Annotated in this window: 44 protein-coding genes (2 of these 44 running past the window's edge); 14 read left to right on the top strand and 30 right to left on the bottom strand. The window is 58.5% G+C overall.

The window, feature by feature from the left end; all coding sequences use genetic code 11:
- The 12 genes from VJZ71_17730 to VJZ71_17675 all read right to left on the bottom strand — a co-directional run.
- A protein-coding gene (locus VJZ71_17730) for a hypothetical protein (GenBank protein ID HKQ49919.1) crosses the window boundary here: on the bottom strand, nucleotides 1-195 show its 5' end (the start). Its footprint begins 387 nt before the window's first position; only the first 195 of its 582 coding nucleotides appear in the window; its start codon is at nucleotides 193-195; the stop codon falls past the left edge of the window.
- 637 nt (nucleotides 196-832) lie between these two features.
- A complete protein-coding gene (locus VJZ71_17725) occupies nucleotides 833-3196 on the bottom strand; it encodes a phage/plasmid primase, P4 family (protein ID HKQ49918.1) in 2364 nt (787 codons plus the stop codon).
- Nucleotides 3189-3488 (bottom strand): hypothetical protein, encoded by a 300-nt coding sequence (locus VJZ71_17720; protein ID HKQ49917.1) that lies wholly within the window; start codon nucleotides 3486-3488, stop codon nucleotides 3189-3191. The genes VJZ71_17725 and VJZ71_17720 overlap by 8 nt, the downstream gene beginning before the upstream one ends.
- A 77-nt stretch (nucleotides 3489-3565) precedes the next feature.
- Nucleotides 3566-4153 (bottom strand): sigma factor, encoded by a 588-nt coding sequence (locus VJZ71_17715; protein HKQ49916.1) that lies wholly within the window; start codon nucleotides 4151-4153, stop codon nucleotides 3566-3568.
- A 205-nt stretch (nucleotides 4154-4358) separates the two neighbouring features.
- Nucleotides 4359-4874, bottom strand: coding sequence for a hypothetical protein (locus VJZ71_17710; protein ID HKQ49915.1), 516 nt, complete (start codon nucleotides 4872-4874; stop codon nucleotides 4359-4361).
- Between the two features lie 360 nt (nucleotides 4875-5234).
- Entirely contained in the window at nucleotides 5235-5396 is a 162-nt protein-coding gene (locus VJZ71_17705; protein HKQ49914.1) for a hypothetical protein, read from the bottom strand.
- 72 nt (nucleotides 5397-5468) lie between these two features.
- Nucleotides 5469-6521: an XRE family transcriptional regulator gene (locus tag VJZ71_17700; protein ID HKQ49913.1), complete on the bottom strand. Its 1053-nt coding sequence runs from the start codon at nucleotides 6519-6521 to the stop codon at nucleotides 5469-5471.
- Between the two features lie 1018 nt (nucleotides 6522-7539).
- Nucleotides 7540-10614 (bottom strand): type I restriction endonuclease subunit R, encoded by a 3075-nt coding sequence (locus VJZ71_17695; protein ID HKQ49912.1) that lies wholly within the window; start codon nucleotides 10612-10614, stop codon nucleotides 7540-7542.
- Between the two features lie 777 nt (nucleotides 10615-11391).
- Nucleotides 11392-12306, bottom strand: coding sequence for a phosphatidylinositol kinase (locus VJZ71_17690; GenBank protein HKQ49911.1), 915 nt, complete (start codon nucleotides 12304-12306; stop codon nucleotides 11392-11394).
- Nucleotides 12307-12309: 3 nt separating this feature from the next.
- The gene (locus tag VJZ71_17685; GenBank protein ID HKQ49910.1) at nucleotides 12310-13704 is read right to left on the bottom strand and encodes a restriction endonuclease subunit S; all 1395 of its coding nucleotides are present in this window, start codon (nucleotides 13702-13704) and stop codon (nucleotides 12310-12312) included.
- Between the two features lie 135 nt (nucleotides 13705-13839).
- Nucleotides 13840-14856 carry a restriction endonuclease gene (locus VJZ71_17680; protein ID HKQ49909.1) on the bottom strand — a complete coding sequence of 339 codons (1017 nt, stop codon included), beginning with the start codon at nucleotides 14854-14856 and terminating at the stop codon, nucleotides 13840-13842.
- Between the two features lie 14 nt (nucleotides 14857-14870).
- Nucleotides 14871-16523 carry a class I SAM-dependent DNA methyltransferase gene (locus VJZ71_17675; protein HKQ49908.1) on the bottom strand — a complete coding sequence of 551 codons (1653 nt, stop codon included), beginning with the start codon at nucleotides 16521-16523 and terminating at the stop codon, nucleotides 14871-14873.
- Between the two features lie 915 nt (nucleotides 16524-17438).
- Between VJZ71_17675 and VJZ71_17670 the strand changes: the two genes are divergently transcribed.
- Nucleotides 17439-17606: a hypothetical protein gene (locus tag VJZ71_17670; GenBank protein ID HKQ49907.1), complete on the top strand. Its 168-nt coding sequence runs from the start codon at nucleotides 17439-17441 to the stop codon at nucleotides 17604-17606.
- Nucleotides 17607-17769: 163 nt separating this feature from the next.
- Here the strand turns inward: VJZ71_17670 and VJZ71_17665 are convergent, their stop codons facing one another.
- From VJZ71_17665 to VJZ71_17640, 6 genes are all read right to left on the bottom strand, one after another.
- Complete coding sequence (locus VJZ71_17665) at nucleotides 17770-18165, bottom strand: hypothetical protein (protein HKQ49906.1); 396 nt, start codon at nucleotides 18163-18165, stop codon at nucleotides 17770-17772.
- A complete protein-coding gene (locus VJZ71_17660; GenBank protein HKQ49905.1) occupies nucleotides 18162-19754 on the bottom strand; it encodes a recombinase family protein in 1593 nt (530 codons plus the stop codon). Before VJZ71_17660 ends, VJZ71_17665 begins: the two co-directional genes overlap by 4 nt.
- The gene (locus VJZ71_17655; protein HKQ49904.1) at nucleotides 19751-20245 is read right to left on the bottom strand and encodes a DUF2924 domain-containing protein; all 495 of its coding nucleotides are present in this window, start codon (nucleotides 20243-20245) and stop codon (nucleotides 19751-19753) included. The genes VJZ71_17660 and VJZ71_17655 overlap by 4 nt, the downstream gene beginning before the upstream one ends.
- Nucleotides 20246-21637: 1392 nt before the next feature.
- Nucleotides 21638-22672, bottom strand: a complete 1035-nt coding sequence (locus VJZ71_17650) for a hypothetical protein (protein HKQ49903.1) — start codon at nucleotides 22670-22672, stop codon at nucleotides 21638-21640.
- A gap of 705 nt (nucleotides 22673-23377) precedes the next feature.
- Nucleotides 23378-23737 carry a hypothetical protein gene (locus VJZ71_17645; protein ID HKQ49902.1) on the bottom strand — a complete coding sequence of 120 codons (360 nt, stop codon included), beginning with the start codon at nucleotides 23735-23737 and terminating at the stop codon, nucleotides 23378-23380.
- Nucleotides 23734-23928 (bottom strand): hypothetical protein, encoded by a 195-nt coding sequence (locus tag VJZ71_17640; protein ID HKQ49901.1) that lies wholly within the window; start codon nucleotides 23926-23928, stop codon nucleotides 23734-23736. The genes VJZ71_17645 and VJZ71_17640 overlap by 4 nt, the downstream gene beginning before the upstream one ends.
- 1051 nt (nucleotides 23929-24979) lie before the next feature.
- Between VJZ71_17640 and VJZ71_17635 the strand changes: the two genes are divergently transcribed.
- The 5 genes from VJZ71_17635 to VJZ71_17615 all read left to right on the top strand — a co-directional run bounded on the left by VJZ71_17635 (nucleotide 24980) and on the right by VJZ71_17615 (nucleotide 30357).
- Nucleotides 24980-25993 (top strand): ABC transporter substrate-binding protein, encoded by a 1014-nt coding sequence (locus VJZ71_17635; protein HKQ49900.1) that lies wholly within the window; start codon nucleotides 24980-24982, stop codon nucleotides 25991-25993.
- Nucleotides 25990-26784, top strand: coding sequence for an ABC transporter permease subunit (locus tag VJZ71_17630; protein HKQ49899.1), 795 nt, complete (start codon nucleotides 25990-25992; stop codon nucleotides 26782-26784). Before VJZ71_17635 ends, VJZ71_17630 begins: the two co-directional genes overlap by 4 nt.
- Nucleotides 26766-27539, top strand: coding sequence for an ATP-binding cassette domain-containing protein (locus VJZ71_17625; GenBank protein HKQ49898.1), 774 nt, complete (start codon nucleotides 26766-26768; stop codon nucleotides 27537-27539). Before VJZ71_17630 ends, VJZ71_17625 begins: the two co-directional genes overlap by 19 nt.
- Nucleotides 27540-28763: 1224 nt before the next feature.
- Entirely contained in the window at nucleotides 28764-29882 is a 1119-nt protein-coding gene (locus VJZ71_17620) for a Fic family protein (protein ID HKQ49897.1), read from the top strand.
- A 100-nt stretch (nucleotides 29883-29982) separates the two neighbouring features.
- Nucleotides 29983-30357: a hypothetical protein gene (locus VJZ71_17615; GenBank protein ID HKQ49896.1), complete on the top strand. Its 375-nt coding sequence runs from the start codon at nucleotides 29983-29985 to the stop codon at nucleotides 30355-30357.
- A gap of 71 nt (nucleotides 30358-30428) precedes the next feature.
- Here the strand turns inward: VJZ71_17615 and VJZ71_17610 are convergent, their stop codons facing one another.
- The 3 genes from VJZ71_17610 to VJZ71_17600 are packed head-to-tail and all read right to left on the bottom strand — an operon-like array spanning nucleotide 30429 to nucleotide 34038.
- On the bottom strand, nucleotides 30429-31433 hold the full coding sequence (locus VJZ71_17610) for an O-methyltransferase (GenBank protein HKQ49895.1): 1005 nt from the start codon (nucleotides 31431-31433) through the stop codon (nucleotides 30429-30431).
- Nucleotides 31430-32839: an ATP-binding protein gene (locus VJZ71_17605; protein HKQ49894.1), complete on the bottom strand. Its 1410-nt coding sequence runs from the start codon at nucleotides 32837-32839 to the stop codon at nucleotides 31430-31432. The genes VJZ71_17610 and VJZ71_17605 overlap by 4 nt, the downstream gene beginning before the upstream one ends.
- A gap of 47 nt (nucleotides 32840-32886) precedes the next feature.
- Nucleotides 32887-34038: a DNA cytosine methyltransferase gene (locus tag VJZ71_17600; GenBank protein HKQ49893.1), complete on the bottom strand. Its 1152-nt coding sequence runs from the start codon at nucleotides 34036-34038 to the stop codon at nucleotides 32887-32889.
- Nucleotides 34039-34883: 845 nt separating this feature from the next.
- Between VJZ71_17600 and VJZ71_17595 the strand changes: the two genes are divergently transcribed.
- Both VJZ71_17595 and VJZ71_17590 read left to right on the top strand, forming a co-directional pair.
- A complete protein-coding gene (locus tag VJZ71_17595) occupies nucleotides 34884-35843 on the top strand; it encodes a XamI family restriction endonuclease (GenBank protein HKQ49892.1) in 960 nt (319 codons plus the stop codon).
- 56 nt (nucleotides 35844-35899) lie between these two features.
- A complete protein-coding gene (locus VJZ71_17590) occupies nucleotides 35900-37450 on the top strand; it encodes an N-6 DNA methylase (protein ID HKQ49891.1) in 1551 nt (516 codons plus the stop codon).
- 111 nt (nucleotides 37451-37561) lie between these two features.
- On the opposite strand, the gene VJZ71_17585 is transcribed toward VJZ71_17590, so the two are convergent.
- The 7 genes from VJZ71_17585 to VJZ71_17555 form a co-directional block, all read right to left on the bottom strand.
- On the bottom strand, nucleotides 37562-38407 hold the full coding sequence (locus VJZ71_17585; GenBank protein ID HKQ49890.1) for an ArdC-like ssDNA-binding domain-containing protein: 846 nt from the start codon (nucleotides 38405-38407) through the stop codon (nucleotides 37562-37564).
- Nucleotides 38408-38852: 445 nt separating this feature from the next.
- Nucleotides 38853-40598, bottom strand: coding sequence for an ATP-dependent helicase (locus VJZ71_17580; GenBank protein ID HKQ49889.1), 1746 nt, complete (start codon nucleotides 40596-40598; stop codon nucleotides 38853-38855).
- Entirely contained in the window at nucleotides 40595-42334 is a 1740-nt protein-coding gene (locus VJZ71_17575) for an AAA family ATPase (GenBank protein ID HKQ49888.1), read from the bottom strand. The genes VJZ71_17580 and VJZ71_17575 overlap by 4 nt, the downstream gene beginning before the upstream one ends.
- 9 nt (nucleotides 42335-42343) lie before the next feature.
- On the bottom strand, nucleotides 42344-43624 hold the full coding sequence (locus VJZ71_17570; protein HKQ49887.1) for a DUF2130 domain-containing protein: 1281 nt from the start codon (nucleotides 43622-43624) through the stop codon (nucleotides 42344-42346).
- Between the two features lie 64 nt (nucleotides 43625-43688).
- Entirely contained in the window at nucleotides 43689-48692 is a 5004-nt protein-coding gene (locus VJZ71_17565; protein HKQ49886.1) for a DEAD/DEAH box helicase family protein, read from the bottom strand.
- Between the two features lie 185 nt (nucleotides 48693-48877).
- Nucleotides 48878-49189: a hypothetical protein gene (locus VJZ71_17560; protein HKQ49885.1), complete on the bottom strand. Its 312-nt coding sequence runs from the start codon at nucleotides 49187-49189 to the stop codon at nucleotides 48878-48880.
- A gap of 351 nt (nucleotides 49190-49540) precedes the next feature.
- Entirely contained in the window at nucleotides 49541-49726 is a 186-nt protein-coding gene (locus VJZ71_17555) for a helix-turn-helix transcriptional regulator (GenBank protein HKQ49884.1), read from the bottom strand.
- Between the two features lie 147 nt (nucleotides 49727-49873).
- Here VJZ71_17555 and VJZ71_17550 point away from each other — a divergent pair, with 147 nt between their 5' ends.
- From VJZ71_17550 to VJZ71_17530, 5 genes are all read left to right on the top strand, one after another.
- Complete coding sequence (locus VJZ71_17550; GenBank protein HKQ49883.1) at nucleotides 49874-51229, top strand: laminin B domain-containing protein; 1356 nt, start codon at nucleotides 49874-49876, stop codon at nucleotides 51227-51229.
- 599 nt (nucleotides 51230-51828) lie between these two features.
- Nucleotides 51829-52467, top strand: a complete 639-nt coding sequence (locus VJZ71_17545; GenBank protein HKQ49882.1) for a replication/maintenance protein RepL — start codon at nucleotides 51829-51831, stop codon at nucleotides 52465-52467.
- A gap of 431 nt (nucleotides 52468-52898) precedes the next feature.
- Nucleotides 52899-53360, top strand: a complete 462-nt coding sequence (locus VJZ71_17540; protein HKQ49881.1) for a hypothetical protein — start codon at nucleotides 52899-52901, stop codon at nucleotides 53358-53360.
- Nucleotides 53357-54010, top strand: a complete 654-nt coding sequence (locus VJZ71_17535) for a hypothetical protein (protein HKQ49880.1) — start codon at nucleotides 53357-53359, stop codon at nucleotides 54008-54010. The genes VJZ71_17540 and VJZ71_17535 overlap by 4 nt, the downstream gene beginning before the upstream one ends.
- 6 nt (nucleotides 54011-54016) lie before the next feature.
- Nucleotides 54017-54874 (top strand): hypothetical protein, encoded by an 858-nt coding sequence (locus VJZ71_17530; protein HKQ49879.1) that lies wholly within the window; start codon nucleotides 54017-54019, stop codon nucleotides 54872-54874.
- Nucleotides 54875-54984: 110 nt separating this feature from the next.
- On the opposite strand, the gene VJZ71_17525 is transcribed toward VJZ71_17530, so the two are convergent.
- Together VJZ71_17525 and VJZ71_17520 are read right to left on the bottom strand one after the other, a co-directional pair.
- The gene (locus VJZ71_17525; GenBank protein HKQ49878.1) at nucleotides 54985-55281 is read right to left on the bottom strand and encodes a hypothetical protein; all 297 of its coding nucleotides are present in this window, start codon (nucleotides 55279-55281) and stop codon (nucleotides 54985-54987) included.
- Between the two features lie 13 nt (nucleotides 55282-55294).
- A complete protein-coding gene (locus tag VJZ71_17520; protein ID HKQ49877.1) occupies nucleotides 55295-55960 on the bottom strand; it encodes a ParA family protein in 666 nt (221 codons plus the stop codon).
- 962 nt (nucleotides 55961-56922) lie between these two features.
- Here VJZ71_17520 and VJZ71_17515 point away from each other — a divergent pair.
- On the top strand, nucleotides 56923-57671 hold the start of the coding sequence (locus tag VJZ71_17515) for an SIR2 family protein (GenBank protein ID HKQ49876.1). Its footprint extends 1279 nt past the window's final position; the window shows 749 of its 2028 coding nt (coding positions 1-749); its start codon is at nucleotides 56923-56925; its stop codon lies beyond the right edge, outside the window.

The following is a 57671-nucleotide window of genomic DNA, read 5'->3' as shown; positions in this document are numbered from 1 at the left end:
CGCAAGGTAGGCTGATTGGATTTGAAATTGCCGCAGGGGTTCGAGGGAAAAATAGGCAAATGCATGGATCACTAATTGGCCCGAACGCCGGACCAGGATGGGCGCGGTCACATTGCGGAAGTACGAACCAAACTCGTTCGCGATGTGCCCAAATCCCGACGTCGTGGGCGGCAGATTGAAAACCTCGGGGTCCATGCTCGTCACTCCGGCGTCGACCGCTCATCGCTCGCCACACCGCCGCCAACTTTCGCCCCCAACGCCCCACGTTCGCCCCCGTCGCGACGGGTGGGAACGGGCGACGTTGGGTACGCCGCCACGCGCCGGGTCGCCCAGGGCCCAACGGGTCGCGTCCTCGGCCAACCCAGGAACCCGCCAGGACCAACCCCTGGCCAGATCGCACGCAACTCACGGCGGTGGCGCGGGTTGTAAAAAATCGGACAGCGCGAAAGTGTTTCCATTCCTTTGACGTATTCCAACGCCCTCAGCGCGCAGCATCGCCGGGAAGGAACCATTGAACCCAAAGATGCCACGCTCATGGCACTCCATGCGATCCTCCAACGCGCAGCCCATCGGCCACGCGCGGGGGAACCGCCTACGGGTTACTTATGCCGTTCAGAGCGGGGTTGTCCGGAGAATTCAAAAAAAATTGCGACGCCGGCAGCAGCCGGGCATGACCCATAGACAGGCCATGATGAAGGGTGGAATGCGCCAATCAAGGGGGGGCGCGGCAGGCGCAGCAGGGCGCGGCAAGGGTTTCCGTATAAGCGCCACGCGAGGGGATTGGCCGGTAATACGGAAAAGGCTGTGGCGCCCTGCCGCGCTTGTTGCGCACCTACTCTTGGCCCGTCTCAAAGTCATTGGGCGCTTGGACTTGCAGTCCGATTCCTCGGAAGCCTCGAACGCTCTTGTTGTGTTCCTGACCATTCCCTTCCTTAACACCCTCTCTGCGGCGGAGACGGCCAAACAAGGCGCTTCGGTCCAAGGGCTGGCGGTCACCGCTATTCTGTGACCACTCTTGATAGGCCGCGAAGATCGCGGCGCGACTGGCCCAGGCCTGAGGCTGAAATACACAACGGTCGGCGAAGAACTCGCTGAGGAAGTCCTGTTCGCATCGATAATCCGAGGTGGCCGAGGTGACGGCCGCCGGTTCGCCGAGGCCCTCCCGCAGCCAGTCGAGGCATCCTCGGACCAGCCAGGCCAATATGCCGGACCACTCGGCAACCAGCTTAGCCAGGAGATTCGGATCGCGCTGGTCGGGCGGGATCACTACGTTGAAGGGGACCAGTCGAATGCGCCGCCACGCAGCCTCGGAATTCTCTCGGATGATGGGCTGGTTGTTCGTCACCATGATTAGCTTGTGCGTACGTGGGAACTCGAAATAGTCCTTCCGCATGAAACGGCCCTTCAGGCGGGCGTTGCCTGTCAACCGCTTGACGAGCTGCAGGCGTAGCGTTGCCGCCTCCTCGCTCTCGCTGGCGATAACCAAGCGCCGGCCGCAGAGGTCGGCGATCTCGGTGGGGTGTTCACGGTGTTTGGTGACGGTCAGGAGGTCAGGCGGCGACTCACTGGCATATTCACCCATGAGGCTGGTGATGGTGTCGAGGAGGACGTTTTTTCCGTTGTTACCTTGACCGTAATAGATCGGCATCAGTTGTTCGGTGACGTCGCCGGTCAGGCACATGCCTTGCAAGCGCTGGACGAAGGTGATGAGTTCGTCCTGTGTAAAGATCTCCTCCAGGAACTGATCGAACCGGGGACATGTCGCCTCGGGGTCGTATTCGACAGGGGCGAGCTTGGTGATTAGGTCCAGTTGCTGGTGCGGTCGAAGTGCGCCAGTCCGCAGGTCGATGGTGCCATTGAGGCAATTGAATGCCCAGCGGTCGGCGTCGAGGTCATCGGGGGCGACGGCGACGTCCGGCTGGGCCAGCGCCGCCATCGCCATCAATCGATCCCGTTTCTGACTGGCCATTGCCCAGCCGATCAGCTTGTCTTGTTTGTCGTCGGAACCCCGCTTGGCTTCGTCGAGGATCGCCAGGGCAGTTTGTTTACAGAGCTTGACGATTCTGCCGTGCTCGTCCCGTTTCCATCGCCGGCCATCCCAGATGAGCCACTGATTCATTCCGTGGCAATAGCGAATCTTGTGGCCGAAGCGCTGTACAAGACGGGCGGCGTTGCCCACATCGGTCATCAGCGCCGCAATTTGCGCGGCGCTCATGCTGGAGGCCGGGACGCCAAGGTCTTCGAGCCGCGCCCCAAATTCCCCGGCGCTCTCGACGATTTTCCGGGCCGATTCGAGCTTGTGATTCAGTTCCTTGTCGGTCCATTGCTCCCCGTTGGTTTTCTTTTCGTTAAACCAACGCATGACCCGCCACGCCGCGGATTCGTCGAGCCCGAAGCGGAAGCACTCACACGCCGCTCGTAGGGTTGAGTCGTGGCCGCCATTGCCACTGACGGCGTCCGGGCACTTGGCGACGTAGGCCAGGCAACGCTGCTCGCGGGACTCCATGTCAACCGTCAATGCCTTGGGGAGGGCCTCTTCGAGGATTTCTCGTGGGGGCGATGATTCTGCCGTATCCGACGTTGGCGATGCCTGTGGCCAAAACCGCTCGCAAAGCGCCTTGAGCGGCTCCTGTCGTTCTTCCACCGCCTGCGATGTGCCCGCAATATGGTCGCCGGTGACGGTGAAGAACCGCTTACTATCGTAGATCTCGGCGTGTTTGAAACCCGAGACCTTCTTGCTCTTGCAACCAGCCCAGGAGGGCTTCGTCGCCTTGATGAATAATTTGACGCCGGCCCCACTGGGCGAGATCTCCGCATAGCTGTCCAGGTCGTCGATGATCGCTCGGGCCTCGGGGACGATCTGACCATTCACGATGCATCCATCCAGGTCGATGCCGCAATAGGGATCGTCGGCCGTCAAGACAAAACCAATTCCGTCGAGGCCGCCACGCGCGCAGGCGATCACGGATTGGTCAAAGGTCGCCCACGTGCCGGGATCTATAGTGGACGCCTTGACCCCTTTCAGCGGATTCACGGGCACCTTTGTTGGATGACCGTCGCGCTCCTCGTAACCCCAGGCGACCCATTGGGGCTGGTCGCGCAAGGCGACGGGCACCTGCGCACGAATCAGATCGAAATCGACGGAATAAGGCGATGGAGACAAGGGCGCTTGGTCGTCGTTCGCGGCGCTATCCATGGGCCGCCGCCGTTTCCGCCCTGACCCCCTCTGGCCGCACCTGAAACGCCGACTCGCCAAACTCACGGTTCAATAGGCCGGTGAAAACCTTAATCAGAGCCGTGCCGACCTCGCCAGCGCCATCGACCGTGATCTGGCGGTTGGCCCGATCGACGCGATAACCGGCCTCGAGGCGCACCCGTGCCTCGCCAAAGAGGCCCTCCACGGACAGCAGGGCCAGGTGCAAGGTCATCTCCGCGTCGGACAGCGACGCGCTCGGTTCAAACTCAAAGCGAAACATGTCTGACTTCATGGTGTACTCCTATCGAACCCCTATTTAGGGTCGTCACCGGTTACTTATGCCATCCGCGCACGGCGTGCCCATAAAAATCAGGGTTCATCCAGGCCCGCAGCCCTGAAACGCTGACGGATCATCTCAATGAAGCACTCTAACTCTCGTGGGGTAATGCCCATGTCTTGGGCAATGGCGGTTTTGGTTTCGTGCGGCAGCCGCTGGCACAGCTTGCGGAGGTTAGGCGGCAGGTTCGCTAACACGCCTTCGACGGTCAGCTTCTGGTTGATCCGCTCGGTCTCGGACTTGGCTTCGAGGCCCAGTCGACGCGCGTGGTCGGCTTCGTTGAGGAGTTCGGCCCCGGTGACGGGCCGGCCCTTGTCTTCGCCGACCGCCACGTCGAGCGATTGGACAATTCGCCCCTCGCCTCGTTTTTGGCGCCCTCGGTCGCGGAGGTACATCTTGACGGCGGAATCCACGACGCGGGCGATAAAGGTGTTAAGAGCGGCCCGGGCGGGGTCGAATTTCGGCAGTTGTTGGATCAACCTTGCGGCCAACTCCTGCCGCACGTCATCCTCGTCAGAGCGGCTGAAGCCGGTCCGCCGGACTAACTTCTGGGCCTTGATTCGGATCAGGGATCGGGCATACGCGGGAAGATCCGCGTCGCGGGGGAGGGACGCACCCATGATGGCCTCCGGGTGCCGGAGGCCTCTGCCCGCGATGGGTCACTGATGCGCGCGGAATCTCCGCGTGCGGCGCGCGCCGCCCAAAATCAGAGATTCACGACGAGTGACCGGCGGGTTATGACCTCACGGCCTATACCCGCACCCGTCGATGTCGCGGTTTTGGTAGGTTTTGAGTGTTGCGACACGCCCGTTTAGGGCGCGTAAGTTATTCAGAATCCTGAGATTGCGATGGCGTGGAAAATCTTTTCCTCTTGTCGCGTTGCTGCGACGCGATAGTGCGACGTACCGAAGCGCTGTTGTACTCAGATCTAACAGCGGCGGGGCCGCCCTTGCGTCGTACCGCTCGCATTACTGCGTCCTTCGAAACCTTTTTGTGGTCATCGCTCAAGGACGCGGCCGCCTTGCGGTAAGAGCCTTCCTTCACATAGGTGCTAATCAAATCGTCGTCCTTCAGGAGTGATTTCATTACGACTGTTGCGATAGCGAGTTTTAGTTTTTCTCGTTCACGGCGAGTTAATTTTTCCGGAGCCTTTGCAATCTGTTCTAGCGAATCAAGGAGCGTAAGGCCCGATGGCGTGATTGAATAACCCGATCCCCTATCTTTGAGGTACAAGGCGCCGCAACGCAGTGGTCGAGCTTTGGTGAATGAAGTCTTGACCTCCTCAATAGACACGAAAAAAGGGGACTCGCGGCTGCTTCGAGTAGACTTATTTGCTTTCACCTCTCCTCCAGGCCTACCGGGCTGTGCGGGGTCTCGCCATGGCCCCCATTCGAACGAGTAGATTGGACCCCTGGGAGTGTGGAGAATGCACGGGCATCGCTGAATAGGAAGCCAGCGATCTCGCGCCGCACACCTGACGTAGTGTCGCCTTAGAAGCGATGACAATTCGTGCTTGATTTTATTCGGTTCGAGACCTGTCCATAGCTGGAGGATTAGCTCTGGGACATTGTCGCCGAACCTAATTCGCCAGGGCTTCGCCTTGGATTCAACGGTTACGAACTCGCATCCCCGGGTTTGAAGTGATTCGAGTGTTCGAAGGAGTATCTCTTGAAGCTTGTTCGGCTTGAATGGCATAGCGCATCACATCGTTGACGACGAAGTCTTGGCCGGTGCGCGGACGATGAATTCGTGCCCGTCGAACGTGTCCACGGCATCAACGCAGATCATTAGTAGCCCGAGCTGGAAGTCGCAGTAGAACGCCCGGCCAGTGTTGTAGCAGAGGCTGCGGATATGGTCGAGCATGATCGACGACAGGCGGGTGTTGTCCGTGTGGGTAAGAAAAGTCAGGATAGAAAATCACCTATATGTTCCGCGCTACTTTACAACTCGTAATCGCGGGCCTTCGGAGGCCATAAGCAGCTGTGCTACGGCATATGGTTTGGCGTTAAGTCGCTGAGCCAACGCCTCTAGCGTCGAACTCAAAAGGATGGCTTGCACTGATTTATCTACTACTGTCGGCGACTCCCTGGGGATAATGACAGGTTCTGCCTTTCGCCATCCATGCTTGCTTATTGCCATGAATAGTTGCTGCGCCTTCCTTTCGCTTATTACTTGTAATCGCTTGGCCTTCATGATCAGCGCCTGAAGCGACACCTTCCATCTAGCTTTTAGCGGTATCAACGATTGTAGAGTCACATTCGCCGGAAACTCGTTTTCGATTGCTTCTGTTGGGAGTAGGAATTCGCTCGCGAAGAGATCGGCCTCTTGTTCTTGATTCTCGCTGGGCATTCTGTGCATTAGAACGTGGCCAATTTCGTGGCTGAGCGTCCAACGAATCCTGTCACCTGGCCGGTCCCTATTGATAAAAAACAGCGGCGGAAGCATCGGCGTCCATTGGCTTATGGCGTCGATGGATTGGCTTCCAAACGACACCGGGATAACGATGCCGCCAGCGGCCTCTACGAAATCCACAAGGTTTTCCACAGGCCCCAACGGCATTCCCCAGGAGGCTCGCGCAAGGCGTGCAATCGCATCGGTGTCGTATTTGAATCTGCTTATGTCAAGCTGTGGAAATCCGTTATCTGATTCGATCTCTACTTCAGAGAGTATGCGCGCCACCTGCATTCGTAAGATATTGATGATCGCGTGTATTCGCTTGAGTTCGCCGACCGGCATTCGCTTGAATTTTCGGTAATAGAGACAGCCGCTTGTGAGTCCATACACGTCATCGGTTTGAAAGAAAAACGAAACAGGGTAATCAAGTGAATCTGCCAGCCGGCGTAATGTTTCGTCGTCCGGCATTATCGTCCCGTTTTCAAACCTCGAAATGCTAGACTGCCGAATCTCTGCGGCCTCTGCCAACGCGGACTGGGTAAGTCCGCGCGATTCTCTTGCGAGAACCAGCATCTTGCGGTTCAGGGCTTCCATTTACCTGCCTTCGATCTTCTTGACTTTGACTCTCGGAGTCGGGGGTGTTGGAGGCTTCCTGATGATCGGAATATTCGCCTCGCCGTCGTCGTCGCCCGCTTCCCTTATGATTTTGTGCGGCTCCCAGTAATGTTGCCGATGGCCTTGGCATGTCAACCACATGCCAGTAGTAGTAAACTTGCCTGGATCAAACCAATATCCGAACACAAGCCAGCGGGCTTTTGGGATGTGAATGAGGGCGCCATCGAAATCGTGATCTCCAACGTCGTCCTGCGTGTGCGTAATGACGTTGCTATAGAAAAGCTGATGGTCTACCTTCTTGACTCTGACATAGTACTCTCCCCCAACGTTCAAATAAGAAAATGGCAGGAGTTTTGGGAGTGATACGCCAGTGGGGAACTCGCTCTCTACGATGCGCGCCCATATTAGGTCATTGATATTGCTGGCATGCGACCGCGGGCCTAGCCTCATGAGCATCAAGTCATTCGCGGCCTTCTCGGACCAATCGCCACAGCCGCCGGTTACGGCTTCCGCAAGAATCTTGGTAACTGCAGCGGTACTTCGGATCGCTTTGCGGCGAGCCGCCGCGTCCCTACGAAACGGAAGGTATGGTTGGCTTGGCATCGAATCATAGTACCAACAGATCGACGCAAATCAACATAAAAAATGCGTAGGATTATGCGACAATAGTATGCGTGCCGTAAACACAGCAATAACAATATGTTATGGTATTTCTATTCTTTCCGCCGGCCTTGGCAGCCTTCTGGGCAATCTCGCGTCACTTTGCCGGGCTGAGTGTTCCCGCCCCTCAGATTGCCCCCCTTGCCCAAAGTGCGGCGTGCATCTTCCTGACGTTCGTGGAATCGGAAGCCTGTTCGTTGCATGGAACTTGATGAGCACCCGCTTACTCACACCTCAAACACCTTCAACACCTCGTCGCCGTAATGATTGATCACCTTCACCGCGATCTTGCCAGTCTTGGGATTGGCGAAGGGGCGATTCGCAGGACATCGACCTCTCAGGCTACTTCGGATGCCCATCCCTCACACAAGAGTTCTGCCTGTTCAAGAACCGTCTTTGTCGCCGCCTCCTGTTTATCAGGAGGGTATCCGTACTTGCGCAGGATTCGCTTCACGAGCACGCGGAGCTTGGCTCGGACCGACTCCTTAATCGTCCAGTCGATTGTCGTGTTCGCCCGGACCGATTCGACGAGTTCGCGGGCGATCTTCTGAAGCGTCGGATCGCCGAGTACCTTCACCGCGCTATCGTTCACCCCAAGCGCGTCGTAGAAGGCCACTTCATCATCGGATAGTCCCAGCGCCGCCCCGCGTTCGTCCGCCTCGCGCATGTCCCTGGCCAACGCGATCAATTCCTCGATGACCTGCGCGGCCTCGATCGCGCGGTTCTGGTACTTTTTGAGGGACTCTTCCAACATTTCGGCGAACGAACGCGACTGGACCAGATTCTTTCGACGGCGCGACTTGATCTCGCCAGTAAGCAGCTTCCGCAGCAATTCCACCGCGAGATTGCGGTGCGGCATTCCCCGGATCTCCGCAAGGAACTCGTCGGATAGGATTGAGATATCCGGCTTCTTGAGTCCCGCGGCCGCGAAGATATCGATGACTTCCTCCGACGCCACCGCCCGACTCACTAATTGGCGAATTGCGAATTCAATGTCCTCCGGCGGTCGTCCCTCCCGCGCGGAGGCCTTCGTCAGCGCCGCCCGAACCGCCTGGAAAAACCCCACGTCGTCGCGAATACGCATCGCCTCATCGTGTGGCACGGACAGGGCGAACGCCTGTGACAATTCCTTCACCGCCAACAGGAACTTGCTTTTACCGTCCCGTTTGGACAAGACATGTTCCTGTGCCGCGGGCAGCAACGACAACCGCTGCTCGGGCCGACCGGTATTCCAGTCCGACCAGTCGAAGCCCTCGAAGATTTGGCAGCAGACTTCGTGCTTCTCCAGCATGAGGGCGACGGCCTCTTCCTGGTCGATAGCCGTCTGGCCGGTCCCGCCGCTCTCGGTATAGTCCGACAACGCTTTTTTGAGTTCATGGGCCAGGCCCAGGTAATCGACCACCAGACCGCCGGGCTTGTCGCGGAAGACCCGATTGACGCGGGCGATCGCCTGCATCAGCCCGTGGCCGCGCATCGGTTTGTCGACATACATCGTGTGCAGGCACGGCGCGTCGAAGCCCGTCAGCCACATATCGCGGACCATCACGATCTTGAACGGGTCGTTCGGATTCTTGAATCGCTTGGCCAGCTCCTCCCGCTTAGATTTGTTGCGAATGTGCTGTTGCCAATCCGTCGGGTCGGACGCTGAACCCGTCATGACGACCTTGATCGTGCCACGGTCGTCCGCCGCGTCGTGCCATTGTGGACGTAACGCGACGATCTCTTTGTAAAGCTCGACGCAAATCCGCCGGCTCATGCAGACGATCATGGCCTTGCCTTCCATGCCATCCTCAAGCCGCCGCTCCCAGTGGGCGACGAGATCGGCGGCGATCAGCTTGACCCGCTTCTCCGACCCGACCAGCGCTTCGAGCTGCGCCCACTTGGTCTTGAGCCGCTCCTTGTTCTCGATCTCCTCGCCCTCCGTCGCCTCCTCAAAGCTCTCGTCGAGCGTGGGCCGCTCCTCGGGCTTGAGGGCCAGCTTCGCCAGGCGGCCCTCGTAGTAGATGGCCACCGTCGCGCCATCCTCCACGGCTCGCTGGATGTCGTAGACGCTGATGTAGTCGCCAAAGACGGATCGGGTATTGGCGTCGGCCTTCTCGATCGGCGTACCGGTGAAACCGATGAAGGACGCCTTCGGCAGCGCGTCGCGCATGTGCCGGGCGAAGCCGTCGATGAAGTCGTATTGGCTCCGGTGGGCCTCGTCGGCGATGACCACGATGTTGCGCCGATCGCACAGCACCGCGTGCTTGTCCCCCTTTTCCTCGGGGAAGAACTTGTGGATCGTGGTGAAGACCACGCCACCGGACGCCCGCGCCAATCGTGCCCGCAAATCGGCGCGGTCGGTCGCCTGCTCCGGCGGCTGGCGCAGGAGTTCGTCGCACCGCGAGAACACGCCGAACAGCTGGTCGTCCAGGTCGTTCCGATCCGTCAGCACGACGATCGTCGGGTTCTCCATCGCGGCGTCGGCGATGACCCGTCCAGCATAAAACGCCATTGTCAGGCTCTTGCCCGAGCCCTGCGTATGCCAAACCACGCCCACCCGTCGATCGCCGGTCACCGCGGACGCTTTTACCGTTTCGCTCACGGCCTGGTTCACCGCATGAAACTGGTGATACCCGGCCATCTTCTTGTAAACGCGCCCGTTCCCCTCGTCTTCGAAGACGATGAAGTGCTGGAGCAGTTGCAAGAAACGCCTTTTCTCGAAAACCCCGGTCAGCAAGACTTCCAACTGGGCCATCCGCACCGGCGCGAGTGTTTCGCCATCGGTCGTCCGCCAAGGCATGAACCACTCGCGGTCGGCTGTTAGCGTGCCGATCCGAGCGCCGAGACCGTCTGAGATGACCAGCGCCTCGTTGTACGCAAGAAGCGCCGGGACCTGCTGCTTGTACGTCTGGAGTTGGTTGAAGGCGGTCCAGATCGTCGCCTGTTCGTCCGCCGCGTTCTTGAGTTCGATTACGGCCAGCGGGAGCCCATTAACAAAAACGACGATGTCCGGGCGGCGGTTGTATTGGCCATCCGCTACCGTGAACTGGTTGACCGCCAGCCAGTCGTTGTTCTCGGGGTTATCGAAATCGACGAGCCGGACGATGACGCCGCCGATCGATCCGTCGAGCCGCTTTTGCTCGATAGTGATTCCATCGACCAGCATCCGATGGAAGGCGCGATTTCGGCTGACGGCGTCCGTCGCGTCTACACGCGTTACGCGCCTGAATGCCTCATCGAGGGCGTCGGGGGAAACGCTCGAATTAATTCGGACCAAAGCCCTGCGCAGCCGCGTGGCGAAAACGACCTCGTCAAAGGAGCCACGCTCCGCACCGGGAGCATCGGGCGCAAGCTCTGGGCCGTGGCGAAGTCCATATCCAAGCGATTGCAGCCAAGTCAGCGCGGCGAGTTCAACGTCGTATTCATTCACACGCTCATCCTACAACGGATAAGGGCGATAGCGCCGAAGCAATCGGCTGAAATTCTTCGCGACAGCACGGACGGAAGCCGGGAGGCCAACAGGCATTCAGCCGACAGAGCACACGTTGTTGGAGTGGTGCGTCCTTGTTAATGCGATCAACATGCAATTCAAGGAAGTGCGGATTACACTTAAGGAATAGCTCCCAAACTTCCTGAGCCAAGTATCGAGGAACGTAACCGATAATGAAACGGTTGGTCGCATCGCGCGTCCGGACCGCCACTGCGTTTCGGTCGTGTTCGTTGGAGATATCGAGCATCAGGCCAAGCGCTTCGCCCGCATCCAACATAGCGATTCGTTCCTGGGCTGCCGGGGGTGTCCAACGAACGCCATGAAGAAAGAACTTCGTAAGATAGCACCCCTCACGGTCTGGCTGAGGACACGGAAAGACTTCGAGGGCATCAGTCTGTTTCAGTCCACCCGTCACACCCAGCAGGGCAATCGGATCCGGAGGATTATTCGGGTCAAAGCCGCCCCACGTTAGGAACGCCTGGTATTCTGGGCGCGAAGGGTCTAGAAGCCGGTTTGAAAACACCGGGAGGAGGTCCTCTGATTCGTAGATAGCCCCTAAATCTGGCATGCCAGGAAACGCCTGAAATCCTCTAAGGGAGCGAGCACCACGTGTATACCCGAACCGATAGCCGCCCGGACCGTGTTCGAGCCGACCAACCGGGCCCCAGCACCCACTGCTGGAGTCACCAGACCGCCATGCGATAAAAAGTACGTTGTTCATTCTTCCTCATTCGCCAAGAGCCGCCGCTGGTTCTCGACTAGCAACGATGCCGTGAAATCCCGGCAAACCTTGGACATCCGGTTTGGGGGAACTTCCGCAAGAAGTCTTCTTATTATAGATTGATCGATACTGGCCAACCTCGCAAGCCAAAGAGTGGCGGCTGCGGGAGCTTTCGCAGCGAATCCGCGCCATGCCTCCACCGTCGTCATAGGCCGCGTGACCGCCGCGTCAGCATAGAACGCCGACCGCGCCCGCCGCACAAATGGACCGACCTGCCGACCCATGTCCTTTGTGATCAGCCGTTCATGCCGCTCTTCGTCCTTTAGGTTGCGGGCCATCGCCGCTCCGTGGTCGAACGTCGGCGCGAGATAAAGCACATCGCCGATCAAGAGCACGCCCCAATTTTCGTGGTGCCGGTCTTGGTTCGCGACCCATGCGTCGAGCATAACGTATCCAGTGAACACGTCCAGCGCAGTCGCGATACCCTCAGGCATCCCCGTCGTCCACGGGGGGGGTGGTGGTTTCAAATGCGCCAGCGCCTCGGCAACCGCATCTACCGTGTGCGCTCGTACCTTGAACTTGCGGGCATCGAGCGCCGGATACTCGGGGTCCAGCGCGAGCAGCAACTGGTTGCCCAGCACCAGCGCGGTCGGCGGCGGGGCGCAGGTCTCGCAAACCACGCCGGGCTTTTCGCCATCGGACTCCACCGCCAGTTCGTAATGAATATGCGGCAGCCCGATCTGCGTGCACAACTCGCACGCGATCTTCTCAGCCCAGTCCTCGCCCGTGCCGCGCTCTTCAGCCTTGAAGAGCACTCGCCGCTCACCATTGCGAAACCAGAATTTGCGCTTCGTACCCAGCGACTCCAGACTCAACGCCAGACGCGAGTTCACGCGGACGACGGGGAACATGATTCAGACGGTCCTCCCGACGATCTTTTCGGCATCGGCGATGCGGAGTTCGCCCGCGATGAGTTTGGGCAGGAGCGCGTCGCGGAGGGCTGCGAGGTTTCTCGATTGCTGAATGGTCTTGTCAACCTTTCCGAAGATGCTGTCGTTCAGAAGATCAAAAGCCGCCAAAATGCGGGACGGAGGTATCGTGAGCATTTGGTCGCCCACAAGGGCAGTGTTTAAGTTTTTTTGCACGGAGCCATCTGCGATGTGCACTAGGTGCTCTGAAATTGTGGCGAGAAGATGAAAGAGATAACCGCGAGAGATCCCCCGTAGATCTCTGAAATGAAGCCATCCGTCGTGAATGCAACCCCGCAACCCCACGAAGATGGGAACACCGCACGTTGCACTATTTGACAGGATGAGATCGCCGGGATTGACCCAAACGCTCTTGGTCGCGCCCCTTTCCGTCACAAACTCCTTGGTTTCGTAGATGAACCGGCCCCCAGCGGAAGTTGCATCGGCGATTTTTATCCAAGGTACAGTCCCACCCATGTAGTCATGAATCGGGCGAGGCGATGATCCTCGTCCGAGATCGCAAACTTCTTGGATTCTTGTTACCCTCCACCCATCCGGTACTTCGCCGATAGGCGAGTCCACGAAGCGATTCGGGAAAAGGTGGGCGACGTGGCGGTGGATGTCTTCCGAGCGGAGCGGGCGAGAGCGGCCGTCCTTGTCGATGATCGAGATGTCCTCGCCGAAGCTGCCGAAACGGGCCGCTCGGCCCATACGTTCGTAGGCTCGTTCCTCGCCCTCGCGCTTAATGTTGTACCGAACGGGGTCGAAGTCCACGAACCACGACGTGAACACCGACCGCGCAATTCCCTCCAGCACCCGCGCGGACTTCCGGTTCAATTCGATCCTGTCGTCCAGCGCCCCCAGCACCGCCGCGATCGCCCGCTGCTCGGCGAGAGGTGGGAGCGAAACTTCAGCGACGCTAAAGACATTCGCGTTGACAGCGGGATAGGCCGAACCTTTCTCATGGGATACCAGATAGTCCGTGAAGGCTTGGTCAGAAACTAGATAGAAGAGAAATCTGGGCTGAAGCCCCTTTTTCGCCCTTAGCACGGCGAAGCCTGTGGAGACGACTGTATTCGCGGCGGGTTCTCGGAGGTACAGGAATGATCGTCGGTTTGGACGGACCGTCGAGACAATTGTGTCGCCCGGACGCACAAGGCGCTGTGCACGGCTCGGAGCCTCGTGCAACGGGATCAGCTTCGGAGGCTCGTTTGTCACTCCGCTTCCGACAGAAGTGATATCGATGTATTCTACAAGCTCGTGAGACCATGATGAATCCCGTTTATCGGGGTTCACTTCGCACACTTCTCCCAAGGGGGTGTCCGGCCACTCACTTGCCATGTCGCCCCTTCCTCCCGCTCGTGGCGTGCTGGTCCGCTGATGCCAACGGGGCGGGCCGCACTTCCGACGCACTCTTGGCGGTGGCCCGAGTGGCAGCGGGGAAGGCGCAATCGTCGGACGCAGACTCGCACCCCATCATTCCTCGTCCTCGTTGATGGCCTCGGGAACATAGACTCGGCGAAGCGGGAGCAGCCCCTTGTACAGCGAGTCGAATTGCTCGTAATGCTCGAAGATCAGGGTGACCAACTCTTCGCCGTCGATCAGTCGCAGGTTGGGCTTGCTCTTGGCGAAGGCCGCGGCCTTGGACGAGAACGAACCGAGGGAAACATACAGCCCGAACTCGCTCGTGCTGACCTTGCCGTAGAACGCGGACACATCGTGGTCGCTGACGGTAGCCTCGCTGCTCTTGCATTGAACTTTGATGATCGGAGGCTCAAAGCCTAGCTCATCCTTGTGCGCGATGATGTCAACTCCTCCATCCGGTCCTTCCGGTGAAACGCGGGTCTTATAGCCCATCGTGCCCATTAAATGCGCCACGAAATGGGCGAACGGGTGGCCCTTGGTCTCCTGGGCCAGCCGCTTAATGACGAAGTCGTAGGTCGTTTCGTCGATGTCGGCGGCGACCGCGGCGATGGTTTGGTCGTCGGCAACGGGTGCAGGCGCGGCCTTGCCCTCGATGGCGGCGAAATACTCATCCGCGTAATTCTTAATTTGAAAGAGGCTCAGCGCCGCGCCGATCTCATACAATGCCCCCTGCGTGAAGTGCGATCGGGGGACGGACTTGATCCATTTGACTTGCCGTAGGTTGAAGAAACGCGGAGCCTTCACCGGGTCATAGCGATATTCGCCCTCGATTCTTCCCAAGTGGATCGTGCGATCGCTCTTGGATGGGTATGCGATATGGTCGCCCGGCTTCATTTCGTGGACGAAACGAAAGAGCTGTCCGGCCCAGGTAGAGATTTGGCCATCTTTCGCGTTGGGGTATTCCTCCCGAATTTTGGCCTTGAACGCGGCTCGATCAGCGCCAAGCTTGGACAAATCCCCGAGCGCGGACCAACCTAGGGCGATCATGTTTTCCTTGAGAAAGAGCGTATCAGCCTCGCCGGTCCGGCCAGCGTGTATGCCCCACAGGATGCGATCAGCGGCGCTCATTGTTTATCCTCCGATCATTCCTTCCCCGGCGGTGTACGCAGCGGGAATCCGATCGCCGCAAGGTTTGTGGCAATGGCCTTATCCAGTTCCGCCCCCTGGGCCGTCAACGCCGCCAGTTCACCCGTCAGCTTGCCCATCTTCTCCTCAAACGGCACGCCGTCATCCTCAGCCTCCTCCGCGCCGACGTAGCGGCCGGGTGTCAGGACGTGGCCGTGCGTGCGGATTTCGTCGAGCGTAGCGGACTTGCAGAAGCCGGGGATGTCCTCGTATTTCTTCGCGGGGTCGCCATTCTTTTTGTCACCGCGCCAGGCGTGGTAAGTGTTGGCAATCGTCGCGATGTCGGCGTCGGTCAGCGTCCGCTGGACGCGGTCGATCATCGAACCCATTTTGCGGGCGTCAATGAATAGAACATGCCCGCGGCGGTCGCGGAAGCGGCCGTTCTTTTTATCGCGGGCAAGGAACCACAGGCAGACCGGGATCTGGGTCGAGTAGAAAAGCTGACCGGGCAGCGCGACCATGCAATCCACGAGGTCGGCCTCGACGATGGACTTGCGGATGTCGCCCTCTCCCGAAGAGTTCGACGACATCGAGCCATTGGCCAGTACAAAGCCCGTGAGACCGGTCGGCGATAACTTTGAGAGGAAGTGTTGCACCCAGGCAAAGTTGGCGTTTCCAGCCGGTGGGACGCCATGCTTCCAACGCTTGTCCTCCTTGAGTAGTTCACCGCGCCAGTCGGAATCGTTGAAGGGCGGGTTGGCGATGACGAAATCGGCCTTTAGATCTGGGTGCTGGTCGTTATGGAAAGAATCGCCGTGCGTGATCTTGGCGTCGATGCCGCGGATCGCAAGGTTCATCTTGGCCAGCCGCCATGTCGTGTAGTTGGATTCCTGACCGTAAACGGCGATGTCGCCGACCCGCCCGCCGTGGTGTTCGATGAATTCCTCGGATTGCACGAACATACCGGCCGAGCCGCAGCAAGGATCATAGATACGACCTTTGTAGGGTGCGAGCATGTTGACCAAGAGCTTGACGACCGGGCGGGGCGTATAGAACTGGCCGCCCTTCTTGCCCTCGGCGCTGGCGAATTCGGAGAGGAAGTATTCGTACACGCGGCCGAGCAAGTCCTTGGAGCGGTGACCGGACCCACCGAAGCCGATGTTGCCGATCATGTCGATCAGTTGGCCGAGCCGCTGCTTGTCGAGGCCCGGTCGGGCGTATTCCTTCGGGAGAACGCCCTTTAGTATGGGGTTGTCTCGCTCGATGGCATCCATCGCATCGTCGACGACCTTGCCGATGGTCGGCTGTTTTGCCATTTTGAGCAGGTGCGACCAGCGCGCTCCAGGCGGCACCCAGAAGATATTCTCGGCGCGGTACTCATCGGGGTCCTCGGGGTCGGCCCCCTTTGCCTTTGAGCCGGCCAGTTCGGCGTGCTTTGCTTCGAAAGCGTCGGAGATGTATTTGAGGAAGATCAGCCCGAGGACAACGTGCTTGTACTCCGCCGCGTCCATGTTATTGCGAAGGGCGTCGGCGGCCTTCCAGAGCTTCTGTTCGAAGCCAAGGTCGGCGGCGCTATTCGCATCTGTGGCGCCCTTCCGCGTGGCGGAGTCGTCGCTTCGGCCGGTCAGGTTGGGCTGGTTGCCGTTACCCGCTCGCTTACGTCGTGCCATCGCTGCCTCGCCCTGCCGAAGTGATAGGGGCTCGTCCGCTCCCTGCGCCCGAGAGTAGCCGGTCGACGGAGTAAATCATACGGTTTTGGACGAGCTTGGGAAAGCGGGCCGGAGGAGTGTGATTTGTAGGATGGCTGCGGCTTTCTATTCATCAAATGCGGGAATGAGGTTTAATACGCCCAGGTAATCAAGCACTACAAGATGGTTCCGGCTACGAGCGATGCGGTTCGTTACTCTCCGGCGACCTGTACCGGCCGACGAAACAAAGCGTCATCGGCGACCACGGCCACGCCTGCGCCCTGTTTTTCATCTTTTGCAATTGCCGCCGGAATCATGCGCCAAAGGGGAAGATCCCGGCCCAGCCGGTGGGACGCGCGGATCATCGGGGGACGCTGGAAGAATTGATTTCGTTAGCCGCGTAGCGACGGCTACAACTTTTTATGAATTGGAATTGACAGAATGCCGGTTTCGCGCCACAATGAACTGTATTGAAAAGGGTGAGGCCGAGACGTTGACGCGTCTCGGCCTCGAAAGCCCGATCAAATGCTGTTTCACGGATGGAACGCTATGAACGCTCCAAGGCGACCGGGCTTATGGAAGCCCATATTACCGCGACCACCGCCTTCGGGTCAAGGCCCACAACCGACAACTTCAAAATCTTTTTTCGGCCGAATCGTTCGGTCGATGCCCAAGTGCGTCGCAAGACTGACGGGGTAGAACTCGATTTGGGAATCCCAAGGAACTCCCTTTTCGTCCCCAAGCCTGGCAAAACACGAAAGGCACACGACCGAACGTTGGACATGATCTGGTACGACGGCCAACCAGACTTCGTTTGGCACGGCGAACCCAACGGGGTTCACGTGATGGCAGAGTTTACAAATTTCGCGTGACGTTGAGTCACGCAGAGGATTTAGCATGAAATATCGAAAGAAAACCCATTCTGATACGTGGCACTATTGCCAAAACTGCTCCAACTGGCCCACCTCCGACTACGTCGAGAAGGACGAAAAGCCGACCACCGGCGAGCTTTGCGACGAGTGCAGGGGCAAGGACCGCGCTGGAACGTGTAACAAGAAGTATTAACGCACGGCAACATAGTCCGTGATTCTCGGCGGGCTCCGGCGGTCAACGCGACCTCCGGGGCCTCGCCCTATTTTTACCCCGCACAAGGCTTCCCGCCAGTCGCTACCAATACTGATAAACGAGCCAACGGGACCGGCCGCGTATCAGTATGTTCCGTCAAGCCTTACCAGTACCGACGAAGCTTCCAGGATCGACGTTGCCGTCGCCAGTCGGATTCCGTTACAACCGGCCTGAGCATCCTCTCATGCACCCTCTCCCTGCCAGTAGTAATTCGTGGAAGGAACAGCAGCTCCTCCTGGATGTCCGGCGCGAGATGATTGAGGTTCATGATCTGCGTCATGCGGGGCTGCGTGACGTGGGCGAGACGGGCCAACTCGGATAGGTCGGTCACTTTGCCCTCGCGGATCAGCCGGTCAAAGCGAATCGCCAGGGCCATCATGCGGGAGATCCTGGGGATACGCCCGGGCGTGGCTCGGTCGGATGGCCGCGGCGTGATGGCGATGGTTTTGCGACCGTGGCCGCGTCGGACGACGTGGACCTTCCGCTTCACGGTAATCACGCGACGGCCTCCCTCGCCCGGACGGTGTCGCAACGTGTGTCGTCGCCCAGGGCCTTGATCCCCGACGGGTGGAACGCGACCTCGATGGTGCTGTCATCGCCGTCGAACTCCACTCGGCTGACCAGCAGGTGGATGACACGGGCCTGTTCGCGGGGGCTCAGCATACGCCAGAGGTTGTCGAAGTCGGCCAGCGCCGCCGCGACGTCCTGTTCATCCACAAGATTGTCCCGGTGCTCGGCGATCTGCCCATCGATTTCGACCAGACGCCGTTCGGCCTGGCCGATCTGGTCGGTTAGTTCGGCGATACATTCGGCCACGGCTCTACCCACCGAACCCGTCGCGGCCTTGCGTATTTTCGCGTGGCAACGGGTGAGCCCGTTCTCCAAGGTGCGCCGTTCGCCGGTCAATCCCGCGATCGCCGCCTCGGCCTGGGCGCGGGTCTGCTTCAACGTCTCGGCGATCAGGCCGGGGTCCTGGCCGATGCAGCGGATCTGGTCCACGACCGCTTTTTCGATCTCCGCCGCCGGTAGGGACGGGGTTGGGCACCGCCGCCGTCCGCCCTTGATGACATTGGCGCAGGTGTAGTACCGATACCGCCGGTTGTCTCGGCTCGTGAAGGTGTGGTTCATCGATCGTCCACACGCTTTGCAGTGCAGGAGGCCTCGCAGGAGCGCCCCATGGCGGTTTCGCATCTCGGCGTTCCCCGTCCGGCCGTTCTGTTGGAGTTTGCGCTGCACGCGGCCAAAGAGATCCTCGGGGATGATCGGCTCGTGCTCGCCAGCGTAGATGGCGTCCTTATGCCGAACCTTCCCGAAATAGACGATGTTCGTGAGCAACGCGTGGAGACTGCATTTGTCGAATGCGACGCCGCCGCGATTCTTTTTGCTCCGGGTGGCCCACACCTTGGTCCGCCAGTTGCGGCGCTCCAATTCCGCGACAGCGGGCAGGAGCGAGCCGCACTCCAGATACAGTTCGAAGATCTGGCGCACCCGCGACGACTCAACGGCGTTGACGACGAGTTTGGGGCTGCCGTTCGACCGGTCCACGTCGTAGCCCAGGATCGGCGTGCCGCCGGTCCACTTGCCCTTGGCCCGGGAGGCTGCGATTTTGTCGCGGATGCGTTCGCCGATGATCTCGCGCTCGAACTGGGCGAAGGAAAGTAGAATGTTGAGCGTCAAGCGCCCCATCGAGTGTGTCGTATTGAAGTGCTGGGTGACGGAGACAAACGAGACCTTGTGCGTCTCAAAGGTCTGCATGATCCGGGCGAAATCCATGAGGGACCGGCTGAGACGGTCCACCTTGTATACAACGATACAGTCGATCTTGCCCGCCTCGATGTCTGATAACAGGGTCTTGAGGGCCGGCCGGTCGATGTTTCCGCCGGTGTAGCCGCCATCGTCATAGCGGGTGGGCAAGGCGATCCACCCCTCGGCCTTTTGGCTGGCGATGTAGGCCTCGGCAGCCTCGCGCTGGGCGTCGAGGGAATTGAATTCCTGGGCCAGTCCTTCCTCGCTGCTCTTGCGGGTGTAGATGGCGCACCGCACCGTCGGCGGGGGCGGAGCCTTGCCGTTTTCGCCTTTGCGCCTCATTCCTTCGCCTCCAGACCGAAGAACCGAAAGCCGTTCATGTGCGAGCCGGTGATGGTCTTGGCCACGGCGGTCAGCGATCGGTAACGGTCGCCGAGGTATTCGAAACCGTCGCCCAAGACGGTCACGGCGATGGTCCGGCCCTTGTACTTGCGGGTAATCTGCGAACCGGCGGTCGGCAGGCGGGGATCGGCGGCAACGGCCACGCGGACGACGGTCGTATTGCCGGGGCGCGCCAGGGCCACCCCGTTGGCCGCCCGTGGCGGCGTGGTGCGAACGTCGGCGTCGTCGGCCAGCTCCTCGGCCCGGCGTAGGGCCCGTTCGGATAGGCCGCCCTCGGCGTTGGCCTGGAGCCGCCACGCGATCCGGCGGATGAGGTAGTGGCGGTGCCGACTGCGGACGGCCTCGCCGAAGACCTCGACGTAGCGGTCCTGGAGTTGCCCGACGGTCATCTGCTCGAGCGCCGCTAACTCCTTGGGAACATTGAGCTTCATGCGTCGTCTCCGTCCTCCCGCAGGCGTAACCCGCGGGTATTTAGAGACCCACTGAGCGGCGTCTCAAAACAGGTTGCAAGGCCGGTTTTTGGGGGTTTTTCCGCTTCGGAGTCCGTAGCGAAATGGCCTAACTTGACTTGTTTTCGCCATCGGACAACGCCCCGGGCAAGGATCGATGCGACCTCGCGGTGGCAGTCAGCGGGCGAAAGAACGAGTTGCGGCAGAGGTTTCGGCATCGACAGACTCCTCCTCGCCGTAGCGGGCCGTCGTCATAACTGCCCGGTCGGTCGGGGTATGCCTGATACTTATGCCGTTTGAAACGGTAGTGTCCGGGAAATGCTGCGAGGATCAGAAAAGGAAGGAGTGAAACTGTCGCGTACAGGGGGCGGTTGTCACTCAAATCATGGCTCTGCGACTAGACGGCCACTTAGGAGTTCTAACTGTTTATCGCCACTCGTTGATTGCAGATGAACTCGTACGCTGGGCTCGCCTCCCTTCTCATGTGCAACAGACATGGTGATAGGGAATTGGTTAATTTTTCCTCGCCCAAGCGCTACTTTTACTTGTTCGCCGAACGCGTATCGCTCAATTGGAAACGATGATTCAACAAGTTCTGCCTCTGCTTCGAAGTATATTGACCGGATCGGAAACGCTCCAACCTCGGCGTCGATAACTTCGCAGCCCGACTTCAAGGCAATTGTTCCTTTGAGCAACGTTTTCTTGTTTGGCGGGAGTGCTCGTACAACGTCGTCCGTAAATCGCTGTTCGTGAAGCAGGCACTCTACATATTTCCAAAGCACAATGGGCTGACATCCGCCCGGCTCACGCAGAGTGAGCTGCCGAAAGTTGACTATTGACTGTGCTCGTTGACGATCTGGCTCGGGAACATCGATCAAGACCTTGCGAATTTGTGGGAGAATAGTTGCCCTGACCCCGAGATGGGGAATTGTATCTACGCACGACTTCCAATCGAGTGACACCGCGTCACAGACCTTGAGCGCCTCATGGCCGTATGAGCGAGCAGTCCTAGCTGCCGAGCGAGAGAATCCTCGTCTTGACACCAAGACTAGCTTGTTTGTATTCAACGCTTGGTGCTTTCCGTGCATTCGTTCGACCCATTCAACCGTCGCTGGTCGTTGTCCCGAGTAGCACTCAAGGCAAAGCAGTACTAGGTGAGGACCTGACCTAACCTCAACGACGATGTCGACTTCTCGTGGGGAGCCATTAGTCTTATCAGTGAGCAAACCAGACTCTATGACTCTGGCTCCGAGAGGTTGGAGCTGTCGTGTTAGTGTGAAAACGAGTGCCTGAAATTCGTTCGTTCTTCTTGGCATACGACTAACAATCTTACACACTCCGAGTGATAAAAAAGAGATTGGTCCCTGCCTTCCCTCAGAGCCACTTCGTGTTCAACAAGACATGTGCGAACTCTTCCCTGAGCCGTTTTGCCGCAACTGTCGTGTCGCCCTGAAAAAAGTCCTCAAAACGCTTCCTCGCGAAGCCTGCCGCGATATCGGCCGCCTGAACGCCGAGAACATCGCGAGAGTCTTGCTGGCGGATGCCCCGTCTTGGTCGCTGAAGGCCCCTTAGGTTGATCGCCTCCAAGTGTTCATGAAGCCGATTATCTGCTTCGATCAACCGGTTCATCGCGCGGTCAGAACCACGGTCGAAGACCATGTCGTGTGCCGTTGCTAACTCAAGAACTTCCATCGCGACATGACCTCGCGAGCCATAACAACGGGAGGATATTACTGACTCAATGGCCCTTGCCCTCACTTCCGGATTCAGGGCGTCACTGAACAGCACGGTAAACCGCACGATGAGTTCCTTTAGATCTTGCTCACCGAGATCGCCAATCTTGTCCAAATCAACTAGTGCGCTGTGTTCGAATCGGTGAAGGGCGCCATCATGTACGACCGTTGCTTGTTTGGTTAGGTCTTCGATAATTGGCACAATCGACCGTAGGACGGCAACGCGCCGCTCATCAGCAAGGAAGTTTACGATTTCCTCGCGGTCAAGCCGATTAGCAGCTGCCAGTGACTCAAGCGGGCGCTTTTGATCCGGTGCCATCTTTTTGAGGGAATCGAGCGTTTGGTGATAATCTTCGAAAAGGTCGATGACAAAAATATCGGCTTCACGAATGTTTCTAATAACTTGATCTTTCGCCCTAGGATTCACCTGGCACAAGGAGATCACATCGGAGGACTTTATCTCTGGAGCCTTAATCCAGTGGGCATAGTCAGAATAGAGCCGCCGAACCCAATCGAAACTGTTGGGATCAGGATCGAATCGCGCCGCAATCGAGATCCGTCGCGGTCCTCGAAGTTCCTGATTGGTTTCACCCGTTGCGGTCTCGTCGGAGAATCTTTCAGGGCGGCCGCTTTCCATTTCGTCGATGCTGGCTAACTTGTCTTCTATTTCAACCATCACAACCGATCCTCAGTAGTAGAGATTCCCCATCTCTGATAGAGAATCTAGTAAAGAAACGAGCCCGACGATGACCGCAGGCCAAATTCGGTTAACCGCTCAAGGGTAGTCTAGTGCGCTCCACCGAACCCAACCCCCCTATAACCCGGCGATCCAAACAGGCCAGAGACTCCGAGACTTTCGCCGACTACGGGGCGGCGGTTTGCCTGGTCGCGCTAAACGGGCGTTCGCCCGTTGCTACCTCAGAGACCCGGCCCGCCTCGCGATCGCGCGTAAACCCTTGCCAAGATTGGCGTAAAAACGCCAACGCCCGAACGTCTCCGTCCGGGCGATTCGCGTTAACCTGTGGGGCGGCCAGTTTCGCTACGACCCTTGAACTAGCGGGGGCCCGCTACGCCCGCCATCGCGCTAAACCCGACGATCGAAACCTCGTTTTTCGGTCGATCCGGGCGGTTTTCTGGCTGGTGTTTGAAAAGGCGGCATAGCGAGAGGTTGAGTGAAACCGTGAAAGTTGCAAACCCGACAGGTCACGGATACGCGTTCACGGCAGAAGCCGTCTATCGGCGTTGCGCGAAAACCACCTGCTCGGAGGGGATGGAGTGCGGCCAAGAGGGCGAGAGGGACTTCGGCGGGAGATTGATTAATTGAAACCGTCACGCGGAGTTTGGTTAGACTCGAACGACTAAATCTGCGGGCATCCTATCATTACTTGATGCTATGAGTAAAATTGGCTTCCGCGTTTTTGGGGTTGGTGCGCGTAAAGGCAGCCATCTGGCGTTGAAGAAGCTCAATCTGTTCCTGCTGTCGCGCGACCTGCAATTCGGCGTTATTAAGGCTTGTCCGAATTTCATTGAATTTCTCAGGACTCATTGTTTTTAGGAGCCACTTCCCGCAGGTCAAGCAAACCGAAGCATTCGGCAAACAGCGGCTTCGGCACTCTGCGCAAGTCTTCAACGAAAGACCCATGTCGTCTTGTGCGAATTGATCTTCTTCGTGCATGATATCTTCGCTCCTATTTGGATTGTGCTCCGCTGCACCGCTAAAACGCACAACATGCTCCTTCATCGCCGAAACCTTCGATTGATCGCGTCATCGACTTCTTCTTGCACCCGTCGCCGGATGAGCTTGGGAATGATCAAGACCATCGCGATCAGCGCGACCGTTACGCCGGCCGCCCACCAGCCAAGACTGACGGGAACTCCTGCGGCGTGCTCGCCTGCCGCGATCACGAGTGGAAAAAGGGGGGAAGGGTGCATTGCTCACCTCCAAAAAACGGGAGCCGTCCAACCGGCTGCGTCCGTGGCTGTCCTAGGACACGTCCAATAAAGTATCCTGGCCGTCCATGGCCAAGTCAATAGTAAAAAAATACAATTTTCCTAGGCCGTTGCCGGACCGGTCCAGGGGCGGTATCCTAATACCGGAAGCTTGGTGGTCCCCTGAATCTAGGAGCGTCATGAGCACGACTGGCCAAATTCTCCGTCAGGCACGGGGAGATACCCCGCTTCGAGACCTCGCCGACAAATCGCAAGGCCGTTTTTCTAAGAGCACCTTGGGGGATCTGGAACTCGATCGGCGATCGGTTCGCCCCGACGAGGTTCAAGTACTTGCCAAACTTTACAACGTTCCGGTAGACGTTCTTCAGCAAGAGACCGATCGCGAATCGTGGCGGAAGAGCTTCAGGCCGGAACCTGCGGAGCCCTTCCTCAACCTCTTGAGCCACGCCGAGCGCGGGGACCACATTGTCGTAGTGGCGCAGCGATCCATCGTGCCGGACAACACGGAAATACCAAAGAAGCTGGTTGATCTCGCGGCCGATGGAATCGCGATTACGTACGTGGCCGGGGTTTTACCCTCCGAAGGAACTGACGACCGATGGCAATCAAATCACCGGCAAGGGGCGAGGCTAATTTATCAAGAGGCTCGAACCTCCGGGCGCCAAGAGTGCGTCAGGAACATCCATTACTTACTGATTACGGCGCCGTCTCCCAGCGATTTCGCGTTTCTGCGCGCGTACGACGCGGCGATCTACTTCCGAAAGGATACTGAATCGCTCGAGGACTCGTGCGTTTGGGTGGAGGTCGAAATCGAACCGGGAAAGTGCTGGTGGACTCCTGCGGGGCATCGGTTTCAAGCCGACTTGGACTACTGGCTGGTACAGGAGTGTGGCCTTCTGCTCCCAACAATGAAATTCGAGGCTAAGAAAAAACCAAGCCAACGTTCCACGTCGTTTCAGGGACTCGTCGAGTTTCTTGGACATGATTCCAACGAAAGTGGCCGGTCGAGTGGGCCAGCGAAGGACAGAACGAAATGAAAAAACTGATTTCCTTGGCCTGCGTCCTTGTTGTTGGTCTGGCGGCTGCGTTTATTTGGCGTGCGTCGGTCAGTCGCGAGGCTGAAACGATCACTGTGGCCCGCTGTGTAGGATACTGCAATCTTCCACTACTCCTCGCCTCAGAACAGGCGCAAGGATCGGCCCGAGCAAAGAACGGAGTGCACATCACCCTTAAGTACATCGGAAATCCTGCCGACCACGCCGTCGCGCTGGCCAGCGCGGGCGGTCCGATCGCCAGCGTTACGCCGTTCACGAACGTCGCGGCTGCCTACGGGAGCGGCAAACCACTCAGAATCATTGCTGGAAGCGGAATGAACGGCCTCGCGCTTGTCGGTAGGGCCGACATCCATGACCTAACATCGCTGAAGGGCCGCAAAATCGGGACATATCGCGGAGACACTCTTGAGGCGCTCGCTTATGGCACTCTTGAGCAAGCCGGGCTCGTCGGACAGGTTGAACTCATCTACTTTACAGACCCATTCGAGTCCTTGACCGCACTCCGAAGCGGGAAGGTTGACGCGATAACCCATGTCGAGCCTTTTGTTTCTCAGCTTGTTTCAGAGGGAATGAATCGGCTCGCGACGGGGGAAGGTCTATGGCACACAGATCATCCGGACTGTGTCTTGGTTACGACCGAGTCGCATATCCGTAACGATCGCGTCGTGCTCAAGGCGCTGATTCGGCAAATGGTCCAGGCGCAACATGATATCGAGTCAGATCTGTCAACGGTATCGCAGCGAATTGCCCAGCCGTTTTACAAAATGCCGCCCGAAGAACTGATGAAAGCGGTGCAATCGCAATTTCCAGCGATCGATATTCGCGGGCTCAAGGGTTTCGTAATCGCCAAGAGTCAATTCCTTGTCAAACTTGGCTACATTCCAGCCCCTGCCGATGATCGGCTGTTTGACTTTTCGCTGCTAGAAGAAGTCATTAAGGAGAACCCAGAGCTATTCGCTACCCTGAAGAAGAAGTACGGAACCGTCCCATGACAGCCCGCCTTAAGAACCGATTGGAGCGACTCGCGTGGTTTGCGATGATCGTCGCCGCGGTTGTCGCGGCAATGGCACATTACCGCACAATCGGCGACGCGTTCTCGTTCATCGCGCACAGCCCCGCTTTTCCTCTTTGGAGGTTTGCCGACTCGGGCCAACCCTACGCAATTGGAATCGGGAACTCGCTTGCGTATACGTTCGCGAGGGTTGTCCTGGGCACGGTGGTCGGCTTTGCTAACGGAGTGATGGTCGGCGTCGTTGCTTCTCAGTTTCCGTATTTTGGCCGTCGCCTGAATGCGATTTTTCTATTGCTCGCTCCACTAGCGCCCATCATCTGGATGCCGTTTTTTATGATTCTCACTGGCATCGGTGAGGTTACATGCCTCCTCACAGTTGCGCTTGGGTCCGTATTCGTCGCGGCAATCGTTGCCTATTACTTGGCTACTAATGTTCGTCAGAGGTATTTTGAAATTCTGGCTGTCATGGGGGCATCCCCTATGCAGGTTCTCCGCTTCGTGACGTTTCCCTCCATGGCGCCAATGTTGCTCCTGTTGCTCAGGCTCAATTTCTTCGCTGGGTGGATGGCGGTTCTGGCGGCCGAGATGGCTGGCATCGATCAAGGCTTGGGTACCCTTCTCATGCTGGGCCGCTCACTGGGGAATACCTCCGTCATGTTGCTCGCCGCCCTGCTGATCGCAATGACTGCTATCGCATTGGATCGCTCAATTATCGCAATCGCGCGGGTCCTTGTAGCCCGGAGATATGGTGCGTGGCTTTTTCTACGGTAAACACAATGGAATCAACGCATGATGAGTCTGTCGCACTGCGCGGCGTGACGTTCGGCTACGAACGGACATCGCCCATACTTCGGAACACCGATCTTCAAATTGAGCGTGGTAGCTGGACCGTTATCATGGGTGGTATCGGGACGGGCAAAAGCACAATATTACGGCTAATGGCCTGCCTTTTGAAGCCGTGGGCGGGAACCGTGCATGTGAATGCACGAGACATTGGGTTCATGTTCCAGGAGGATGGACTTCTTCCTTGGTTGTCATCGGAAGGCAATGCAGCGATGCCTCGCCGGATTCGTGGTCAGAATCAGAAAGAATGTCTTGCGGATGCACTACAAGCACTTGAGCAGGCGAACGCTTCAAATTGCATCGGTAGGTTCCCGCACGAACTCTCGGCGGGAATGAAAAAGCGCGTGGAACTTGCCCGCCTGATTCTCTCCGGCGCTGATTTATGGCTGCTGGACGAACCCTGCGAGTCCCTGGACCTGCCTAGTCGCCTTGACCTTCTGGATTTACTTGTTGAACGGCGGCGCATCCAAGAGTCAACAATTGTCATGGTCTCCCACAGTCTTGATGACGCGCTGCGAAATGGGACACGGATTGTGCTTCTGTCGATGGGACAGGGGATAAAATACGATCGCCTCCTGCCTGGAGACGTACCACGCTCGCCCGACGATCCGGCTCTGCAAGTTATTCGACGAGACATCATTGATGTGCTGCGCGATACACATGCGACCGCTTCGCCGCGCTAGGGAGGTTGGCGTGGAACGAGCATCGCCGCACTTGCCGATGGTCGCTCAGTGGCTCAGGTCGCATGGATTTGAAATCCGCCGACCTGATACGATCCCGAATCTACGATTGCCGAAGGAGATTGAGCCTTATGGCTGCCACGTCTCGTACTATGAGGCGGCACTTCGCGGGGAGTGTGTGTGGGGTCTGGCTGATGGAGGAGTGTGTTGGTGCATTGGGTGTGCTCCTCAGACGGTTCGCGCTGAGGGAGACCGACCGGTAATTGTGCTGATGCGGCCATGTGCGAATCCTCTGGTTCCGCACCTTCGTCATTTCGTTCCTCGACTGGTGCGCGATCTCGGCTATCTCGTAATAATGAAAAACGTCGGTGAGGTAGAAGCCGAGGAGTTGGTCACGGCGAGTGGGGCGTTTCGCCCGTACTCCACTGACGAGTGTTGGCATCCGACCGCCCGCAGCGACGAGCAGACGTTCCCCGAAGTGGTGTTGGATGTATCGAAGAGCGGAATTGCAAACAGGCCGGACGTCTTGCTTCGTCGGCGAGCGGAGGCTCCCGACGAGCAGTTGGTATCGCGACTGTTCGATGAATGGTTGGCGTGGTTTCTCGATCGACACCCAGCATGGAACGAGTGGGAATTACGACCGTACTACTTCTATTGGCTTGGAGAGGGACGTTTTGCTCGCTATCGGTATGCGTTCATCTATGAATGCGATGGCAAAGCGATCGGATTTGCCTGTGGCGATAAAGTGGGCGAGGATCAGGCGCAGTTCTGGACGTGCCTTGTACCGCCTGGAGCACGCGTGTCCACTCGTGCTGTCTATGCAGATTTTTTCGGTGCAGCGGCGAGCGATGGTGTACGATGGGTAAATCTCGGCGGAAGCGAGGAACGATCTCTCCATAGGTTCAAGTACAGGCTCGGGCCTAATGTTCTTCTGCATAGAGGACATCTCATCTGCGATCCCCGACTTCTAAGTCGTCGATAGGGGACAGATTCTCGTTTCGGCGTACAAAGGCTCGCAAGGGGTAAAGTGTCGGGACCCCTTAGCGGTGTAGGAATCGAGCTTAAAGCGTCATGCACGAGGAGTAGGTGGGGATTCGGCTTAGTATTTGCTGACCGGCCGCGCAGCGTGCGGCGAATAGGGCCTCTAATCACCGCACGCCGTGCGGCAAATAACTTGACTCGTGCGGCGAATCGCTTATATAATCACCGCAACCTATGCGGCGAAATATGACCTACATTCACGAACAGCCTGATTGGCCAAAGTTTACTTGGGACAGCGATGCGCTCGCCGCCCCTTTGGCGGCCGTACGACATAAACAAGGCCGGTTGCTCGGTAAAATGGAAGCGTTGGGTTTCGACTTGCGCGCGGAAGCGACCCTTACCGTGCTCACCAGCGATGTCGTTAAGTCTTCCGCCATCGAAGGGGAAATGCTCAACCCCGAGGAGGTGCGCTCGTCGATCGCCCGAAGACTCGGCCTCGACGCGGCGGGGCTTCCGAAGGCAGGCCGGGATGTCGAGGGCGTAGTCGAAATGATGCTCGACGCGACTCGCAAATTCGAGTCGCCGCTCACCAAGAAACGACTCTTCGACTGGCACGCCTCGCTTTTCCCGACCGGGCGCACCGGCATGCGCGGGATCACCGTCGGTGCTTGGCGTCCCAAGGAAGCCGGGCCGATGCAAGTCGTCTCCGGGCCGTATGGCCGTGAGAAGGTCCATTTCGAGGCACCGGAGGCGGATCGCCTCAATTCCGAAATGACCGGCTTCATCAAGTGGTTCAACGCGCCGGTGTCGGTTGACCCGGTGCTTAAGGCCGCGCTCGCGCATTTCTGGTTCGTCACCATCCATCCGTTTGAGGATGGCAATGGCCGAATCGCGCGCGCCATCGCAGACATGACCCTTGCCCGCGCCGACGGCACGAAAGACCGCTTCTACAGCATGTCGTCGCAAATTGAGGCGGAGCGGAAGAACTACTATTTGGAATTGGAAAGAGCGCAGCGCGGCCACGTGGACATCACGCGCTGGCTGGATTGGTTCTTGGGCTGCCTGGGCCGCGCACTAGATGGCGCGGAGGCGGCGCTTGGCGCGGTGCTCTACAAAGCGAGGTTGTGGCAGCGAATCAATCGCCGGCCGGTCAACGACCGGCAGCGATTGGTCATCAATCGTTTGCTAAACGGATTTAAGGGATTCCTTACGACCTCGAAGTACGCCAAGCTCGCTAAGTGCTCGACGGACACGGCGCTGCGGGACATTCAGGAACTACTGGAAAAAGGCATCATCGCACAGAACGCCGGGGGGGGCCGAAGTACGAGCTACCGATTAGCCGATGCGGAGAAGGTTTTGGCGTAAAGCGAGGCAAGGCCAACAGGTCACGGCCGCTTATTCGCGTCACGGCGGAGTGCCGTCTATCGACCTTGCCATGTAGTATAATTGGAAAGGAGATTCAGAAATGGACGAGCGGACAGCCGAACAACTTGCGGCGATCGTGGGCGGAGAGGCGTGGCAGAGCGGCGGCGGTATTTACCTCGTCACCGTCAACCGGGACGAGGGCTCGCTCGTCGTTTTCTCGGGGGACGCGATCTGCGAATACGAGAACGATGAGGCGTTCGACGCCAGCCGCGCCTCGAAGACGATTCTCCTGAGCATCCCGGAGACGGAAGACCTGTACGTCATCGTGGACCTCAAGGGAAACGTGTTCTACCACGACAACAGGATGGAACGCGGGTGGCGGTACCAAGAGGACGCCGAGCATGAAGCCCTGGCGCTTGAGTCGAGGGGTGAGGGTCGGTTTTCGGTGATCAAGCAAAGCGAGTTGCCGGCGTGAGGGCCGATGAATACACGATCCCGCCTGCCTGAAATAACAACGCGCGGCATCTGAACGACTCCAGCTGTACGTCAAACCATCACGCGGGCAAAATGCGGATAGTGCGAATGGCACGCACTGTACTGTGCCATCATTTCGACGGACGATTTTCGGTCATCATCGACGTTATAGCCGAGCGCCTTGACGAGCGATTTTCCGTCAGGCTTTGTTTCCGGAAGATACTTATCTAGATGAAGCCTCTCTTTTATGCTAAGTACAGGCAATGAGATCAATGCTGGATCGCTCCAATCCAGATTCGCAAATCGCCACGTTTTCAAGCGGTCGCTAATCTCATTGCGGTCCCCTGGACTGCAAACAATTCCAACCAAACTGAGCATCTGCGTCTTGTCGCTGTATCGGGTAGACGCTAATGGCTGAAATATGAGCCCGGTCCCTGCCGGCAACGCCTTCTCCGCAGCAATCTGAAGCATATCCTGAAGGAGCTTCGGGAAGCGGTTTTCACGGAACATACTCGGCTCAACCGCTGTTGGCGCAACATTCGAGTACTGTATCCTAAAGTCCTCCAAGAACCGCTTCTCCAATAGATCCGCCACCTCTTTTGATAGAGCCTTTTCCTTTTCTTCTGTATTCAAACGCCAGTCTTGCATTTCGGCACGGAGTGTGACCTTTACGATGCTCCTCTCTCCCACCTGCGATAGCAGCTTCATGAATTCATCGAAACGAGCGTAGGTATTATCAATGTAGTCCAGCCAAAAAATGGATGGCCCGCTATCGGACATCTCAGCAATGAAGTCGGAAAGCGATTTGCGAACAAGTCGAATGCGCTTCGATGGGCGATGAAATTTCTGCCGTCTGAAGGTATGGTGGTCACTCTCGATAGAGACCAATGCAATGTCGGGGAAACGCTGTTGGATTAGTCGAAAATCTTCGAGAAACGGTCCCCCCAGTGAGTAGTACGTGTAGTCGGTCTCCGATGATGAAAACGTAGCATATCCATCCAGCCTAGTAAGAATGTCTATAAGGAGCGCTCGATCTACGGCCTTGTACGGACGGAGTTGGTAAGCTGGGTGCCTCATTGTTTCGCCTCCTTGAGTATCTCGTCAAAGCACCGCTCGCCAACCACGGATGGTGTCTGTCCATCGTCGTCAAACAAATAATCCGAGACTTGCTCAACCTCGCCAAGTGGCTTCGAATAACTGATTCGTCGCGTGTCTCCTGCTGTATGCGAGGGCATTGGCAACGTTGGCTTGTATTGCCGACCTCGCAAGCGCGACTTTACATGGGTCAGTCGCAGTTTGGCGACCCTCTGTTTGATTTCTTCAATACCCGCGGGCGCTGCGCTGTCTATCTGTGCCCTCGCCTGTTGTACCAGTTCGCGGCCCTTCCACTTATTAGTGTAATTCGTGAACAGTGCCATACCTTCGCGCATCTTGTTTTTTACTTGAAGGTACAAGGGGGACGCCGCGTCAATTCCTCTCTTGGTTGTCGTGGTTGGCAGTCGCGAAGCGTCGTTGCTCCTGAACTCGACTACTCCGGAAATCGCAATGAATTGTGTATGGTACTTTGGCACGCCGGCTTCACCCCAGCCGGTCAGTTCGGTGCGATCACAGTAGAGCACTGCCCGGTCATTGCACACGACCGTCCAACCGGCGTCGAGCGTGGAATAGCGCGCCTCGACTTGCTCCGCGGCGATTTCTTCCTCTGAGGGAATTGGCCTGGTGAACCCGACAGCCATGAATACATCGACGCCATTTGTGTGAGTCGTGTATACAAAAGGCCGAATCGCCTTTGTCTTGTTGGACTTTTCGAAGGCAAGCTTCGTTGGCAACGGCGAAACTGGACGTCCGTTGACTTCTACGGAAAAGCCTTTGCTTATGATGAAAGCATAATGACTGGCTACCTGTGCCTCAAAATCGCGACGAAAGGACTTCGCGTTGTCACCAAACAGTTCTGAGACGCCCTTATTGAGTTTCTCGATGACGATCGTGGTGCCGTCCTCTTTCATGCGCGTCTTGGCGGCTTCAACGGGGATGGTCCACTGGTTTTCATCTTTCATCCACGAAGGCGAGAGTTCAACGTCGTATGCATCTTTGCCATTCTGCGTTTGAATCAGGCAGCTCTTCCCGATCTTGAAAATGGCTCTCTTCATTCCGATCCCATATGTGCCAACCACAGGCAGACCCGCATCCTGATCCGCCTTGGCGCGCCCCATGCGAAATGCGTACTCGTGTAGGTTCCAAGGAATGCCGCCACAGTTATCGTGTATGCTGAAGGAGTCCTTGCCTATGTCAATCTGCGCCTTGTAGCCCTTGTACGGAGTCGTTCCCGATCGTTTACCCTTGGTCTTGCGGATTATCCCATCGACACAATTGTCAAGTAGATCGAGGATGGCATCGGAAACCGAAATGTCCCGCGTAAGCATGTGGACGAAGAAGGACTTCACGGGATGCGCTGGTACGTCTTCGTAAGTGCGTCGCGTCATCGATTGCTCCACTATTCTGCAAGTCTGTGAGGCCGTCGAACGCCGTCCTACGCGGTGTTCCCGGCCCGAAGCACCGCGACAATCTCGCGCGCAACCGCGCGCGCGAATAGCGGCGGTACGGAATTCCCAACCTGCTGAAAGCCGTGCCACTTTGTGGGGTGAAAACTAAACCAGTCTGGGAAAGAGTGTAACCTGGCGGCCTCTCTTACCGTGATGCACCGCGGATGAACGGGATGGATCGGACGCGCAGCCGTATATGAACCGTAGTCCGGACCGGTCCCGGCCCGCAATGTGTTCGCCTTTCCGGTCTTCTCAAGGCGGAAATATCGACTTGTTGGTTCGCTCGTTCCTGGTTCCGTATAAGCGAATCGTTTCACCGTCTCTTTGGAGTGAATCGTACGAAGGCACCCGCCGAGCTTACGCGAGGAAAACCTGCGTGCTGGAGCATGATCTTTGGGATCGTCGACGTTTCCTCTTAAGACGGCTGCATATGCGCGCGGTTGTCCGAGCGGATCAATCAGCTCGTCTTTCTCCAAGAGGTACTCAAATCGATCTACATCTGGAATATCTCCGATTGCGCTCCATACAGTGGGCTTGCGTGTCCCCCAAACTGCCGACGCTGGATTGCAAGGACTTGGGTAGGCCGGAAGGTCCAGACGTTTGAGACATCCGAAGATAAACACTCGTTCTCGACGCTGGGGGACACCGAAATCGCTCGCGCAAAGAACGTCAACATCCTGTACGTGATACCCGGCGAGTTTGGCCCGCCGGACAAAAGACTCGAGCAGTGATCGCGCCTCCCCCAGCACAAGGCCTCCCACGTTTTCGACCACAAAGTAACGAGGTTGCAACTGGCGAACCAATCTGGCGAAATGGAATAGTAGTCCGTTGCGGCGATCCGCAATTTCCCTCTTGCCAATAACTGAAATGCCTTGGCATGGCGGGCCGCCAAACAGAACATCTATGCGATCCTTCTTCTTAAGCCCCACGAGTCGACGAATCTCTGGCCCGGTAATTCTTGAAAGATCGGCTTCGAAGGCATGACCCTTTGGAAAATTATGGGCGTAGGATGTTACGTTGATTGGATTCGAGTCGAACCCGGCAAGTATCTTGAAACCAGCTTGCTCGAAGCCGAGCGACATTCCGCCGACTCCGCAAAACAAATCAACTGCTGTGAATCGGCCCTTCTTACGATCCATGTTTCGCCCTACTTGATGGACAGTATCCGCTAATGCAGCATTGGGTGCAACGAGGGTGTCGGGGACGACATACCGTGCGTCCGAGTACGATACAATCGACATGGAACGCAAACCGCCGGCTCGGCGGAACCAACGCCTCTAGTTCCTGGTGGCACTGGTCCGCGCGTTTGCGAGCCGTCCAGCCGAGACGACTGGCGACGCGATGTACGTGCGAATCTACCGGCAACACGCGCGCATTCATCGTGTACATCATGATACATCTGGCGACTTTCGTTGAAACACCAGACAGGGAACACAGGTACTTCTCGGCCCTTTCAGGAGGCAGGTTCCGAAGTGATCGCAAATCACAAGTACCGATATCGTGGTCAATTTGAGTGACGGCGCGAACGAGTTGGGCGGACTTCACCGTCGAAAGCCCCGCAGGTCGTAAGATCGAGCGCAACGCCCTTCCGTTTCCGATCATATCGCGCCAGCAGGGAAAACGTGCCTTCAGGTCACGATAGACTCGTTGCGCCGTCGAGGCGGTCGTTTTGTTCGAGATGATGATGTAAACAAGATCGTCGAGTGGATCACGTGGGTTGCCGAGCCGAGGGCACCCATGTGCGACCGTAAGGCACTGACAAACGCGTTGAATTACCCTGCGGCGAGTAACCTGATTGCGTTTCCAGATGCTGCCTGAGGCCACGAGGCCCTTTTTCGTAGACTTGTTCACCTTCGAATCTCGCTCCAACACGCTTTTCAGTATAACAAGAACATGGCCTGGGCATTAGGGTGTGTCGTCGGGCTGGACGTAATTCCGGTAATGTAATACGGTGAAGTGACGCGAACTTTCACGGAGCAACGGATTGCCGCCTGCCAAGATCAACGCCGATAAGCCGCATCTATGGAAGGCCGACATCGCGGCCTCGGTCGACCAATTCAACCGCTGGTTTATGCGGTTCGCTCCGGAGGCGTTCCGCTCGACGCGGGTCAAGACGACCGAACACGTCAAGGCGTCACTCCTTGCCACGGACGATCTGCGCAGCCTCAATGCGGAAACCCTCAAGGCCAACCCCGGAGCGCTCCCCACGCTCCGGATGTGTACGGCGCCTCCCCTGGCCGTCGATCGTCTTGTCGGGCTTGCCGGAGCCAACAAAGCGCTGATCGGCTGCATGGAAGCCGGCAAGCTGGCAAAGCGGATGTCCCCGGAGTTGCTGGCGCAGCATCTCGGCTCGGTGTGCCGCGTGCTGAGCGAGCTACTTGACCGCGACATCTTTCCCTGGCTCGATGCCTGCAAATCGCCGACGGCGCATGAGCGCGACCGCGCTTCGACCATCGTCGCTGACCGGCTGTGCAGCGCGATGGCCAACCCGATCGTACGGAACGCCCAGGAACAACGGCAGCTTGCCATGATCGGCGATTTCCTCGACAAGCGGGGCTATCGTAAGCAGGCACACGCCTCAGGCAAGCCGCTGAAGGACATGGAACCCGGTACATACGCCTTCAGGATGAACTTGCCGGTCGGAAAAAAGGTCGTGGTGAACATCCCGGTCGACGTCGTGATTCAGCCGAAGAAGCCTAACAAAGATCGGCTGCCGATTCTGATCGAGGCCAAGTCGGCCGGCGACTTCACCAACACCAACAAGCGGCGCAAGGAAGAGGCGACGAAGATCCATCAATTGCAGGCGACGTACGGCGATTCCGTGCCGTTCGTCCTGTTCCTTTGCGGCTACTTCGGTAGCGATTATCTTGGCTATGAGGCCGCCGAAGGCCTTGATTGGGTGTGGGAACATCGCATCGGCGATCTTGAAAAGCTGGGTCTATGACGCTCGCGGCGACCATAACAAGTGTTCCAAATGAGGCGCGCCGACAGGCGGTACAGGTGTCTCTCGATGCAAAGCGCAGCGCTGCCGAGCGCAATCGCCTCGGCCAGTTCGCAACGCCGAACGCCCTCGCCGTCGAAATTGCCCGGTTCGTCGCCAAACAGGTTGGCAAGAGCAAGCGTGGCATTCGCTTCGCCGATCCTGCGATTGGGACAGGCAGTTTCTTCTCCGCGGCGGTGACGGCGTTAGGCAAGGGTCGAATCGCAAGCGCCGTCGGCATTGAAATCGACGGTGCGTTTTGCCGGGCTGCCCGAGACCTTTGGGCGAACTCCGGCTTGGAAGTCGTCCAAGGGGACTTCACGCGCCTTGCGGGCAACGGATCGATTCCCGCCGCTCCGAACCTGATTCTGGCCAACCCGCCTTATGTGCGGCACCATCATCTGGATCGCGTGGACAAGGAACGCCTGCAAGCGCAGACGTACAAACTCACCGGCATTGAAGTGAACGGGCTTGCGGGTTTGTACGTCTATTTCGTGCTGCTCGCCACGGCGTGGATGGAGGACGGCGGTTGGGCGGCGTGGCTGATCCCATCCGAGTTTATGGACGTGAACTACGGTACCGCTCTCAAGCGGTTCCTTACGGACCGCGTGACGCTAGTCCGCGCTCACCGATTCGATCCCGACGATGTGCAATTCGATGACGCGCTGGTGTCCTCCGTAGTACTCGTCTTCCGCAAATTCCCTCCGTCGGAGGGACACGCGGTCGAGTTTACCTTCGGCGGGACGCTGGACAATCCGCATGCAACGGCGTCACTCACGCTCCCTCAGTTGCGAAGCGCCCGTAAGTGGACGGTGTTTCCGAGCCATGCGAAGAACGACCGATGCGTATCGACCGATGATGCCGGGCCGATGCTCGGTGATTTCTTTCGGATACGCAGGGGAATCGCGACAGGCAGCAACAAGTTCTTCGTCCTCGATCGAGCCGACGCGGAGCGCCGTCGGATTCCTAAGCGCTACCTTCGGCCGATCCTGCCTAGTCCAAGGATGTTGAAGGCAACGGTCCTCGATTGCGACGATGACGGGTATCCGGTAATCGCCCCTCAACTCTGCGTCATTGATTGCGACCTTCCAGAGCCGATGCTTGCGAATCGCCATCCGGCCTTTTGGGAGTATCTGCGCAGCGCCAAGGCTCTCGGTGTGAGGGACGGGTATCTGGTCGGCAAACGCACCCCCTGGTACAGGCAGGAGCAGCGTGAACCCGCACCCTTCGTCTGCACTTACATGGGGCGCGGCGCTAACGACAAGCGGCCATTCCGGTTCATCTGGAACCGATCGCAGGCAATTGCGACGAATCTCTACCTGATGCTTTTCCCGCAGCCGGGACTTGCCACGATGCTGCATCGGCATCCTGACCGCGCGGCAATCGTGTTTGACATCCTCGGTCGTATCACCGGTCATGAACTACGCGGCGAAGGGCGAGTCTACGGCGGCGGGCTGCACAAAATTGAGCCGAGTGAGTTGGGTCGCATTTCAGCACGAGGATTTGTCGAACGCTGGCCGGAACTTTCCGAAACCTGCCGGCGCATCGAAACGAAGAGCCTATTCGGCTGATCCCTCCTGCAAGGCTCTTTGATATCTTCGCTGAATCCGCTTCTGTATTGCACGCCGCCTCAAACATGAAAAAACCCCGGCGGGGGCGAGCCGCCGGGGGGCGGCGACGGATCAGGCGGCGTGCGCCTGCTCCTCGGGTGCGTGCAGCGCCGCGATAATGTCGGCGGCAGTGCGCTGGATGCGGTCCAGCGACGCGGCCAGCGTGTCGGTCTTGCCGTCGTAGAGCTGGATGTAGTCGCGGGCGGCGGCGCCGGCGTCCAGGCCCACGGCCTGGCTAACGACGAACGCGACGGCCTCGGCTTCCGTCTCGCGGACGGTCTTGCTGGCCGGGCGGTCCTCGCCGCGGTGCAGAAGCTCGTGCGCGAGTTCGTGCGCGATCACGGCAAACTCCTCGGCGGCGGGCAGGCCCTGCCGGATGCTGATGCGACCGCCGCGGGACAGGCCAAGGGCGCTGCCGGGACCGATCTCGTAGTCGAGCGCGATGCCGCGCGAAGCAACGTCCGCCTTGATGCGGTCGAGGTGCTGGCCGGGATCGCCGTTGATGCCGGCCGGCTCGGGCAGCGGCTGGCCGTCGGTCTGCGACACGTCGAAGACGTACACGCCGCGGAAACGCAGCACGGTATCATCGCGCTCGGCGGAATCGCCGGCGGCAGGCTCGGCGTCGCGCCCGCCACGGCGGCTCTCAGACTTGCGGAAGACCATCGGCGCGATGATGACGATGCCCTTCTCGCCCTGGCGGACGTAGCGGCCCATTTGCTTCCACGTGTTGAAGCCGGCGACCTGCGTCGCGTCGGGCTTCTGCGACAGGATCAGCATGACGTTCCCGAAGCTGTATTTGTGGAACTTCGCCAGCATCGAGAGGTAGCGGGTGAGTTCATCGCTCCTGCCTGTGGCGAGCGCCTGGCTGAGTTGTTCGAGGGCCTGGTCGGCGACTTTCTTGGCTTGTTCGGCTTTCATGATTTTGCTCCTTGCCGGGACCCGCGACGTGCGGTCCCTTCGCAAAGCCAGAGGGACCCCGGCGGGGGTGGCAAAGGAGCGAGCCGCGGCAAGGCCGGCAGGCCGCCGGAGAGTCCCGCGAAGCGGAGCAGGACGAATGACGGACCGGACCCGAAGGGCGCGAAGCGTGTCAGGCGTGAGGCGTGCAAGGCTCGAAGGCGGGAAGCGAAGCGGTGACGGCCGGGAGCCGCGATTGAAAGCCGAGAGACAAGCAAATGAACCGATGCAACGCACCGAATCTGACTGCAAGGGAAAGAGCCGCTGCTAGCGAATAGCGGAAGCTACGCATGAACATTGGATTGATGCCGGACGTTGGCTCATGCTGGGAGAGTGCGCATTGTCGAGAACGACACGCAACGCGACGACGGCGAATCAACAGCGAGGCGAAAACATACTGAGCACGGAGTCAGCGCATCGCTGCCGCAAATCGAGGTTCCGTGACGAATCGGCAGATCGCTCGACCTGTCCTGTGGCTAAGTACTAACACCTTCCGCGGTCGGGTGACGCCGACATACAAGACGCGACGCGATTCCTCAATATCGCCGCGTGGATGGGGAAACTGGCCGTCCTGAAGCTCGATAATGCACACCGCTTCAAATTCTCGACCCTTCGCAGAGTGGAGAGTAAGCAAACGCAAGCTCCCATCAGGATGGGCAAAATCTCCGATGTCGTCTACAGTCAAGTCGTCAGGGTCAAAGTCGCGGTTTTGGCGGATATCCGCAATGATCTCCGAAGCTGACGACTCGATGGCGGTAGCGCCTGCCTCTCTTATGAAACCGTGCTCCCGAAGGATTGCTGTGAAGGAGGGTGCCGCTGCCTCCAGCCACGCGATAGCCGAGGCGTTCCGGTCTCTCAGTTCGCGACCGCAAATAACTAGGCGCATCACCGCGAGTCTGCCGACACGGTCCCAAACGTCAAAGCGAGCCAGCCCCTCGACTTGTTGGACGGTGTGGAATAGCTGAACCTGAACACGGCGGAGAAGATCGGAGGCGGGTGTATCAATATACGCGCACAAATACTCGATCAGGCCGGTGAAGAGTCGCGCGCGCCGGTAGGGACGCGCGCCTGGTCCCGAAACGGGCACGCCCAAGCGCCGAAGCTCACGGGCGATTGGAAACAGCATGTACCATGCTGGAGCGAGCACGGCCGCGTCTGTGACGGCAATGCCTTCGCGCGTCAGGAGTGGAAGAAACCCACCGACTACGGCATCGACGCCGGAAGCGGCAGTAATCGTACTGGGCGAAGTGCGATATCCTGCATTCGGACCAACGGCAACCATTATTGGAGCGCGAGGGCAGAGGGCTTCACCGAGTGCAACGATTCGTCCACTACTTCGCCAGTTTTCGTGTAGTGCGAAGTCTGTGCGGGCACCCAGATGATCAGCGAATTCAAACATGCGCGCTGGCTGGGCACCAGCAAAACCTTGGATAGACTGAAAGTGATCGCCGACAAGAAAAAAGCGGCTCCGGCGGGCGTCGGCCAGTCGATACAGCACCTGCACCTGAAGCGCGTCCGTATCCTGCATCTCATCGATGAGGATTTCTCGGTATCGCGAGGAAACGCTCCTAGCGAGGTGTGGATGCAACTCAAATAGTCGATAAGTCAGATAGGTAATGCTCGGAAAATCGACGAGTTGGCGCTCGGCGAGCCGTTCCCAGAAACGGCGCACACAGTCATCAGTTAGCCGAACATCTGTCGGGATCAGCGGTTCGCCTGCTGCACCGCGCCGTATGCGCTCAAATTCCTGAATGCTGCCGTGGCCCTGCATGGTGTCCGCGAGGGCCTGCTGTGCGGCCTCGGCAAATTCAGAGGTCTCGGGGGCCGCAACGGTCAATCCCGACTCGTATCCGTCGAGAAGGCGATGGTGATGCCGGAGCACCGCCTGAAGACAAAAGGAGTGAATCGTACCGACATCGGCATAATCGGCATCGTCGGCACTGGCCAGCGATTTGAGTCTGCCCTCGATCTCATGGGCGGCGGCGTTCGTATAAGTGATGCACGCCACACGACGGGGCGTATCTCTGACTTGCTCAATCGCGCGTAGCAGCCGGGCCACAATGGTCCGTGTCTTGCCACTACCTGGGCACGCGACGACCAGGACGTGTCGAACCTCCTCATCCACAGCTGCGCGCTGTGCGGGCGTCAGCTTCATTCAGTCACCCACGCGATTGCGTCCTTAAGATACTGAGGCGCGTCGGTCGCGGCGTGCATGTGCTTTGACAGTACTTGGGCGAACCGTCCCTTGGACCTGAACTCCGCAGCTTTCAGGATGCGTTCTCCGAGCGTGTCAAAATTGACCGGGTCTGCCGCCAGGGCTTCTCCAAGCCTTCGAGTACGCAATTCCGCCGCGGTGAGGCGCAGTGGCTCAGACATTCCTGCGATTGCCAACTCTTTTTCGAGGGTGATGTCACACGCGAAGACCTTCACGAACTCATTCTCATGCTCTCCCAGATTGCGAGGGGGCTCTCCCTCCTCTGCCGGGTCATCATCGCGATCGGTAATGATCGCGCAACGCTTACGGACGCCATCGGGGCCGAAGAGTTTGGCGAACGGGGCGAAGTGGGTTCCGAATATCGGCACGACTGCGACGCCGTGTCGATCGAGGTCGATTTCACATATTTGCTTCGCAATGGTGGGGACGAGGAATAGCTCCGCTGGCCCTTCGACTAAGATCACTCGCCGGGCGAAGAGCAGCGTCGATTTGGTGGCGTCGAGATAGCGGTTGAGGTCGGCGCGATCGGCATCGCTCAGATGACCGGCTAAGCGCGGTACATGGGCGTCAACAATGCCATTCTGGCCTACCGAAAGGACAACATAGTCATCGATGTCTGTGGCAGCCGTAACGTGCGTGCTGTGCGTGGTAACGATCACCTGGACGGAATGGGCCTTGAGAGTCTCCAATAGGACGCGCTGAAGCTGGGGGTGAAGGTGCGATTCCGGTTCTTCAAGTAGAATAACCGCACCGGCGCATTCGTCAGCGTCAAGTCGGCTCTCGAAGTATTGAAGCAACAGCGCGATGTAGAGAACGTTGTTCAGCCCCAGCCCGTTCTGCCCCGGTTCAAACCGAGTGTGGCTGTCGCTCGACAACAATAGGGTAAGGGCTCGCTCGATGGCCGAGAACGTCGGACTGCTCATGCCAAGGGCAACCGACAGCTTGAAGGCGTCGCCGGCGGTGGTTGAAAGACGCTCGTCAAGCAATTCGCCGATGCGCTTTATGGTGTCAGTCGATGCGATTGCAGTGTTAGCGTCTGAGAGGATTTCGACGAGACGCGCCTGTTCGTCGCGAGGCAACTTGAGCGAGCGGATGATTCGGCGAAGTGGCGACTGCCGAGAAGACTTGAGATCGGCCACGACATCGCGCAGCGCGTGCAAGATGACCACCAAGTAGTCGTTCAAATCCGAGATACGGATGCTGCGGCCAAAGTCCTCATCCCAATCGATGTTAGCCGGGTCCTCGTCTCCGCCTCCGGTAATCTCCCAGCGATAGTCATCAATGGTGAGGTCTTCGGCTTCACGCTCCTCAGCCTCAATTGCATCCCGCGCGGTCGGATTCGGGCGGAATCGGTACGTCAGACGCGCCAAGTTGTCTCGCACCTTGAAGAAAGCTGCAAACGCGGAAGCCTCCACGTCATCTTCAAAATCGCTGAACTCGACTGCGACCACAATATGTAACGGATGTTCGGCCGCAGCGGTTTCGTTCACGTCTGCCAGAGTCAACTGCCTCGTGTAGCCGGGCAAGTCGCCATCCAAAACCAACCGGAGTGCATGCAGCAGATTTGTCTTTCCGGTGTTGTTCTCACCGATGATGCAGGTGACGCCCTTGCGAAGCGGAACATCAAGTGAGGTTAGGTTCCGGAAGTTCCGAACAACCAGTCTGCTTATGTGCATGGAGCAAGCTCACTTAGTGCTGTCTGTGTCCGCGTCTTGTGGAAGTAGCGGCATTTCGAGTCCGTCGATTTCCTGCAACGTCTTGCCGGCGATTCCCTGGAGGTCGCCGTACATACCGGCAGTCGATTCGATGACGCCGCGAATCTGTTCCTCGCGCTTAGCCCACAGCCGCGTCATGGTCTTGCGCTCCTTCTCCAAATCCTCGTGCATGTCACTGAATTTCTCGACAATTGCCTGCACGCGGTGGCGGAAGCGCGGGCCTGTAAGGTACTGGTAAACCAGTTCCATCTTGGTTTGCTGCCCCTCGCCGGCCTTGCGGGCGGCGGCGAGTTCGATGAGTGATTGACGCAGCGCCACGGCGACCGGCATGGCGCAGCGGTGCGACGTGACCCATACGCCGTCAACATGGTCGAACGCTTCCACGTCCTTCGGCAGCGCCTGGCTGACGATGACGGCCAATTCGGCCTTGGCGGCGCGTTGATCCTCGCGCAGCTTGGCGAGCCAGCCGTCGGTCCAGTTCCTGGTGCGCTTTGATTCCCACAGGATTGCCCCGCACGGCTGTCCCATCGGGCCAATGACGCGCTGAAGCGCGTCGCCGCCGTGCTCGCCCTTAGCGACCGGCTCGATGGAGTCGTGCGGGAACTTCTCGCGGAGCATCGCTTCCAATTCAAGTTCTTGCACCTCGCCCTGTAGCTGCTGCGACCCCTGCTCGGCCCGTCGCTTCAGGTCTTCGATCTGCTTCTGCATTGAAGCGATGGTCTGCTCTTTCTCCGCGACTTTCAGCTTGAGCGAATCCTCAGCTTCCTTCTTGGCCTGCTCGCGCGTTACGCCGAGCGATTCCTGCACACGCTTTTCGATGGTCAGGTCCATCTCGCGCTTGGCGTCGTCGAGTTCACGCTGCTTGCGAATCAACTCGGCTTGCGCCTTCTGCGCTTCGGTGAGCTTGGCGTCCTTCTGCTTGATGACTTCCTGAAGGTCGGCCAGTTCCCTTGCCTTCTGGTCGAGGTCGGTCGATAAGGCCAGCTTCGCCTTCTTCGCTTCCTCGGCAGCGATAGCGGCGCGCTCGGTCTGCATCTTGGCGGCGACTTGGTCGTCGATGCTCTCCTTTGCCTTGGCGATCTCCGCCTGCTGCTCCTTGACCGCGGCCTCGCGCTTGCGGATGTCAGTATCCTTCTGCGCGATCTGCTGTTCGAACTGCCGGCGCGTGGATTCGATCAGCGGAGCCGCCAGCGACTCGGTCAGCTTGATCTCGGTCTTACAACTTGGGCAGACTATCGTTGGTTCAGTCATTCTCGTATCCCGCAGAATGTGGGCAGTTTACCGTCTTTCGGGCTAACACGGCATGTTGGGGAAGTCAACGCGGGAGGGGACGCGGCGGTTGGCCAGCTTCGTTTCGATACGCCGCTCGGCGGTTATCCATTGACCGATCGGCTCGCATTCCCCCCCATGCCGTCTTTGATTCGTCGGGCAGAGTAGCCGGGTCAGTGGTCGAAGGCGCTGCCATGCGACGGTGGATACGGACCGTAACGGGTTCCTCCGCGTCCAAGCGACGGGTGCCGGCGCGCTCTGGCGCGGCCTCGATGGTGTACTCGGCCTTTAGCGCCTTGATTCGGCCAGCCAATTCGGCCGTCGTGAGTGGCGGTTTCGTGGCTTCGGGCGTTGCATCGGCTCCCGATCGCGGGGCCGTCCCCGCAAGGCTCCCCTTGAGTTGATCACGCAAATCTGTCAATTCGGCTTGATAGACTTCATGGATGAAGGGCTTGCCGATTCGCGCTTGGTAGTCTCCAAGCTGCGATTTGGCGATGGATAATTCCTGCCGGATCGCGACCACGTCCGAGCCGTAGGCTTTGCACAGACGATCGAGAGCGTTCAAAACGGCGCGGGGACCATGATTGCCCCGAAAAAGCCGGTCATGCTTCGTAGTCGCGCCCTCCAGATAAACTTCGGGCGGGAACTGCGGCTGCAGCACGAGTCCGAACCGCAGTCCGCGATAGACGCCGAGCGGAACGCGGCGCTCCTGCCGGACCTCCTGCGGCAGACTGTCCAGTTGGCGAGCCAGCGCAATCTGCGCATCCTCCCGTGAATACTCGCGGCCGTTGATGGTGATGAAATCATCGGCATGGGCTGTCATGGTCGATTGATCGGTCGTGAGGTCGGACAGGCGTTTGTTCAGGCGGGCGATTTTCTCCGGCAGGTCACGCACTTTGCAACGGGCGACATACTGTTCATCAACGTGATTCTTCTTGAGCAGCGCCAGCCGCTGCAATTCAGCGTCGGCCTCGGCGAGCGTCAGCACCGCCGGATTCCCTGACGCGATTGCCTTGACTTCGGCGTAGGAAAGTTCCTGCCCGCCGACATCCTCGGCTCGTCGAACGGCGTTATTGCCGGTGATGACCTGGCCGATGAACCGGGCCTTGGTCTCAAGCGCCTGCCACATGTAAGCGTCGAATGATCCCTCGGTGACGTAGCGATACACCGCGACTTCCTCGTTAGTGTTTCCCTGGCGGAGAATGCGTCCCTCGCGCTGTTCAACCTCGGCCGGTTTCCACGGCGCATCTAGGTGATGCAAGGCGACCAGACGCTGCTGCACGTTGGTGCCGGTGCCCATCTTCTGCGTGCTGCCAATCAGCACTCGCACCGAACCGTTGCGGACCTTCTCGAAGAGTGCCTGTTTCTTGGCGTCGGAGTCGGCCTCCCCGATGGCGGCGATTTGCCCGCGGGGAACGCCGCGGGCGACCAACTTCTCGATCACGTCGTCATAGGCCGAGTATCCCCATGCTGTCTGGTGTACGCCCATGTCGCAGAAAACCATCTGTGTGCCGCGTGTCGCGGCTGTCCGATTCCAGATTTCAGCGACATTCTCGACCAGGCGGTTGACCTTGGAGCCGTCAGGATCGGCAGCGGAAGAGGACAGCATCCGCCCGTCAAGGGCGAGCTTGCGGCCATCGGTCGTGATGTTGAGCGCGTTGTCGATGCGCGGGTCTACCTTCTCCGATCGCAATCGTTCGTAACGCCTGACGAGTTCCTGTTGCAGCGCGTGCTGTTCCGCGGACATCGGGCAGGCGACAACGATCGGTTTGCCGCCTTCCAGTCGAGGACGAGGGAGGTTAAGCATTTCGGCGGTCTGCACGTCGGAGAATGCCCGGAACATCTGCTGGAGTTCCGGCAGGTTGGTGAACTTGGCGAATCGGCTCCGGGGCCGCAGCGAAGCGCCATCGGGCGAGATTTCCATCGTGTCGATGACTTCGCCGAAGGTGGCGGCCCACGCATCGAAGTGTTCCAGTCCGCGGCTTTTGAGTCCCGCTGGATCGAGGAACCGCTGCATGGTGTACATCTCGACCATCGTGTTCGACACCGGCGTGCCGGTGGCGAAGGTGACGCCGTGGCCGGGATGCTGCTCGCCAAGGAAGCTGGCTTTCATGTACACGTCAAAGGCGCGCTCGCTGCCGCCGGTCTGGATGCCGGCGACGCGCTCCATCTTGGTCGGCGTCTCCAGGTTCTTGAAGAAATGGGCCTCGTCGATGAAGACATGATCGACGCCGAGTTCGTCGAACACGAGCCCGTCGTCCTTCTTCTCCTCGGCAAGCAGGTCTTTCAGGCGCTCCACGCGGGCAGCTTTCTGTTTCTCGATCTGCTTGATGAGATTGCGATTCGCGCCTTTGGCGCCGGCGTGTTCGCGAAGCAGCTCGTCGTACTCGGCGATCTGCTCGATAAGGAACTTCTCCTGGTAATCCCGTGACATGCCGATACGCTCGAACGACGAATGTGTGACGAGAATCCCGTCCCATTCGCCACTGGCGATCTTGGCGGTCAACAACTTGCGACGGTCGCGGCGCAGGTCCTCCTTGGTGGCGACCAGCAGTTTGGCGTTGGGATAGAGCTGCATGAATTCGCGGGCGAACTGTTCCAGCAGGTGGTTGGGAACAACGTACATCGGTTTCTTGATGAGCCCCGCCTGTTTCATTTTCATGCCGGTCGCGGCCATCGTGAACGTCTTGCCGGCGCCGACAGCGTGCGCTAGCAGCGTGTTGCCAGAACTCATCCCCCGCCACACGGCGTCGGCCTGGTGCGACCGCAGGCGAACGGTCTGGTTCATGCCGGGGAAGTCGAGGTGCGAGCCATCGAAGAGGCGTGGCCGCAGGTTGTTGTAAATGTCGTTGTAAACCCGCACCAGCCGCTCGATGCGTTCGGGGTCAGTGAATACCCATGCGCGGAAGCGCTCCTTGATCAGCTTCTGTTTCTCGCGCGCGGCCATCGTCTCTTCCTGGTTGACAACGCGCTCCTCGCCGTCGCCATGATCGATCACGTCGTAGATGACCGGCGACTTCATGTTGAGGGCCAGATCAAGTAGCCACGTGCCGTTAGCACGGGCGGTGCCGTAGTCGGAAGTTGCCGCGACGGACGCCTTCGCGGCGTGGCCGGCGTCCACGCTCCAAACCGCGTCCTTTTGAAGATGACTGACCGGGATGATCGACGGCTCGACATGGAACAAATCGGCCGCGAATGCCTGGATGTCGCTGGCGGGTATCCACGGCGCGCCGAGATTGGCGTCGATGTCGCCGGGCAGCACGTCCTCGGGCTGCACGCGCCACAGCGCCTCGGTGTTCTGGGCGTAGGCCCGCCCGGCCTTCTCGGCGGCTGCCAGCTTGGCGCGAACGTTGCCGGACAAGTAGTCGTCGGCGGTCTTCCATGATTTCGATTCGGGGTCATGGAAGACCAAGTCGCCCAGTTCGCTGATAACCTGCTGCTCCGGTTTGCCGTAAAGGCCGGCGATGAAGGGCAGGTCCACCCTGCCCCGCTGGTTGAGCGACACGAGCAAGCCTTCCTCGGCACTGCGAACTTGCGTGACGGGCGGCGTCTTGCCCACCACGTCCTTGGTCATGATGGCGGCTTTGGAGGCCTTTTCGGTGACCTCGTCGTAATCTTCGAGCGACATCACCAGCATCGCGTCGGGATCTTCAATAAACTTGACGAGGTTCGGCCGCCGTCGGATCACGCTGCCGTCGCGACTCTCGCTGAAGGAGGTCTTGTTGATGGGTCCGTAGGTGCGTTGAAAACGATCGAAGGCTTGGTTGAGGTCACGCCTCGCTTCTTCTCGATGCTCCGTCGGCCAACCTTCATTTTGTGATTGCAGCACGCGGCGAGCGTGGTCGCGCAAGCCGATCAGAGAAGCGAGCCGGCGGCCGGTGAGAGTGCCGGCGGCCTTCAGCGCCGTGCCGCCGTACACGACCGGCACGGTCTGACCGCCCACCAGTTGGCAAATCCCCCGGTCGCTGCCGACGAAGAAACTGCCTTCGTTGATGTGGCGTTCCGCCGGCGGTGGTGTGAAGGACGGAGTAGATTCTTCCGCGGTCTGTGACCATTGCGACGGCGCGAACTGCGGCAGCATGCCAATGGCGTCTTTCAGCTTCGCCGAGAGGTCCCCGCTGCCACGAACGCTGTATCCTTCCCCGCCATAGAGCGTGTCCTTGCGAGTCCAGTCGCCGAGAACCATCTCCGGGTGGTTGAGGAAGTAGCGATTGACCGGAACGTCGGCGCCGTCGATGACAATTGGCGCGATACCCAGCCACTGCGTATCGACGTGTTGAGCGGGTTCGCCGGGAGCGCGCTTGCGCAGGAACAGGATGTCTGTGACGACTGCCGTGCCTTCGCGCTTGAAGGCGTGGGATGGCAGCCGTATGGCTCCGACGAAGTCGGCCTTCGAGGCGAGATACTCGCGGATGGCGGCATTCTGCTTGTCGAGCGTGAAGTGGGACGTGACCAGGGCCAGCACACCGCCGAGTTTGAGGGAATCGACCGACTTGGCGAGAAAGAAATCGTGAAGCGAGAGCTTCTGTCCGTGGTAGTCGAGCTTGGTGTCGGCAAAGGGCACGTTGCCGACAACCGCGCCGATGCGCTCCTCGGGCAGTTTTGTCTCGCGGAAACTTTCAATGCGAATGTCTTGGTCGGGATGAAGCGCCCGCGCGATCCGTCCCGATATCGAGTCCAGCTCGACGCCGATAAAGCGATACTGCTCGCTTCCCTGACTCATGAAATTGCCGATGCCGCATCCGGGCTCCAGGATCATGGCATCGGAGGGGACGCCCAATCGCGAGATAGCCTCGTGAATGGACGCGATGACGGTTGGCGACGTGTAGAAGGCGTTGAATGTCGTGCGCTTGGCGCTGTTGTATTCCGCGGGGCTTAGAAGTGCTTTCAGTTCCGTGCCGAGCTTCTGCCAGCCGGCGTCCTTGTAGTGCTGTGTTACCGGGTCGGGAAAAATCAAAAGTGCGACCGGCCCGAAGCCGGCAAAGCGGGCAAGCACCTGGCGCTCGTCATGAGTTGCGAGCCGATTTTCTCCCTCGACCTTCTGAAGCATGCGAATCGCGGCGATGATGTCGCGAGCTTTCTCTTTTTCGCCGCCGGCGATCTGGACCGGAGTACTGGGCGGTGCTTTGTCGGTTTTCGGTGTGAACCGTTCTGAACGCGGGGAAGATTCAGAGGCTGCTAGGCCTTCCTGGGGCGAGGACAGCAGGTCGAAGAGCGTCGGCTGGCTCGACCAGCTCAGGCGCGCGACGTGCGATTGCGGGACCGATCCCCTGCGATGTCCGACAACGGCGGCTCGCCCGGCGGTGACGCGTGCCGCAAACGATCCTTCATCTCGATGAGTGCGAATTCCATCGCCGCGCTGGCGATCTGGCTCGGATCGATGTCCGGCTGGCCCTTCGACAGTCTCATCGTCCAGTCTTCGTGGAGCGTCTTCAGTTCGCGCGCGTAGCGATTGACCACGTCGAGGACCTTGCGCTTGCGGCGGAGCTTGCCGTGCAGTCTCGGTCGCTGTCGCAGAAGCTCGATGATGATTGTCTTGTACGGCATGTTTGCCTCCTGTGTTGGAATCGGGGGGTTTTTCCAGGGCGACCGGCGGATCATCCGCCTCGGGCGGAAACAGCAGAATGGGATGCCGCGGGGGACGTGACTTGCGGCCCATGATCAGGAACAATCAAGACGGATGCGTTCCTGGATGCCTGATGAAACCCCGGCATGACCCGTTTCGGCTTCTAGCGGCGACAAGTCGACCGAGCCCGTATTGAGCCATGCGAAGGACTTGTTGTCGGTCTGTGACGTTCCGTCAGACATATTCCCGCAGTGTGATATTTCGCAAATCGCATAGCAGGTTCTGACGATTCATTCAATCGGAAAGCCGCAAAACGCTCCCCGGCATCGGTATTATCCGAGATTCCGGATCACGTCACCCGGATCGGCATCGCAGGCGCGGCACCATGCCGCGAACTCCACCGGGTCAATGCGGCGGTCGCCGATCTCCGATCGGTGCACCATCGTGTTGTGCATCCTGAGTTTACGGGCGAGGTCTCGTTGCGTCAGGCCGGCCTTGGCCCGCATGGCGCGGAGCATCCCGCACATCCTCCGATAGGCCGGTTTATGTTGTGCCCTTGCTGCCATTGCAGCAGCAAGCTAAACTCCGGCAGGTCTGCTGCTAGTTTAGCAGCAGCGACTTTGCGCTCGGGGGGGGCCCTACGGGCTCCTGGAAGGGGTTATGCCATGACAGTTCTGGCTGGGATGAAAAACCGCTTGTCGCTGCAAATTGGACGATCCGTGTTTCTGGCTGCTTTCGCTTGCGCCTGGTGCGTTGAGGGACTTCAAGCCCAACCTATTGTCGCCGAAAGCCACTTTAATGCCGATCCGGACGGCTGGACGGCGATGCGGACGGTCAATCTCAGCCCGCTCGATCCGACGCCAGTTCCCGAGGGAAATCTCGCGTGGGTGGAGCAAGGAGGCAATCTCGGCGGCTACTTCCAGCACGTCGATCCCAATGACGGACGAACCTCCTATTGGCAGGCCCCGTCCGGCTTCCTGGGCGAACAGTCGGCGGTGTATGGCGGCGTTCTCAGTTTCGACCAGAAGCAGTCATCCACAAGCAGCCAGTACGATATCGCCGATGTCGTCATCCAAGGCGGCGGAATGACGCTGGCGCTCAACACTTCCTACAATCCGCGAACTGGATGGACGCGCTATCACGTCTTGCTGGCTGCCGGGGGCGGGTGGCACGTCAATACTTTGAGCGGGCCGGCAGCGACTCCTTCGGATTTGCAACAAGCTCTGGCGGCGCTGACGGCTCTCTACATCCGGGCCGAGTACCGGAGCGGCAATGACACCGATGGCTTGGACAACGTCGTTCTCAACGGCCCATCCCCGGATTGCCCGGCCAGCACCTTCGACGCAGACGACGAAGGCTGGTGGACGCTTCGGGATACGAACCCACCGGCTTGGGCGAATTCGACGGGGAACCCCGGCGGCTGCTTCACGGTATCCGATCTTGCCGATGGCGTTGAATGGCGCTACCTGGCACCTGCCAAGTTCCTAGGGGATCGCACTGTGTTGCTCGGCAGCATCCTGGAGTTCGATCTGCGCGCAACGCCGGTCGCCCAGCCGGACCCGTCAGAGGGCCTGCGAATGGTCAACGTCACCGGCTCGGAACTGACGCTGCAATTCGCGGCGGAATCCAATCCGGCCGACAACGGATGGACGCACTTTGCGGTGCCGCTCCAACCCTCGGCACAATGGTCGCGAACGAGCGACGGGCAAGTGCCGACGATGCAGGATTTTGCCGACGTGTTCGGTTCCCTGTCCGAATTGACCATCCGTGGCGAGTTCTACAGCGGCGTCGATGAGGGTTTGCTCGATAATGTGTTCTTTCTCGATTGCCGTCCGTGCTCGCCCGCGGCGGACTTCGACCAGAGCGGGCAGGTTGACGCTCTCGACCTTCCGACGATGGTCGATGTCTTGCTCGGTGTGGACATTGATCCCTGGCATCTTCTTTGTGCCGACATTAATCGTGACGGTTCCGCAAACGGGGCTGACCTGGGCGGCTTCGTCGAGGCGATGCTCGCTCCGTGACCTCGCCTGCCTGACGTAGCCACAGGTTCAATTTGAATCGTCGCCGGTCATGTTGACTCACGACGCTGGCCAATGCGCAAGAGTGGATCTAAGAGCGTAGTCCTACTGACAGGGGGTGTTTTGGTCGTCCAATGCCGTTTCTAGCTTGTGCGGGCTCCCTAATGCGAAGCTGGGGCGGTTCGTCAGGCTCGATACTTTTCCTGAATGCCCTACGGCCTCTCCGCGAACTCGAAGTAACGGCTTCGTGTACACATCGCGCAACACTCGGGTAGCTCTTTGTTGCCTTCTCATCACGGTTGGCCCGATGCTCTGAAAGTTATCCACAGGTCTGTCCCGTTGTGGAGCGGTTCTTTCAATAGTGCCGGCTGGCCGACGCCGTCGCCAGCGATCCGGAGGCGCGCTCCGGCGTCGGCCGCATTGGGTGCTATTTAGTAATAAGAAAGAGCGAGGGTGCAACTCTTTGATTTTCATCAAACCGAACCGTCACGAATTGACGGCCAACCGTCAGGATCAGTCGGCGTACCGACAAAAAGGTCTTGCGCCTTTGTCGGTCATGTGCCAATGTGCTGTCTGTCTAGTGACAGAATCGGAGGCGGAAAATGACGGAAGTGCGACAGATTGCGGGGCTCGCTGGGAATCAAGTCAGCACCAAGCGCGGATTCCCGGTTTATCGAACCAATCCAAGCGTGCCGACCACCAGCGGACTGACAACGCGGACCAAGCGATTTCAGGTGCCGGGCGGCAGAGGTTCGGTCATCGTTGACAACAGCAGCGGCGAAATCAAAGGCATCGGCGGCATGGGCTTCTGGTGGGAAGAGGAAGTTGACAGCAGCCGATTCGTGAAGATGTTCCTCGACGGCATCAAACAGGCGGCGGATCTCTCCAAGACAGGCCTGCAGGTGTTCGAACTCGTCTACCACGAAATGCGGGCGAATCCTGGCTCCGACGAAATCAAGCTCAATCAGTACGTCGCCAAGGATCACGGTATCAGCGACCGCACGTATCAGCGCGGGGTGCGGGAACTGCTGGAAAAGGAATTCCTGTACCGCAGCCCCAGCGACGGCGTGTTCTTCGTCAACATCCGTTTCATGTTCAACGGGGACCGTCTGGCATTCGTGCGGACGTACCATCTCAAGGGCGCGGGCCGGCAACAGGAACTTCAACTCGGAGACATGGCGTCCCTCCCCTCGCCTGGTTCGGCCGCTACCGAATGCGGTGGATCCAACGTACCAACCTGATACGCAACATACTGAATCAACTTGGGTTAAGGATGCTTGGGCCTCAAGTCGAACCTCGACCACTTTAGCCGCCGATCATAGGTAGGCGCGACGGTAGGCCATTATACAATTACCGACACATCCCGGTGGTTTTCTGGGCATGCACTCGAACGCCGAGGATAATGCCGAAAAGCTCGAGCAATAAATGCGATTGTACATTTTGAGGAGTAGCCCGTACCGTAAACTTGTCATGGATCGTACGGTCGGTGGACTCCAGAGAACGGCCATGCCCCAAGAAATACTCTACTGCAACGGGGATTACAATCCTTGTGAATCTAGGACTGTCCGTCCTGATGTGTACAGCAATAACCCGGTTCGGCGTCGTCTGCGACCGGCGCATTGGTATCGACGGGCAACATTTTTTTGAGTTTCAAACGCATGGGAGTCACGATATGAGTTGGCAGCAACATGTTGGCGTCAAGGCAACACCCGTCCAATCTCACAAAGGTGCCTCAAGAGAGGAATTGGAAGACTGGCGGATCGCTGATTTTACGGTTGGTTATGTCGATACGGAGGCGGTCCTCAGCGGACAACTGCGTATTTTTCACGGTGCCACCAATCTGACCCCTGACGATATCACTCTTCACTTCGAGACTGCACAGAAGATTCGAATCTGCATCATGGATGCGGCCGGCAACGTGGCGTATGAAACGCCGCTGGATCAAGTACCGCAACCGAACGATCAACTCATTGCCTCGACAGAAGGGACCTATTGGCTTGAAACCGTTGGCCTCGATCCAGCGGTCTTTCAGGCAAACCAGCCATACGTCATTCGCGCGATGTTGCGAGCCACCAACCTCCCCGCGATGGCCTCCGTTCCATTGTCCATTAGGCCACAGGGGGGCAAAATATGAACGGAACGCCGGTCACCGATCCCCCCGTGGTGCTGCATGGCGATGCCCGCCTCCTGCTGCATGAGGATGCGATCGGCGCAATTCTGCACGGGCTTCGAATCGCACACCCTAAACTGTTTGTATTCGGCTCGTTCGACGTCCCGTTGGGTGAAGTGCGGCCACCCATTTCCATTCCGACCCCTCACAATGCGCCGCCAGTCATCGTGAACTACCGTGTGGACATTAGCGAGGTCCATGTGGACCTGCCGCCGGCCAGCGCGGACTACCACAGTTTTCCCAATCCTCATGTTCTTCAGAACCAGGAGGCAGCGCTGTTTAGCCGAATAATCATCGATCTGGCCGGTGACCCCCCCTCCACATGGAGAGAGCAGTTTGCACTCCTGGTTTGGATGCACACAGCCCTGACATCTCTGACCGACGAAGGAATTATCTTTCGGCTCTTAAGAGTGGCGCTTCGAATTGTGAATGTGCAGGACCTGGGCATCTTGAACGCCTGCACCCATATCTTGAATCAATATCTTGCGAGCGCCGTCGTGGCTGTTCGGGTTCCGATCGGACGAGTAATGAATAGCAAGGTGTTTGGCGCGACATTGGACGACATCGCATTGCAACTCAACGCCGGCGATGTGCAAGTGTCGATATCGAGGTAGGGTTCCATGCCCAATCAATTGCAGGCAAACGAAATTGTTATCGCGGCGACCGGCCCTGCGATCAAGCGTGTACTCGATCCGTTCTTGATTCACGACGTGTACGGCTCAAAGATCGTTTTTGATAAGAACGGCTGCGGCCTGTATGCCCGGCTGATCATCGATTATGACATCACCCAGGCGGACGTGCGGCTCCAGCACCCCCATTTCGTATTCGAGGACTTGGAACTTGATCTGACACTCCGGTTCCGATTTCGAATCGATTTCGGTGAACTCTATGATTGCTTGAGGAGGCACCTCCCCCTACCGCCGCGCTGTATCAAGCTCTGTATTCCATTTACAAACAAATGCTGGAGAAAGTGCATACCGTTGGGAAGCGCCAGCGTCAACGTCCCGATTCCCTTGTCCTTTGATCTCACGGGCCTCTATATTCCGAAGGTCGAGCCAATACCAGGGCAGGACAAGTATCGCGTCTATCCCGAACTGAGTTCGATCAGCCCGCTTTTTTTGGATGTGGGAAGGACCATCGAGCGTATTTGTCATGCTATCGCCGACGTGCTGCCGTGGCCGCTGGACATGGTCGCCCACTTGTTATGCACGGTGTTTGGCCAAGTGTTCGATTTTCTGGAGGATGCCATCAACTGGTTGGCAGTCAATCTGACCAAACTCCTCTTTGATAAGACCGGTGGATGGATCGGACTTCATTTGCGCTTCGCGCCACTTCTTGAATTCGATAAGTATCGACTTCCAGGCACGGGAACTTCGCCCGCCAACCCCGCCATTCCGTTACTCGTGGAAGAGCCCAGTGCTGCCGTCAATACGGCCAATGAATTGGACGTTCGCAGTCGCTTTTTCCCGTATCCTTAACAGGCCGCATGCGACTATTCTATTCGAATCGAGGCAAGCTGCTTGGAAAGATTGACGAGGAAATCTCAATGAATATCAGGTTAAGAAAAAGTCGGCGATTCTGCCGACGGTCAAGACAGGTAGCCGTTGGTTTTGAGCCACGGCTCGATGGCTTCCTCAAGGATGTCCTGGAGCGTGTTTGGCTCCTTACCTTCGAGTTGCCGCTCCAGTGACGCGCGCTTGAGCGCCCGTGCGTAGTCGTCGCGGATGCGCGTGCTGATCGGCACGCGGCTCAAGGTGGTGGCGGTGGCGACTGTGTTTGGCTTGGCCGGCTCCTTGTCGCCGAAAACGAACGTTTTTTCCTTGCTCACGTTGATCGGCGGCGGCGTGGCTTTCAATCCCTCGGTCAGTGAACGTCGTTCGGCCATCGCTTGCACTCCCCTACCCTTTCATCGCCTGATGTTTCGCGGCCGGCGTCACGGCTTCCGGCAGTATCTCGCGGAAGAGCGCGTCGGCTTCATGGGCGGCTTCGCGGGCGCGGGCGCCCAAATTCCAGACGACGGACCCCTGTCCCGGCGCGTCGGCGTAAATCTGACGCAGAATCATCGCGTTTGAAGCCAGCGGCAGTGACAGCGCCGCCGCGGCGTCCTTCATGTCCTGCGTCAGTCGGTAATTCTTTCCGATCATGCTCAGGACGATGATGGCCTTGGGTATCCCGCCTCGTATGTCCTGAGCCTGGCGCAGTACCTCGGTCGCCTTGGCCAGTGCTCGAACCTCCAGCATGCTCGCCTTGCACGGGACAATAGCAAGGTCGCCGCGCAAGAGTAGCGCACGGCTGGTCTCGGTCTGGCTGCCCGGCCCGTCGGCTACGACGTAGTCAGCGTCCTGGGCCAGAATCGGTAGCTCATTCAATATGATGTCGGGACTGTCGAGGCGGACTGCCTTCACCTCGGGTATCGCCTCGCGTATCCATTCGGAGGATGACTGCTGCGTGTCGCAGTCGGCGAGCGTCACCTTGTGGCCTTGCTCATGGAGCCACGCGGCTAGATGGACGGACAGCGTCGATTTGCCGACGCCGCCCTTGGAATTCGCTACGACGATAATCATGCCTGATGGATAGCATGATTTCATGAAGGCTGGCAAGCAGTATTTACATCCGGCATGCAAGCTCGCCGTCTTGCAAGCAATCTGTCATGCTTGCGCTCTCGCAATCAATCCTGATTGCTTTCCATCCGCCTTGCTATCCTGCCGTCCTGCAATCTGTCATGCCAGACTGATGACATTCCATCATGCTTTCATGCAGGCTTTCACGGTGAAAGTAGTCCTTAGCAGCGCTAAGGGGAGACGTCTGACAACATTTTTTCGTTTGCCATTATTCGGCGTACCACGTTCCTTCAGGCTTGAAAACGGATTCGATTACAGCGTGCTTTCAGGCGGTTGGTAGGCAGGGATTGCCGAGCGGTCGTTCCATTTCGGTACATGGGACAAAGCCGAATTGACTGCCGTATAAGGCCGTCGCCGTCGGGTTCTCACCGGCGGCTGGGACCCGATGCGACCGGCCGGCGGCGAGGTGCCTGGTCACGCCTTCGCAGCACCACATCTGCCGGCAAGGCTCCGAGCCGGGGGGATTCTCGTTGGATTTCAAGGGCAAGCGTCGAGACAGGCGATGCCCCGCCTGGCGCGGACCGTGCGGACCGAGGCATCGATTAGCGTGCGCCCGCACGGTCTGGCTCAATCAGACACGCGGTGATACCATGCACGCGTAGAATCCGGGCTCGTGCTCCGCAACCGCCAGACTTGGAGGTTAACACGGATCTACGACCGTCAGTGGCCGTGTCTCCGCCGCAATCAACGGCTCGGACGGAAGCCGACTTTCGAGGAAATGGACCGTTACGTCGGACCGTATGGAGTTCGGCTATATCGAAGTCGCGAAGGCTGAAGCGATGAAGGCTAGGCGTGGCACCCGACGGAAGAGGCCGACTAATTCAGCGGTTAGTCCGTGTACGCATGAGCTGGCTGGCCTCCTTGCATTGAATCATCTCCATCTCTCTCTCCCCAACGACCCTAACTTGTGGGCCGATGTTCTCAAAGATACTTCCATTACGCAACAGCCGATGCGCCGTATCGTCGCAGTCGTTGGCGCGGGAGCAAGTATCTCGGCGGGCTTGCCGACGACCAAACAGGCGATTGAACGAATAAAGTCCGTGATTGGCCCGCAGATTGAGCGCGAATTGGACCGCTTAGTCTTAGAATACCGCCTTCGCCGAGATGAATTCGAGACCGTGCTGTTGGCTGCTAGCCGCCTAAATCGCGATGACGTGCTCGATGAACTCCGAAAACTGTTCAGCTTGCGTTATCGTCCCTCATTGACTCACGAAATCTTGGCGCACCTGCTCAAGCACCGCTTTGTGGATGCAGTCATCAACTTCAATTTTGACGAATCGTTAGACCACTCTCTTAGGGATGAATTGGGCGGCCCCCAAAACTATCTCCATGTAATCTCGGATGGCGATTGTCCACCTGTGATCGAACGCGAATTGAACGCACATCACCGTTTCAGTATGCCGGTGTACATCAAACCACATGGTACTGTCAGCCACAAATCCACCATGCGGTTCACACGGGGTGATTATTATCTCCTCCCCGGTGATATCAAACTACTCTTGCAGAAGCTCTTGTCGGATATGCCTATATGTCTGATCGTCATTGGATTCAACATGCAGAGCTTTGAGTTCAATGATATTGTGGCACGGTGCATGAAATCGAAGGATGACCGGATTTACACCTATACGTGCGAGCCAAGACCAACTCATGATCC

The organism is Phycisphaerae bacterium (genome assembly GCA_035275405.1).
Classification (GTDB): domain Bacteria; phylum Planctomycetota; class Phycisphaerae; order UBA1845; family UTPLA1; genus DATEMU01.
The sequence above is the reverse complement of the archived record's forward strand: the minus strand, read 5'-3'. Positions and strand labels throughout refer to the sequence as shown.

Excerpts from the sequence above, each read along its gene's own strand:
- VJZ71_17535 (HKQ49880.1), top strand. The coding sequence starts at position 53,357 with ATGAACGGAACGCCGGTCACCGATCCCCCCGTGGTGCTGCATGGCGAT.
- VJZ71_17650 (HKQ49903.1), bottom strand. The coding sequence starts at position 22,672 with ATGGTTGAAATAGAAGACAAGTTAGCCAGCATCGACGAAATGGAAAGC.
- VJZ71_17550 (HKQ49883.1), top strand. The coding sequence starts at position 49,874 with ATGACAGTTCTGGCTGGGATGAAAAACCGCTTGTCGCTGCAAATTGGA.
- VJZ71_17700 (HKQ49913.1), bottom strand. The coding sequence starts at position 6,521 with ATGGAAGCCCTGAACCGCAAGATGCTGGTTCTCGCAAGAGAATCGCGC.
- VJZ71_17540 (HKQ49881.1), top strand. The coding sequence starts at position 52,899 with ATGAGTTGGCAGCAACATGTTGGCGTCAAGGCAACACCCGTCCAATCT.
- VJZ71_17705 (HKQ49914.1), bottom strand. The coding sequence starts at position 5,396 with ATGCTCGACCATATCCGCAGCCTCTGCTACAACACTGGCCGGGCGTTC.
- VJZ71_17635 (HKQ49900.1), top strand. The coding sequence starts at position 24,980 with ATGAAAAAACTGATTTCCTTGGCCTGCGTCCTTGTTGTTGGTCTGGCG.
- VJZ71_17605 (HKQ49894.1), bottom strand. The coding sequence starts at position 32,839 with ATGACGCGACGCACTTACGAAGACGTACCAGCGCATCCCGTGAAGTCC.
- VJZ71_17620 (HKQ49897.1), top strand. The coding sequence starts at position 28,764 with ATGACCTACATTCACGAACAGCCTGATTGGCCAAAGTTTACTTGGGAC.
- VJZ71_17720 (HKQ49917.1), bottom strand. The coding sequence starts at position 3,488 with ATGAAGTCAGACATGTTTCGCTTTGAGTTTGAACCGAGCGCGTCGCTG.
- VJZ71_17615 (HKQ49896.1), top strand. The coding sequence starts at position 29,983 with ATGGACGAGCGGACAGCCGAACAACTTGCGGCGATCGTGGGCGGAGAG.
- VJZ71_17670 (HKQ49907.1), top strand. The coding sequence starts at position 17,439 with ATGAAATATCGAAAGAAAACCCATTCTGATACGTGGCACTATTGCCAA.
- VJZ71_17520 (HKQ49877.1), bottom strand. The coding sequence starts at position 55,960 with ATGATTATCGTCGTAGCGAATTCCAAGGGCGGCGTCGGCAAATCGACG.
- VJZ71_17560 (HKQ49885.1), bottom strand. The coding sequence starts at position 49,189 with ATGCCGTACAAGACAATCATCATCGAGCTTCTGCGACAGCGACCGAGA.
- VJZ71_17530 (HKQ49879.1), top strand. The coding sequence starts at position 54,017 with ATGCCCAATCAATTGCAGGCAAACGAAATTGTTATCGCGGCGACCGGC.
- VJZ71_17610 (HKQ49895.1), bottom strand. The coding sequence starts at position 31,433 with ATGAGGCACCCAGCTTACCAACTCCGTCCGTACAAGGCCGTAGATCGA.
- VJZ71_17545 (HKQ49882.1), top strand. The coding sequence starts at position 51,829 with ATGACGGAAGTGCGACAGATTGCGGGGCTCGCTGGGAATCAAGTCAGC.
- VJZ71_17690 (HKQ49911.1), bottom strand. The coding sequence starts at position 12,306 with ATGTTCCCCGTCGTCCGCGTGAACTCGCGTCTGGCGTTGAGTCTGGAG.
- VJZ71_17715 (HKQ49916.1), bottom strand. The coding sequence starts at position 4,153 with ATGGGTGCGTCCCTCCCCCGCGACGCGGATCTTCCCGCGTATGCCCGA.
- VJZ71_17680 (HKQ49909.1), bottom strand. The coding sequence starts at position 14,856 with ATGAGCGCCGCTGATCGCATCCTGTGGGGCATACACGCTGGCCGGACC.
- VJZ71_17585 (HKQ49890.1), bottom strand. The coding sequence starts at position 38,407 with ATGAAAGCCGAACAAGCCAAGAAAGTCGCCGACCAGGCCCTCGAACAA.
- VJZ71_17630 (HKQ49899.1), top strand. The coding sequence starts at position 25,990 with ATGACAGCCCGCCTTAAGAACCGATTGGAGCGACTCGCGTGGTTTGCG.
- VJZ71_17640 (HKQ49901.1), bottom strand. The coding sequence starts at position 23,928 with ATGCACCCTTCCCCCCTTTTTCCACTCGTGATCGCGGCAGGCGAGCAC.
- VJZ71_17555 (HKQ49884.1), bottom strand. The coding sequence starts at position 49,726 with ATGCTCCGCGCCATGCGGGCCAAGGCCGGCCTGACGCAACGAGACCTC.
- VJZ71_17600 (HKQ49893.1), bottom strand. The coding sequence starts at position 34,038 with ATGGATCGTAAGAAGGGCCGATTCACAGCAGTTGATTTGTTTTGCGGA.
- VJZ71_17645 (HKQ49902.1), bottom strand. The coding sequence starts at position 23,737 with ATGAAGGAGCATGTTGTGCGTTTTAGCGGTGCAGCGGAGCACAATCCA.
- VJZ71_17675 (HKQ49908.1), bottom strand. The coding sequence starts at position 16,523 with ATGGCACGACGTAAGCGAGCGGGTAACGGCAACCAGCCCAACCTGACC.
- VJZ71_17575 (HKQ49888.1), bottom strand. The coding sequence starts at position 42,334 with ATGCACATAAGCAGACTGGTTGTTCGGAACTTCCGGAACCTAACCTCA.
- VJZ71_17580 (HKQ49889.1), bottom strand. The coding sequence starts at position 40,598 with ATGAAGCTGACGCCCGCACAGCGCGCAGCTGTGGATGAGGAGGTTCGA.
- VJZ71_17570 (HKQ49887.1), bottom strand. The coding sequence starts at position 43,624 with ATGACTGAACCAACGATAGTCTGCCCAAGTTGTAAGACCGAGATCAAG.
- VJZ71_17685 (HKQ49910.1), bottom strand. The coding sequence starts at position 13,704 with ATGGCAAGTGAGTGGCCGGACACCCCCTTGGGAGAAGTGTGCGAAGTG.
- VJZ71_17525 (HKQ49878.1), bottom strand. The coding sequence starts at position 55,281 with ATGGCCGAACGACGTTCACTGACCGAGGGATTGAAAGCCACGCCGCCG.
- VJZ71_17660 (HKQ49905.1), bottom strand. The coding sequence starts at position 19,754 with ATGAGGCGCAAAGGCGAAAACGGCAAGGCTCCGCCCCCGCCGACGGTG.
- VJZ71_17725 (HKQ49918.1), bottom strand. The coding sequence starts at position 3,196 with ATGGATAGCGCCGCGAACGACGACCAAGCGCCCTTGTCTCCATCGCCT.
- VJZ71_17565 (HKQ49886.1), bottom strand. The coding sequence starts at position 48,692 with ATGCTTCAGAAGGTCGAGGGAGAAAATCGGCTCGCAACTCATGACGAG.
- VJZ71_17655 (HKQ49904.1), bottom strand. The coding sequence starts at position 20,245 with ATGAAGCTCAATGTTCCCAAGGAGTTAGCGGCGCTCGAGCAGATGACC.